Below are 57671 nucleotides of genomic sequence, written 5' to 3'. Positions count from 1 at the left end.
CAGTTTTATGGCAACATAGAAGATTACGTTGTTTTAGCCCTTTTGCCGTCTTATTTGGAACGCGAAGGCTCTTCGTTAATTTACATGGTCGAAGATTTAATAAAACTCTCTAATCAGCCTGAAAGTGGGTTTTATCTACACAATCACGACGACTTAATCAAAAAACTTCTTGAATTGGACGAAGCAGGCCAAAATGTAATCTTAATTGGGGTTACTTACGCCTTATTAGATTTAATCGAAAAACATCAGTTCAATCTTCAAAATACCATTATTATGGAAACTGGAGGAATGAAAGGAAAAAGAAAAGAAATGATTCGTGAAGAATTGCATGAAATACTCTGCAAAGGTTTTGGAGTTTCATCTATTCATTCAGAATACGGAATGACCGAACTTTTAGCGCAAGCCTATTCTTTGGGCGATGGAATTTTCGAATGCCCGTCTTGGATGAATATTTTAGTTCGCGATCCTGAAGATGCTCTCACTTACATGAATGACGGGAAAACTGGCGGAATTAATGTGATAGATTTAGCCAATATCAATTCATGTTCATTTATTGCTACGCAGGATTTAGGCAAAAAATATTCGAACAACTCTTTTGAGGTATTGGGACGTTTTGATAATTCTGATATTCGCGGGTGTAATTTGATGGTTTTATAAAAAAGTTTAATCGATGATTTTTTGGATTAATCAAACGTTTCTAGCGACGAAATATTCCTACGGAATGATTAAAAAAAATCCCAATATTCTTTTCGAACATTGGGATTCTATATTTAATGCAAAAGATTTTGCTGAATCGATTAAACACTTAACCGACTAAACAGTTAAACAACTCTTATTACAAAATAATTTTTCTTTCCGCTTTGCAATAAAACGAATTGATTGTTGATTAAATCATTTGCTGTTAAAACAAAATCTTCTTTTATTTTTTCTCTATTTACAGAAATTGAGTTTGCTGTTAAAGCACGTCTCGCCTCTCCGTTAGATTTAAAGAAACCTGTTTTTTCGTTTAAAACAGTAATAATATCCAATCCGTTTTCCAAATCAGCTTTTGCGATTTCCGCTTGTGGAACTCCATCAAAAACTTCTAAAAAAGTAGCTTCATCCAGTTTTTTCAAATCTTCTGCAGTAGAATTTCCGAATAAAATATTTGAAGCTTGAATTGCTTTTTCTAGTTCTTCTCTATTGTGAACAAAAACAGTAATTTCTTCTGCCAGTTTCTTTTGCAAAACTCTTAAATGTGGAGCCGTTTTATGCTCTTCGATTAATGCGTCAATCGTATCTTTATCTAAAAAAGTAAAGATTTTAATGTATTTCTCTGCATCAACATCTGTTGTATTTACCCAAAATTGGTAGAATTTGTAAACAGAAGTTTTATCAGCATCCAACCAAACGTTCCCACCTTCAGATTTTCCGAATTTAGACCCATCTGCTTTTGTAATCAAAGGAGTTGTTAAGGCGTAAGCTTTAGCATTCTCTCCTCCCATTCTACGAACTAATTCTGTTCCTGTGGTAATATTACCCCATTGGTCAGAACCACCCATTTGCAGAATACAGTTGTTGTTTTTATATAAATGATAGAAATCGTAACCTTGAATTAACTGATATGTAAATTCTGTAAAAGACATTCCCTCACCTTCACCGCTAAATCTCTTTTTTACAGAATCTTTAGCCATCATATAATTTACGGTGATTCTTTTTCCAACTTCACGTGCAAAATCGATAAAAGAGAATTCTTTCATCCAATCGTAGTTATTCACCATTACTGGTGCATTTGCTTCGGTTGAATTAAAATCTAAGAAACGAGACAAAACACTTTTGATTCCAGCTACATTTTTAGCTAGAGCTTCTTCATCAAGTAAGTTTCTTTCATCAGATTTACCAGAAGGATCTCCAATCATTCCTGTTGCTCCACCTACTAAAGCGATTGGTCTGTGACCAAAATTCTTTAGATGAACCAATAAAATAATTTGAACCATACTTCCGATGTGCAGTGAATCTGCTGTTGGATCAAAACCGATATAGGCAGTGGTTGCTTCTTTTAGCAATTGTTCTTCCGTTCCAGGCATACTATCATGGTATAACCCGCGCCATTTTAATTCTTCAACTAGATTCTTCATTTTTTTAAATAATTTGCGCAAATGTAATCAATGTCAATGGCAATCACAAAAAGCAATTTCATTATCAACAATAAAAAACCATTTCAATACAAAATTTAATCCTTTAAGCTAAGAACATGATACTGAGATTAATTCGAAAACTCTCTTTTCTAAATACAAAAGTCCAAAGGATAAAAAAATCTATTTACGGAAACACGTAAAAATCTATTCTATTTTTTCTTTAGATTCGCCCACCAAAAACTACCAAAATGAAAAAAACTTTTTTACTTATTCTTTTTCTTTATTGCACCTTGAGCAATGCACAGGTTTCTTTTGAAAAAGGGTACTTTATTTCCAACAATGGAATACGAACAGAATGCTTCATCCGAAACTTAGATTGGAAAAACAATCCAACCGATTTCAAATATAAATCCCAGATTGGCGACAATGATTCCAAAACAGAAACCATTGCTAATGTTCAGGAATTTGGTATCGACAATACTGTAACTTTCAAAAGAGTCAAAGTAAAAATGGATCGTTCCAGTGATAATTTAGACAAACTATCAGAAACTGGACAACCTGTATGGGAAGAAAATACTCTCTTTCTAAGATTATTAGTTCAGGGAGAAGCAACACTGTACTCGTATACTGACGGAAATCTTATCCGATATTTTTACGAAACAAAGAGCATTCCATTAGAACAACTTACGTATTTAAAATACACTTTGACAAAAGGAGATAAATCAACCGGAGAATTAAGAGAAAATGATTACTACAAACAGCAATTAAACAACAATGTAAGATCAGCCAATACAGCTGACAGTGAGATTACGAATCTAAAATATAAAAAGTCTGATCTTACCAGATACTTTCTAAAATACAATAATACCGACAACAAAACAAAAAGCGGTGTAATGTCTAAATCAACTGAAGGACATTTTCATTTAAAAATAACTCCTGAGCTTAGTTTTATCTCAGGATCTATGAATGATGGAGACAGTCCGTCAATAGATGTAAATTTAGATAGCAATACTAATTTAAAAATAGGCTTGGAAGCAGAATATCTTCTTCCTTTTAACAATAACAAATGGAGCATCTTTATAAACCCAGCTTATCAAAAATACGAAACCACTAAGCAATACAGTAGACCAGGTCTTTTTGCGGGATCACCTTCTGTAACTCGTAATATAGAGATTAAATACTCCAGCATCCAGGTTCCGATCGGATTGCGTTATTATTTTCTTATCAATAACAATTCAAAGATTTTCATAAATGCCGCTTACTCTTTTGATATCAATGGCAAAGCAAGTTTATCTTTTGATAAAAATGCAGAACTTGAAAGTAAATCGGGATCTAATTTCGCTTTTGGAGTAGGTTATAACTTTAAAAACAAATTCAGTGCTGAGATTAGAACAAACACCAAAAAACAGCTATTAACGGATTACAACACCATTTCTGTTGAGTACAAAGCCATTGATTTGGTATTTGCATATTCTATATTCTAATACATAAATAGAAACTTCACAAAAAGATGCTAAAGCAATGGATAATATTTATCCGTTGCTTTCGTATTTTAAATAATTTGCGCAAATGCAATTTCTATAAAGTTTACGCTAAGCCTACACAAGAAAAAGCAAAAACTCAGCGCCTTTCTATCAAAAATAAAAAAACCTTTACAACTTTGTTCCTCTGCAACTTTGCACCTTTACAACAAAAACTTATCTTTACAACATGATATTAGTAACTGGCGGAACAGGTTTAGTAGGCTCACATTTATTGCTTCATTTAATGGAAAATGGAGAAAATGTTCGGGCAATTTACAGAACCGAAAAGAGTATCCAGAAAACAAAGTCGGTTTTTGATTTTTATAAAAAAACAGATCTGTTTGAAAAGATTAATTGGCTTGAAGCCGACATTCTAGACATACCTTCGCTTGAAACTGCTTTTATTGACATTAAACAAGTATATCACTGCGCAGCATTTATTTCATTTGATCCGAAAGATGAAGAAATTCTGAGAAAAACCAATATTGAAGGAACAGCAAACATCGTCAATTTTGCGATTGCCAAAGAAACAGAAAAGTTTTGCTATATCAGTTCGATTGCTGCTTTAGGAGATATCGCACCTCACGAAACACATATTACCGAAGAAACAGACTGGAATCCTGAAAAACCGCATAGCGATTATGCCATTTCTAAATATGGTGCCGAAATGGAAGTTTGGCGCGGGCATCAAGAAGGATTAAATGTTATTATTGTAAATCCAGGAGTAATTTTGGGTCCGCTAAAAATGATGGATATTTTTGATGAAGGCAGCAGCGAGATTTATCGTAAAGTTTCTAAAGGACTTTCGTTCTACACGCTAGGAAGCACAGGCTTTATCACTGTTGATGATGTGGTAAAAACTAGTTACGAACTAATGAGAAGCGATATAAAAAATGAACGCTTTACACTCATTGCAGACAATATTGTTTTCAAAGATCTTTTAAACACCGTTGCTGATGTTTTAAAAGTAAAAAGGCCTCATATTCACGCTACACCTTTTTTAATGAATCTATTGTGGATGGCTGACGGAATATTTGCGACTTTATTTTTCAGAAAAAGAAGCATTACAAAAGCAACTGCAAAAGCTTCGTACTCAAAAAATCTGTATAGTAATGAAAAAATAAAAACCGCTCTAGGAACGGTTTTTACTGATATTCATAAATATATTTTAGAAAGCTCTAAATTATAAACCTCTTCTTTGCTTTCTTTTTGCCAGCTTAATTGAATCGATGTTAACTTTCGGAATTCTTTTCTGAACTGAATCCTTCGAAACTTCTTTCGTTTCTTTAGGTTTATTTTTATTTGCTTTAGCCGCTTTCTTTTCATCAATTTTAGCTAATGAATCTGCCGCTCTCTGATTTACAGAAATCCTTTTATTTACCTCATCAAACATGTCTTTATAACTATCATAATCTGAAGCATAATACATATTGTTCTGCGCAAATTGAAGACTGTCAACTTTGTATTTTTTCAAAATAAACTTCGTCGGATTGTTTTCTATCGAATCTAAAGACAATGGTTTCTGATATCTCATTGCTTCCAAAAGAGATAAATCATACATAATATCGATCATCTTATCTTTCTCAATAAGCTTTGCAGGCTGTTTTACCACCTCTTTTTTACAGCTTATAGAAAGAAACAAAACCAATAGTATTACTATAAAATTCTTCATCGTCTTTTTTTATCTGTCAAACAATAATCTTTTACCCGCTCTGGTATCTTTTACTTTGAAATTATTGTAAACCAATTCACCGTTTACAAAAGTATGCGTAATTCTAGATTTGAAAGTATAGCCTTCAAACGGAGACCATCCGCATTTGTATAAAATATTTTCTGGTTTAACGCTCCAAGGCAGACTTGGATTAACGATTACTAAATCGGCATGATACCCTTCTCTGATAAAACCTCTTTTTTCTATTTTGAAAATCTTGGCTGGATTGTGGCACATTTTCTCCACGATTTTCTCCACACTAATTTTTCCCTGATGATGAGCTTCAAACATTGCCACAACAGCGTGTTGTACCAACGGACCTCCAGAAGGCGCGTTTAAGTAAGACTGCTGTTTTTCTTCTTTTGTATGTGGAGCATGATCTGTTGCAATTACGTCAATTCTTCCGTCATTTAAAGCTTTCCAAAGCTCTGCACGATCTTCGGCTGTTTTAACCGCAGGATTCCATTTAATGAAATTCCCTTTTGTTTTATAATCTTCATCCGTAAACCAAAGATGGTGTACACAAACCTCAGCAGTGATTTTTTTATCTTCTAACGGAATTTTATTAGTAAACAACTCCATTTCTTTCGCCGTTGAAAGATGGAAAATATGCAATCTCGCACCTGTTCTTTTTGCTAAAGCTACTGCTTTTGACGAAGAAATATAACAAGCTTCTGCACTTCTAATTAAATTGTGTGCCGTTACAGGAACATCGTCTCCGTACTGTTCTTTAAAAGTCGCAAGATTATTTTTAATCGTAGTTTCGTCTTCGCAGTGAACTGCAATTAGCATTGGAGTGCTTGAGAATATCTTTTCTAAAACCGCTTCATTATCAACCAACATATTTCCTGTAGACGAACCTAAGAAAATCTTAATTCCCGCAACATTCTTTGGATTCGTTTTTAAAACTTCTTCCAAATTATCATTTGTTGCACCCATCATAAACGAGTAATTCGCAAATGATTTTTTTGATGCAATCTGATATTTATCTTCTAAAATTTCCTGAGTAACCGCATTCGGAACTGTATTCGGCTGTTCGATAAAAGAAGTAATTCCTCCCGCAACAGCTGCACGAGATTCCGATTCGATATCACCTTTGTGAGTTAATCCCGGCTCTCTAAAATGCACTTGATCGTCTATTGCGCCCGGCATTAAATAATTTCCTTCAGCATCGATTACGATACAATCTGAAGTTTTTAATGAAATGCTGTCTGCAATTTCAACAATCAAATCGTTTTCAATTAAAACATCACCTTCAAAAATTGTCCCTTCGTTTACAATTTTGGCATTTTTTATTAAAATCCTGTTCATTTCGGTTGGTTTATAATGAATTTACTAATTTTCTTAATCTAAGTGAAATCACACCAAGAATAGCTTCTTTAATAATAGCATTACTCATTTTAGAAACTCCTTTTGTTCTATCAGTAAAAATAATTGGGACTTCGGTAATTTGAAATTTAGCACAGTAGGTTCTGTACTTCATTTCAATTTGAAACGCGTACCCGACAAACTTTATTTTATTTAAATTGATTTTCTCCAGAACTTCTCTTTTGTAACAAACAAAACCTGCAGTGGCGTCGTGAATTTTCATTCCAGTGATAAATTTCACATAAACAGAAGCAAAATAAGACATCAGAACTCGGCTTAACGGCCAGTTAACCACATTTACCCCTTTTACATAACGAGATCCAATTGCAAGATCTGCTCCACCAAAATGGCAGGCGTCGTATAATTTTTCTAAATCATTTGGGTTATGCGAAAAATCGGCATCCATTTCAAAAATAAATTGGTAGTCACGCTCCAAAGCCCATTTAAAGCCATGAACATAGGCAGTTCCCAATCCTGATTTTTTTGTTCTCTGTTCTAAAAAAAGTTTTCCTGGATATTCTTCCTGTAATGCCATCACTTTTTTTGCAGTATGATCAGGAGAATTATCATCGATAATCAGCAAATGAAAAGATTTATGCTGCGAAAGTACAGCTCTAACTATACTTTCTATGTTTTCAATTTCGTTATAAGTGGGAATTATGACAATACTATCATTCATTTTTTTCTCGGTAATTTCACCGCAAAAGTAAACTTTTTATAGCATTTGATTCATAATAAATATATAATAAAAGTATTGCATCAAAAAATTACTAATTTTGCAAGGCTATGATTGAACAATTACATCCTCGAATTCTTGAAAACAAAGACTGGGCAACACTTTTATTTGTGCTGACCTTTGCTGTTGTTGCCATGACAAAATCGGCGTACGAAACAAGATTTAGTGAATTTAGTAAACTTATTTTTTCTGATAAATACGCCAAAATTTATAGAGACAACAGCCACATGAAAAACAGCTTTACGGTTGGTTTATTTTTTGTGCAGATTGTATCATTTGCCTTTTTTATCCTGCTTACGCTAAATATTTTTGGCCACGCTTCAAAAACCGACTGGGTTTTATTTATTCAGATTGCAACTTTCCTACTTTATTTCATTCTAGGAAAGTACTTAATCGAAAAAATTGTAGCCACTTCCTTTAATATTGACGAATTTGTAGAGCTTTTTAACTTACAAAAAGTAACATACAGAACTTACATTGGCGTTTTAATCCTTCCAATCAATGCTGTTTTGTTCTATTACAACAATATTCCGCAAATTATACCGCTAGCAATCATAGGCATTTCGCTGTGTATTAGCGTATACTCTTACTTTATTTCAATTAAAACGTATCAAAACGTAATTATCGGCAAGTTATTTTATTTTATTTTGTATCTTTGCGCTCTTGAAATAGCCCCTTATTATTTTCTCTATTATTGGGTAACAAAAGGGAGTGCTTAGAAAATATTTATAATATGAAAGTGAAAACAATTTTGGTGTCACAGCCTGAACCTAAAGTGGAGAATTCTCCTTACTTTGAGCTCCAACAAAAACACAAAATAAAAATTGATTTCAGACCATTTATTCATGTAGAAGGGGTTAGCGCAAAAGAGATTCGATTACAAAAAATCGATCTTAATCATTACACTGCGATCATTTTAACAAGTAGAAATGCTGTAGATCATTTTTTTAGAGTGGCTGATGAAATGCGTTACAAAGTTCCTGAAGGATTGAAGTATTTTTGTCAATCTGAGGCTGTTGCGTTTTACCTTCAAAAGTATGTTGTGTACAGAAAACGTAAGATTTACGTTGGAGCAAAAGATTTTGCAGATTTATCCCCGCTAATTAAGAAGTACAAAGACGAGAAGTTTTTACTTCCTGCATCTGACCAATTAAATGCAGATGCTCCTGTTACATTAAACAGTCTAAAAGTAGATTGGGCACAAGCAATTTTCTACAGAACTGTAATGAGTGATTTATCTGATTTAGCAGATGTTTATTATGATGTCTTAGCTTTTTTCAGTCCGACAGGAATTAAGTCATTGTTTAAAAATTTCCCAGATTTTAAACAAAACAATACCAGAATAGCCGTATTCGGAAGCACAACTCAAAAAGAGGCTCTTGACCATGGTTTAAGAATTGATATTCTTGCTCCAACTCCTGAAACACCTTCTATGACAATGGCTTTAGAGAAATACGTTGCAGAAGCAAACAAAGGGAAATAATCCTTTTTAAAATATTCAATTTTTTAAAATTCCAAATTCCAAGTAACTGCTTGAAATTTGGAATTTTTGTTTTTAGGATTTTTTCGCTCGTTTTCCTGTAGTTGAAACTACGGTTTATATTTCAATTTGAATTTGGGATTTGGGATTTGGGATTTCAAAAATTGGGATTTCCTTTTCTAACGCATTTTAATTACATTTGATTTCTATTCAAAACCCAAATCACAAAAATAGTTTCAAATTGTAAGTTATGAAAATCAACTCCCTCTTAATTGAAATCGACGGAATCGACAAGGAAATCCTTCGATACCTAATGGAAGATGCCCGAAAACCAATTTTGCAAATCGCTAATAAAATCGGAATTTCTGGAGCCGCAATTCACCAAAGATTAAAAAAGCTAGAGCAATCTGGCGTAATCTCCGGCTCTAAGTTTACTGTAAACCCAAAAGTTTTAGGGTACAATACAATGGCATTTGTGGGAGTTTATTTGGACAAAGCCTCTAGAAACTCCGAAGCGGTAAAAGAACTTCGCAAAATTCCAGAAGTTTTAGAATGCCATTATACAACAGGAAACTGGTCTGTTTTGATTAAAATTATCTGTCGTGACAACGAACATTTAATGCAACTTTTAAATAACAAAATCCAAGCAATTGAAGGAGTTTCTAGAACTGAAACTTTTATCTCGCTAGATCAGCAGATTGATAGGCAGATACAGCTTTAGAATTAGATAATGTGTCAATTTGAAAATTAGATAATTCTAAAATTAAATGCTTCGACTTCCCTCAGCCGGACAAACTTAAAAAAACAAAACCCGACAGGTTTTTAAAACCTGTCGGGTTTGCTATAAATTATCTAATTGACTAATTATCTCAATTAACTAATTAATTCCTTCTGCTTCCAGAATAAATTGATATATAGTACAACAACGTTGCTATTGAACCAATCGCAGCCACGACATAAGTTCTTGCTGCCCATTTTAAAGCATCTTTTGCTCCAGCTTGTTCTTCTTGAGTAAGCATATGTTTGTTTTCTAACCAAGCCAAAGCACGGTTACTAGCATCATATTCGACCGGAAGCGTAATAACTGAGAACAAAGTTGTTGCTGCAAAAATGATAATTCCGATTAATAATAACCCAGGAAAAACTTTAATCATTAAGATTCCTGCAATTAAAATCCATTGTACATAATTTGAAGCAACACTTACAATCGGCACTAACTTAGAACGCATTGTAAGCCATTCGTAACCAATTGCATGCTGTACGGCGTGACCGCATTCGTGCGCTGCAACAGCGGCTGCCGCGGCATTACGATGGTTATAAACTGCTTCACTTAAATTGACTGTTTTATCTGAAGGATTATAATGATCTGTTAACTGACCTGGCGTTGAAATAACACGAACATCTGTAATTCCGTTATCGGCAAGCATTTTTTCAGCAATTTCTCTTCCGCTCATTCCGTTTCGTAATTGCAATTTCGAATACAATTCAAATTTACTTTTCAGCTGCGAGCTTACCAGCCAGCTGAACAACATGATAGCTCCAGCAATAATTAAATATCCTGATCCCATTTTTTTGTGTTTTTAGATTGATTTTTAAATTTACAAAACAAACCGCAAATTGCGAACCATTTTAACAAAATGCCATTTTGACATCATTTTACCATTTTTGACCTAATTCAGCATATTGTTTTTAAGCAAAAAAGCAATTAATTCTGCCACATTCTTCATTTTATATTTCTGAAGAATATTGCGTCGGTGTGTTTGAACGGTTAAAAAACTCAAAAACAAATCGTCGGCTATTTCCTGAGTCGATTTTCCTTGCGATAGCAATAAAGCAATATCACGTTCTCTCCGGCTCAAACCTGGAATCCTTTCCAAATCTTCAGACAAAGGCTGACTAATTATGGTTTTAACTTCTTCGCTAAAAACAATTTCGCCATCAATAGCTTTGTAAATACATTCTTTAAACTCATCAAAAGAAGCATTTTTAAGAATATATCCGTTTCCTCCATTCTGAATAAACTGCATTACCAAACTTCTTTCAGACTGGCTGCTCATACCTATAATTACAATTTTAGGATGCTTTTGCTTAATTGTTTTACACAAATCAACTCCATTTATGACGGGAAGAAAAATATCCATTAAAATCAAATCAACTTTATTGTCTTCGATATAATCTAAAAGTGCAATTCCAGATTCGAATTTTTCTACAATTTCTATATTATCTAAATCCGACAGCAAACCTGAAATTCCAGAAATCACAATCGGATGATCGTCTACTATTACCGTTTTATACTTCATAATCATGATTTGGGTTATATTTTAGTTCAATATAAGTCGAAGTTCCTTTATCCAAAACGGAATCAATTTCTATTTTTCCATTCAAAAAAGCCACACGGTTCTTAATGTTTCGCAAGCCCATTCCGTCCCTTTTTTCTGCATATTCCAAATTAAAGCCAATTCCGTTATCTTCTACAGTAATAAAAAAGACATCTTTGTTCTGCGAGCAGGAAACCAGAATCTGCGATGCTTTGGCATATTTTAAGGCATTATTTAAAAGCTCTTGAATGATTCTGAAAATCATGATTTTAAAATGTTGTGGCAAGGTTGTTTTTTTAATCAAATACTGAAATTCAATTGTTGTTTCGGCAGTCGAATGTGAAGCACATAAATCTCTAAGTGCATGCTCGAGACCCAATTTCATCAAGCTTTCGGGCATTAAATTTTGAGAAATATTACGAAGTTCTTTAATGGAGTCATTCAGCATGCCATTTATATTAGACGCATTTTCATTCTTCTCACGATCGGGCAGATTCAAATGCATTTTAAGACCAGAAAGCATACTTCCGAGTCCGTCGTGGAGATCTCTTGCAATCCTTTTACGCTCTATCTCTTCTCCTTCAATCAAAGCATTTGAAATCGATAATTTCTGCTGATTTTCTAATGCCTCGAGTTCCTGTTTATGATTTACTTCTTTCTGAAAACTTATTTTTTTCTGATAATTATTCCAGCTCCACAAAAACAAAACCGTCAGAAACAGAACAAATGAAAGCACGGCAAAAAGCATCATATTCAAACGATTATTATTAACCTGAAGAACTGCTTTCTCATTCTCTGACTGCAACAGACCAATTTTCTTTTCACTTTCTGCTTTTTTATATTTTGCTTCAAGCTCTACAATTTCACTTTTCAGTTTAGCATCGTTTAAACTATCGTTTATAACATTGTATTTGTTCGAATAATAATACGCTTTCGGATATTCTTTCGTAGCATTATAAACTTTAGACAGCTCTTTGTAATAATTCTTTTTATCTACAATAAAAGGCGTTTTTTCGATCAAATATTCCAAATTACTCTTGGCTTTGCCGTAATTTTTCAGTTTAAAAAGCACTTCATATTCTGCAAATTTCAATCTGTTTACCGCAATAGCATTATTATGATTTTCTGCAGATTTAATTCCTTTTTCAAAACTTACCAATGCTTCGTCATGTTTATTTTGTTTGGCATAATAAAGTCCTTCCGAATAAAAATAAGAATCATTCAAATTGGATTCCGGAAATTTTTCTAAAGTCTCATAAGCTTTATCTAAAATTTCTTTAGCATCATAAAAATGTTTCAGCTCGACTAAATTCTCTGCATTTATAATATAGGTTTCCATTTTAGACTCTGCTAAAGTTGCAGATTTTTTAGTCGCGCTTTCTATATATTTCTGCGCCTGATCGAGATATTCAGCTGCTTTTTCGCGTTCATCATTATTCATAAAAATAATGGCTACTGCTTTATTTAAAGCGCTGATTAATTCATAATCACCACTTTTTTTAGCAATAGGAATGGCTTCGTTTATCAACAATCTCATATAAGCATTTTCGTTGTTCTTGCGTTGCTGCATAAGACCATAATTCTGGAGTATCACGGCACGAAGTTTATAAGCTTCTTTATTTCGGTATTTTTTGAGTTTAGAATTGGCTTCGAGCAAGGCTTTTTCAAAACCATCTAAATCGCCTTTTTCTATAAAATTGTAGGCATTATAAAAAACAGAAGCATCTTTTAGAAAAGGAAATTTGGCTTTAAGCTTGTTCGCTTCCTGAAGATATTCTTTAGATTTTTTTGCATCCTGCGCCATCAAAAATAGTTTTGACAACCTGAAACTATTTAAGCATTTGACACTATCTGATTTTGTATTTTTTGTGATCTTAACAATACTGTCAATGTAAACAGTATCATCATCTAATGAAAGAATTACTTGTGAATTGGAAATTGCAGTGAAAAATAAAAAAAATAAAAAGGCGTAGATTTTCTTCATAAATGTGGCATTTACTCAAAGTTATTAAAGCTTAATGACTTTCGAAAAGAAACCGCTTGCTTTTACCTGATATCAGGTAATAAAAAATACATTTTATCAGGTATTGCCGTCCCGTAAGTAAGGGTCTAATTTTGTTGTAGATCTTACTATTAATTAAATATATACTATGAAATCAATTTTGAAAACCTTAGCAATTGTAATGACTCTTGCTTTTACAGCAGTTTCTTGCAGCAGTGATGATGATAAAGGCGGAAATAACTCAAGAGACGTTAAATATGAAGTAACAGGAAACTTTTCTGGACAGATGGATGCTGTTTATATGGAATCAGGAAATGCTGCACAAAGTGTAGATATCACCAAATTACCTTGGACTAAAGAATTTACTGCTTCTGCAAGTACTAGCGCCGTTGGAATCCAAGTTTCAGGCCATGGAGGTGTTGTCGATCAAACTTTAACTATAAAAATTTACGTTGGAGGAAAAGTAGAACAAGAAACGACCGCTAAAGCAAAAGCTGATGGCACAATCGTTGCAGTTCCTGGCACTTTCGTGTTCCCGCAATAGTTTATAGAAATTTAAAATTTTAGATTTTTGTTTTTGGTAAAAGAAAGCTTCGCAATTGCGAAGCTTCTTTTTTTTATGATTCTAATTGATGATTGACTTCTTCAAATTTTTCAATTAGACTATTTATTTTTTCCTGCTGTTTTTTGGTTTGTTTTGGATGAATGTAAAACCAATTAAACAACATCCAGAATAATGTGATTCCATATATTAAAATTGCCATTGAAGGAGTCATTTTACTCGCATACTCATACATATAAAGGCAAATTCCAACGGTTAACAGAACAAAATACAAAGTCATCAGTTTCGTCTGCATGAAGTTTTGTTTCTTTTTAATTAAAATCAGATTTTGCAAATATTCTTGATTAGTCTGATTTGCTTCAATATTTTTATAATCCCCTAATAGTTTGTTGTAAACCAGTAAATAAATCAACATTGCCAAAATCGTCAAGACAATTCCGATTTTAGTCGAAATAAATTGTGGCTGATAATAAAACCAAATAAAGGCAATGAAAGCACTGGTTGCTAAAAGCAGAATATTGGTAAGCCATAAACAACGCAAACTTGTTTTCTTAAACTTATTTATTCGCGCCAGCAAATCGGTCATGTCTGGCTGACTTACGGATTGCTTTTTCCATAAATCTTTAAAATCTATATTGTTATCGTTGTCCATTTTCTTTAAATTTTTGAGTCAGTTTTTCTTTAATTCTATGAATTTTTACTCTAACATTGGCTTCAGAAAGTCCGACGATTTTAGCGATTTCGGCTTGTTTGATATCTTCTAATTCTAACGAGATAATAATACGATCAGTTTCTGGAAGCTCAGCAATACATTTATATAAGAATTGAATCTGAGGTTCTAATGAGGTTTGTTTTTCTTCTGAAAGATGAATCGGCAGTTCTGATTTTGGAAAACGTTTTTGCTTCTCGATCTGCCTCAGACAATTATTGGAAGCAATTCTAAAAATCCAAGTTCCAATAGAAGATTCATTTCTAAAAGTTTCCAACTTCTGCCAGACAATTATAAAAGTTTCTTGAGCCAAATCTTGAGCGGCGTCGTAATCATTTACAAATCCCATGCAAAGCCTAAAAATTCTGTCCCAATACGTTTTGTAGATTTTTTCGAATTCCATTTTAAACTTTAATAAAATTGTTTAACTGCTCCATGTACCAAGCGGTATCATCGTACATAATAAAATGCAAGCCATTTGTCGCATACTGAAAATTTGCAGTTTTTAAATTTTTATACTGATCTTCAATTGCTGGTTTTAAATTTATAAAATAAGATTCTAATAGAATTAAAGCCGGACATTTAATCTGTGCGATTTTTTCTCTTAAATCGACATTGAAAAAGTCACAATACATTTGCCCAAAAGTTGTTCTGTCTGATTTTACACTCCAATCTACCACCATATCCAGCTTAGAGGCATCTGCCAAAAGTCTTGGCATGGTCTTTTTTTGCATATCATAAAACTGATCATTGCTCATACCCGTCATTTGATTTACTGTTGAAGAGCAGTCGTTATTTATTTTTGATTTAAAAGCAGGATCATTTAAAGCAGCTAAACAAGGAAGCGCATCTACCACTACAATTTTACCAACCAAATCTGGATAATCAGCCGCAATGGCAAGCGCAAGTCCGCCTCCCATACTATGGCCAATTAAGATTGGTTTTTCAATATTATTTTCTTTGATATAATTGGCAATTCCGTTTTTCCAATTTTCAAATGAAGCATTTGGCTGTGCTTTTCTTCCTGCAAAACCAGCCATTGTAAGTGTATAGCAGGTAAAATTATTTTCGAATGCGGCTTTGGTTTCATTCCAAACATCTCCAGAAGATGCAAAGCCCGGAATAAATATAATAGATTGATCTCCATTTCCAGTTTTTAAAACCTCAAACGGAAATTGTTTTGTTTGTCCGAAAACATTTAGACATAATGCTGAGAATAAGAATGCGATAATTAAGATGATATACTTTTTCATTTTTAATAGTTTTAAGTTGTTAATTAAATCGGATCCATGCTTTTGATACGACAACTATTAAAATGTTACAACGGGAATGAAAATTTCAATAAAAAAATTTCAAATTCCAATGTTGGTGCGGGTTTTTAACCGCAAAGTGCGCAAAGGTTTTTTGCTCGCAAAGGCGCTAAGACGCAAAGTTTTCCGCAATCTTGTCATTTCGACGAAGGAGACTCGAGCGATAGCGAACAGGCGAAGCAAATCTTCGCGAGAAGCTCCGCATTCAAAATCACCAATCTTTGTAGAGTTACTTATGGAGATTTCTCCTTCGTCGAAATGACAAACTGTACGCATTGTTAGTCTGAGCGAAGTCGAAGACCGCGTGAGAAGCTCCGCAATCTAAATCGCCAATCTTTGTAGAGTTACTTGCTTGGTCTTCGACTTCGCTCAGACTGACAAAACAAGGCTCACAAAAAAAAATCCCAAACCCCAATCGTAAAATTGGAATTTGGAATTTTTATATTAAAATTTTAAAATAATTAACCTACAAGGTTGATGATTTTTCCAGGAACAATAATCACTTTATTTGGTGTTCTTCCGTCTAAGTGTTTTTGAGTTCTTTCGTCTTTCATTACGATTTCTTCGATTTGTGCTGCGGTTAAATCCAAAGGCAATTCGATTGTAAAACGCATTTTTCCGTTGAAAGAAACTGGATATTCTTTGTTAGTCTCCACTAAATGTTTTGCATCAAAAACTGGGAAAGCAACTTCTGAAATTGAAGTTGTATTTCCTAACTGTGCCCATAATTCTTCTGCGATATGTGGCGCATAAGGTGAAACCAAAATCACTAACGGCTCTAAGATCGCTCTTGAATGACAGTTTTGAGAAGACAATTCGTTTACACAAATCATAAACTGAGAAACTGAAGTATTGAAAGAGAAATTCTCGATATCTTCTGCTACTTTTTTAATGGTTTTATGCAATGATTTTAAGTTGTCTTTTGTTGGTTCGTCGTTGTTTACGATTAAACCATTATCATCAAAATACAATCTCCATAATTTTTTCAAGAAACCAAAAACTCCAGAAATACCAGCAGTATTCCAAGGTTTTGCCTGTTCTAATGGACCTAAGAACATTTCGTATAAACGTAATGTATCAGCTCCATACTCAGCACAAATATCATCTGGCGTTACCACATTATAGTATGATTTCGACATTTTTTCAACTTCACGACCAACAATGTATTTTCCGTTTTCATCAAAAATAAATTCTGCCGTATTGAAATCTTCTCTCCAAGCTTTGAACTTTTCGATATTTAATTCATCCGAAGAATTTACAAAATGAACATCAACACGAATTGGCTGTACATTTTGACCTTCGATTTTATTTTTAGATACAAAAGTATTTGTTCCTTCTAATCTGTAAACATAAGCCGTCGTACCCAAAATCATTCCCTGATTAATCAGTTTTTTGAATGGTTCCTCGGTTGGAGCAAAGCCTTTGTCTTTTAAGAATTTGTTCCAAAAACGAGAATACAATAAGTGACCTGTTGCGTGTTCGCTTCCTCCAATGTATAAATCTACATTCTCCCAGTAAGCCAAAGCTTCCTTGCTTGCAAATTCATTTTCATTGTGCGCATCCATATAACGCATCCAATACCATGAACTTCCCGCCCATCCTGGCATTGTATTTAATTCTAAAGGAAAAATCGAAACATTATCAACTAAATCAGTTGCAACAACTTTATTTTGTTTTGTATCCCAAGCCCAAACAGCTGCATTTCCTAATGGAGGCAAACCGTCTTCTGTTGGCAAATATTTTTCTACTTCTGGCAAAATAATTGGCAAATGTTGTGCGTCAATCATTTTAGGCAATCCGTTCACATAATAAACTGGGAATGGTTCTCCCCAATAACGCTGACGAGAGAAAACAGCATCACGCAAACGGTAATTGGTTTTACCTTTTCCTTGTCCTATTTCTTCTAATTTATAAATTGCTTTTGCTGTCGCATCTTTATAATTTAATCCATTTAAGAAATCAGAAGCTGTAATTTCAACATTGTCTTTTGATCCGAAAGCTGCTTCAGAAATATCAACATTAGCGAAGATATTTTTGATTTCCTGCATTCCATTCTGACCTTTAAAGAAATTAGCAAAAGCATAATCTCTTTCGTCTCCGCAAGGAACTGCCATTACAGCGCCTGTTCCATAACCAGCCAAAACATAATCGCCAATCCAAACCGGAATAGCTTCTTTTGTAAAAGGATGTTCTGCATAAGCTCCTGTAAATACTCCAGAAATGGTTTTTACATCGGCCATACGCTCACGCTCTGAACGTTTTGCTGTTTTTTCGATATACGCTTCAACTGCTTCTTTTTGTTCTGGAGTTGTAATTTTAGCAACCAAATCATGTTCTGGTGCCAAAGTCATAAAAGTAACTCCAAAAATTGTATCAGGACGTGTAGTAAAAACTTCGATTACCTCATCATGATTTTTCACATTAAAAGTCACCAAAGCCCCAACCGATTTCCCAATCCAGTTTCTTTGAGATTCTTTTATAGACTCACTCCAATCGATATCATTTAAACCTTGAAGCAAGCGTTCGGCATAAGCAGAAATTCGCATACTCCATTGTGTCATTTTTTTTCTTATAACAGGAAAGCCTCCACGTTCTGAAACTCCGTTTACAATTTCGTCATTTGCCAAAACAGTTCCTAAGCCTGGACACCAGTTTACTTCGGTTTCTGCCAAATACGTCATTCTGTATTGCAACAAGATTTTCTCTTTTTGCTCTTCAGAATAAGAGTTCCATTCATCAGCAGTAAAAATCGCAACATTATCGTCGCAAACTGCTTCAACCAATGCATTTCCGCTTTCTTCAAAAACAGTTACAAGCTCTGAAATATCAAATGCTTTTCCTTGTTTTCGGCAATACCAAGAATTAAACAATTGGATAAAAATCCATTGTGTATGTTTGTAATAATCAGGATTTGATGTACGCACTTCACGCGCCCAGTCAAATGAGAATCCGATTTTGTCTAATTGTTTTCTGTAACCCGCAATTTGTTTTCCTTCTTTGTCTACTCCACCGTCAATATTTACACGCGTTGTATCTTCAGGACGCTGTCCTGTCTGAATTGCATATTGTTCTGCCGGCAATCCGAAACTATCGTACCCCATTGGATGCAAAACATTGAAACCTTGATGTCTCTTGAAACGAGAATACACATCTGAAGCTATATAACCCAGCGGGTGCCCAACGTGTAGTCCTGCTCCAGACGGATAAGGAAACATATCGAGAACATAATGTTTCGGTTTTTCAGAGTTGTTCTTTGCTGCAAAAGTTTGATTTTCTGCCCAATATTTTTGCCATTTGGCTTCAATTTCGTTTGGATTGTACTTCATTTCTAAGTGACTAAGATTCTAAGTTACTAAGGTTCTAAGCTTTTCACTAAATTAATTAAGCCGCAAATTTACATTTATTGCGGATTGTAGCAAAGCTATTTCACTGACAAACAAATAAAATAACAAAATACTTATTTTTAATTACGTAAAAATACTTATGTTTGCATTTTAATACTTAGAAAATATATTGCGGAGACACAATACTTTTATCAGAAAAGAATTATTTTTGAATAGCATTTAAAAAATCAAAATGGCTGACAGTAAAAAATATAGCGTCGAAGTTCGTGTTTGGATTGAAGAAGCTGAAGGCGCTTTTCTTGGAATAGGGAAAATCTGGTTATTAGAAAACATCCGAAAAACAGGCTCGATTACCAATGCCGCAAAAGAAATGAAAATGGCGTATCGTCAGGCTTGGCAACTGGTTGAAGAAATGAATCAGCGCACCGAAAGTCCGTTAGTTGAAAAACTTCTTGGAGGAAAAGGCGGCGGCGGAGCACGATTGACCGAAGCAGGAGAAAGAGCTATTGCTGTTTTTTATGAAGTTGAAAAACGTATTAAAGAGTTTGCTCAAAAAGAAACTCAAAATCTAAAATTTTAAGAATAAATATTTAAACACATAGAAACATAGCTTTTAGCAATTTAAAAAAAGGCGTTTCACTTAATTTCAATACACATAGCAAATCTATGTTTTAGAAACTGGTTTCTTTTTACAATCTTTAATTAGAAAAATAAAATCTATGTCTCTATGTGTTTAAAAAAACCAAAACCATATTTTTTTAATCATCAGTATTCATTTTAAAACATACTGAATTTAACAGCCAAAAAACCATGAACCAAAAACTATATTTATTCTTTGTTTTTATAAGCCTGAAAAGTTTTTCTCAAATACAAAATTCGAAAACCCGAGATAGCATAAAAAAAGAAGAACTGAATGAGATTGTCATTACAGCTTCTCGTCGTTCTGAAAAATTAATGCATTCACCTATAAGTATTGAACAGTTAAAATCGGCGGAAGCCAAAGTTATGGGATCGCCGAGTATTTATGAAGCACTAGAAAATGTAAAAGGCGTTCAGATTATTACGCCAAGTTTGGGTTTTAAAGTTATAAATACGAGAGGTTTTGCCAACTCTACCAATGTAAGATTTGCGCAATTGGTAGACGGAATTGATAATCAGGCGCCACATTTGGGCGCTCCAATTGCAAACGCCTTGGGTGCAAATGATCTCGATATTGATAAAATCGAAATTATTCCAGGAACAGCCGCCGCTTTGTACGGAATGAATGCCATTAACGGTTTAGCTAATATTCAGACCAAAAATCCTTTTGAATATCAGGGAATCTCTATACAGCAATTAACCGGAGTAAATCATGTCGGGAATATAGATCGATTTTCACCGAAAGTATATTCGCAGTTTAATTTGAGATTAGCTAAAGCTTTCAATGAAAAATGGGCGTTTAAAATCAATGCATCAACTACAGGCGGAACAGACTGGGTTGCAGATGACAGAACCGATTTGGCTCCAAATGCAAATGCTTCAACAGGTTTGTTTGGCGCAGATAATCCCGCTTATGACGAAGTAAACGGTTACGGAAACGAATCGGCAAATCGAAAAACTTTAAATTTAAATGGCAAAAATTATGTTGTTGCCAGAACAGGTTATCGCGAAACAGATATTTCTGACTACGAAATCAAAAATTACAAAGCCGATTTTGGATTGTATTTCCGACCTAAGAAAAATCACGAACTTTCTGTGACTTACAAAACAGCCTTAATCAATACGATTTATCAACGTTCAAATAGATTTCGATTAGATAATTATACTTTAAATCAATTTTCTGCCGATTATCATACTCCTATTTTTCAGGTAAAAGCTTATGCTACAACCGAAAATACTGGCGACTCATACAACATGCGTTCGTTGGCAGAAAATATGGATCGCGCTTATAAATCGGATGATAAATGGTTTGCCGATTACAGCACTGCTTATAAAAATGCTGTCGCTGGCGGAGCAAGCGTTGCCGACGCACACAGAATTGCCCGAACACAATCTGATGCAGGTCGTTTTTTACCAGGAACAGAAGCTTACGAGCAAAAGAAAAAAGAATTAATTGATATCAACAATTGGGATATTGGTGCCGCTTTGCGTGTAAAATCAACTTTGGTTCATGGCGAAGGATTGATTAATTGGGACAAAGCTTTTGTTTCTTTTTTCGAAAAAATTGATGCGAAACTTTTAAGCGGTGTCGATTACAGAAATTATATTATTGTTCCCGATGGAAATTATTTCATCAATCCAGTTCATGCTGACGAAAATCTGACGTATCAAAAAACTGGCGCTTTCACACAAGTGACAAAAGATTTTTTCTCAGATAAATTAAGATTGGGTGCAACTGTCAGAATGGATAAAGCAGATTATTTTGATGCGAAATTTACGCCTCAGTTCACAGCAGTTTATTCTCCAAAAGAAACCATCAATTTTAGAGCTTCTTACCAAAACGGTTATCGTTTTCCGAGTATTTTTGAAGGATTTTCGAATGTAAATTCAGGTGGTGTAAAACGTGTTGGCGGATTGCGTATTATGTCTGACGGAATTTTCGAAAATTCGTATACCAAAGCTTCAATTGATAAATTTCAAGCGCAGGTCAATACCGATGTCAATACAAATGGTTTAACTCAAGCGCAAGCCATCGAAAAAAATAAAAATACGATTCAGAAAAATCCGTATACCTATTTAGAACCTGAATTTGTAAAATCCTTTGAAGTTGGTTTTAGAGGAATCGCTTTAAACAGAAATCTTTTTATAGATGCCGATTTCTATTACAACTCTTATAAAAACTTCATAGCGCAAGTTGAAGCGAGTATTCCCAACACGACAGATTCAAATATGATTCCGACTGCTTTATATTCTAAAAACACTCAAAATCGCTACAGGCTTTGGACCAATTCTAAAAGTAAAATTTACAATTATGGAGGAAGTTTAGGTTTGAAATATCGTTTTGACAATACTTTCAGCGCTTTAACAAATCTTACTTATACAAAATTGGACAGGACTGATGATAAAGATGGCTTGGAAGACGGTTTTAACACTCCAGAATTTAACGTAAACGGAACATTGATTGCTCAAAATATCTGGAAAAGTCTTGGCGCAAGCGTTACGGCACGCTATCAAAACAACTTTGATTATGTTTCTTTTTTGGTCAGCGGAAACGTTCCTGCATATTGGACAATGGATGCACAAGTAAATTATGCTTTCAAAAAAGGTATTTCGGCAAAATTAGGAGGAACAAATATTCTGAACAAACCTTATACTTCAATTCTCGGCGGACCATCAATTGGCGGATTATATTATTTGTCATTAGTTTGGGAAACCAATAAAATTTAAAAAAGCAATTAACCAAAAAATCTATTTTCAACCAGCAGTATTCATTTTAAAACATACTGAAAAAACTATTTTTATGAAACCAAAATTATTAGTCTTTCTGCTATTTCCGTTCATCGGATTTTCACAGCAAAACAATTCGAAAACCACGGATTCTCTCAAAATTTCAAACGTCTTTAATCTTGGAGAAGTTACCATTACCAATCATCAAAACAAAGACACTTTAAATCGAATAACTTCAAAAGCAATGGAATCTCAAAATAAAATGGAGGTTTCAAAAGCTTTAAATATGCTGCCTGGAGTTAGTTTAACTGCTTCTGGACCAAGAAACGAATCTATGGTTTCTGTTCGTGGCTTTGATTTGAGGCAAGTTCCTGTTTATATGGACGGAATTCCAGTTTATGTTCCGTATGATGGTTATGTTGATTTGGCTAGATTTACCACTTTCGATTTAGCAGCTGTTGATGTTTCAAAAGGATTTTCATCTGTACTTTATGGGCCAAATTCGCTTGGAGGCGCAATAAATCTGATTTCGAGAAAGCCTTCTAAAAAATTGGAATACGATGGTTCTTTAGGAATGATTAACGAGAACGGCTACAGAGGAAATGTAAATATTGGTTCGAACTTAGGAAAATTCTATATTCAAGGAGGTTTCTCTTATTTGGATAGAAACTCCTACAGAATGTCTTCTAATTTTATTCCAACCGCCAATGAAAATGGTGGACAAAGAGACAATTCATATCGAACAGATCAAAAAATTAGTTTTAAAGTTGGATGGACTCCAACTGACAAAAGCGAATATGCAATTGGGTACATCAATCAGCAGGGCGAAAAAGGAAATCCTGTTTATACGGGTTACGACACACAAAATTCGCTTTTGCTAAAACCTCGTTACTGGCAATGGCCCAATTGGGATAAAGAAAGTTTTTATTTTATTTCTAATTCTGCTTTTGATGATAAAAATAGTTTCAAAACTAGATTGTATTTTGACCGATTTAAAAATACGTTAGATAGTTACGACGATGCCACTTATTCGACTCAAACAAAACCTTATGCTTTTGAAAGTATTTACAACGATTATACCTTCGGAGGAAACTTAGAATACAACACCAAAATAATTCCTAAAAATGATTTAAAAATTGCTTTTCATTTTAAAGAAGATGTTCACCGTGAGAACAATCTTGGCGAACCCGTTCGTCATTTTATAGACAACACGATTTTAATTGGAATTGAAGATATTTATAAAGTCAGTTCAAAATTTACCGTAATTCCAGGTATTAGTTACAACATTCGAAAAAACAATGAAGCCGAAGATTATAATAGCACTACAAAAGTAATTTCAGATTTTCCAGATGCGGGAGCAAGTGATGCTTTTAATGCACAAGTTGGATTTTTCTATCAATTAAACAATCAGCAAAAACTAGGAGCAACCGTTTCACAAAAAACCAGATTTGCCACTATCAAGGATCGATATTCTTATAGAATGGGAACAGCGATTCCGAATCCAGATTTAAAACCTGAAAAAGCAATCAATTACGAATTGAATTATACGGCCAATCTTTTCGAAAAAATCACTTTTCAAACAGCACTTTTCTATAGTTCGCTTTCAGACGCAATATTGAGTGTCAATAATGTTGAACCAGGAAAATCTCAAATGCAGAATTTTGGTGAAGCCGATTATAAAGGAGTTGAAGCTCAGTTGAATTATACTGTCTTAGAAAACCTTTCTTTGAATTTGAATTACACTTATATCGAAAGAAAAAATATAACGAACCCAAATATTCATTTTACAGATGTTCCTAACACGAAAGTAATGGGAACTTTAGAATATAGCCCGATTAAAATACTTCGATTCATTGCCAATGCCGAATTCAATTCGCCACGTTTCAGCACAAGTTATGGCGCTAGAGTTCCAGATTATACTCTTTTGAATTTATATGGTTCCGGAAAAATCTCTAAAAACTTTAGTCTAGATGCCGGAGTTAACAATATATTTGATAGAAATTATAGTCTTGTAGAAGGTTACCCAGAAGAAGGACGTAATTTTTTTGTGACCCTTCGTTTTTTCAATTTTAACTAATTCAAAAATTATATTTTATATGAAAACACAAAATTATATTCTCGTTTTACTGATTGCATTTTCATGCGCCATGTGCAATTCTTCTAAAAAAGATAAACAAGAAACCGCTACTACAGAACAAACCGCAAAAACAGACAATGACAAACATCCTGTCTTAACTCCAGAAGACAGTTTGAAAATGGTTAATCATTCGATAGAAGTAAAAGGCGATGTCGAATTTCCTTTAAACTTAACTGTCGATTCCTTAAAAAAGATGAAAGTCGTTACGCTTGATGATTTTAAAGTAGTGTGCCAAAGCGGTGAAGTAAAAAAAGACAATAAAGTGTGTAAAGGTGTTCTTTTGAAAGATATTTTAGAAAAAGCCAAAATCAAACAAAATGGGCATAAGGACCGAAACTTCTATATTGTAGCTAGAGCTTCAGACGATTATAAAGCCACTTTTTCATGGGCAGAGCTTTTCAATAATCCAACGGGAGAAAATGCCTATATCCTTTTTGAAGAAAATGGAAAACCAGTTAAAAACGGAGAGATGATCGCGATTTGCAAAAATGATATTAAGACTGGGCCACGTCATGTTTATTGGCTAAAAAGTATTGAAGTTTATAAGGTTAAGTAAAGGTTCTGAGGTACTAAGATGCTAAGGTTCTAAGTTTTTTTGCCACAGATTAAAAGGATTTACACAGATTATAAAAAATCTTTTTAATCTTTTTAATCTGTGGCTATACTTTTTATTTGCGAACCTTGCGAAAAGCTTTGCGTACTTTGCGGTTAAATAAAAACTTTTATTCAAGATTTAAATCGTACTTTTAAGTATAAAAGTTTGTTATTAACTTTAAATAAAGAAATTCTTTATTATTTTTACCACATAATTTAAGCAAACTATGAGTTCTAACTTTGATAAATTTCAAAAGCGCAGGTTAATTTCCTCTTATTTTTCGGTAGTTTTAAGTGTATTCTTGGTATTATTCCTTTTGGGTGTACTAGGATTATTCATTATTAATTCGAAACAGTTGGCAGATGATTTTAAAGAAAAAATCGCCATGACCGTTTTCTTCAAAAATGAAGCGAATGATAGTATTATCAAAGCATTTAACACCGAACTTAAAAGAGCGCCTTTTGCTAAATCTTTTGTTTATGTATCGAAAGAAAAAGCAGCAAAAGAACATACTGATATTATCGGAGAAGATTTCTTAACCTTTTTAGGAGAAAATCCGTTATTGAATTCATATGATATTCACTTAAAAGCAGATTATGTAGAAAGAGACAGCATCGTTAAGATTGAAAGCAACTTTCGTAAAAATGCTATGATTTCAGATATTGTTTACGACAAACAATTGGTAAATCTTGTAAATGACAACATCAGAAAAGTAAGTATGTGGATTTTGATCATCAGCGGTTTCTTGACAGTAATTGCAGTTTTATTAATCAATAGTTCATTGCGTTTATCTATACATTCAAATCGTTTTATAATCAAAACTATGCAAATGGTTGGAGCTACAAAAGCGTTTATCCGTAAACCATTTGTAATGCGAAGTGTAAAACTTGGAATGCTTGGCGCTGGTTTAGCCATTATTGCTTTAATCGCGCTTTTATTATATGTAGACACTAATTTCCCTGGTTTAGGAATTCTAGAAGATAAAGCTTTAACTGGTTTGGTTTTAGTGGCTGTTTTCGGATTAGGAGTCCTAATTACTTGGGTAAGCACACATTTTGCAACACAGCGTTTCTTGAATTTAAGAACTGACGATCTTTATTAATTTCTGATTTTAGATTGCAGACTTTAAATTTTAGATTACAATGCCTTCGCTTTTGCTCAGGCTACAAATAAACAAACTCAGCTTTGCTGGTTTAACAAAAGACAAATATGAAAAACAATAATAAAGAAGAACAACAAGTTCAAAAACAGGAATTCCTTTTTGACAGCATCAATTATAAGATTTTATTGATTGGTATTGCTGTAATTGCACTCGGATTTATCTTAATGTCTGGTGGAGGAAGTAAAGATCCAAATGTTTTTAACGAAGAAATTTTTAACTTTAGACGTATTCGTTTAGCACCGACAACTGTTTTAATCGGTTTTGGAATCACGATTTATTCTATTTTCAAAAAATCTAAATAGACTTTCTCAGACAGCTTAGACTTCTTAGATCTTTAGATTATTAAATTAATCTTTTTAAATCTAAGAAGTCTAAGCTGTCTAAAATCTAATAATCTAAATTAAATGAATACACTACAAGCTATTGTTCTTGCCATTATTGAAGGAATTACAGAGTTTTTGCCTGTTTCTTCTACAGGACACATGATTATTGCCTCTTCTTTTTTTGGAATCGCTCATGACGATTTCACTAAACTTTTCACCATTGTAATTCAGCTTGGCGCGATACTTTCGGTTGTAATTTTATATTTCAAACGTTTCTTTCAAACTTTTGATTTTTACTTTAAACTTCTTGTTGCTTTTATTCCAGCGGTAGTTTTAGGCTTATTATTAAGCGATTTCATTGATGGTTTATTAGAAAATCCAGTTACCGTTGCTATTTCGCTTTTAATTGGAGGTATTATTTTATTAAAAGTAGACGAATGGTTTAACAATCCAAATACTTCTGAAACTTCTCAAGAAATCAGCTATTTGCAAGCGTTCAAAATTGGATTATTTCAATGTATCGCTATGATTCCTGGAGTTTCTCGAAGCGGAGCCAGTATCGTTGGAGGAATGTCTCAAAAATTATCAAGAACTACAGCCGCAGAGTTTTCATTTTTCTTAGCCGTTCCAACAATGTTGGGAGCAACTGCAAAAAAATGCTATGATTATTACAAAGCTGGTTTTGAATTATCTCACGACCAAGTAAACATGTTGGTTATTGGGAATATTGTTGCTTTTGCTGTAGCATTATTGGCAATTAAAACTTTTATCGGATTTTTGACTAAAAACGGATTCAAAGTTTTTGGTTATTACCGAATCATTGCCGGAATCATTTTATTATTGATTCACTTTTTTATTCATCCGCTTACCATCATATAATGACTCCCGAAGAATATTTAGAAGGACAGGTTTTATTGATAGACAAACCTTTAAAATGGAGTTCATTTCAAGCTGTCAATAAATTAAAGTATCTTTTAATTAACAAAGTCGGACTTCCGAAAAAATTTAAAATTGGCCACGCAGGAACTTTAGATCCTTTGGCAACGGGGCTTTTATTGATCTGCACAGGAAAATTCACCAAAAGAATTTCAGAACTTCAAGGTCAGGCAAAAGAATATACGGGAACTTTTTATATTGGAGCCACTACTCCATCGTATGATTTAGAAACCGAAATCGATCAGACTTTTTCAACAGAACATATTGACGAAGCTTTGATTCATGAAACGGTAAAACAATTTTTGGGCGAAATCGACCAAAAACCACCAATTTTTTCTGCAATTAAAAAAGATGGTGTTCGTTTATATGAGCATGCTCGTGCAGGAGAATCTATTGAAATTGCAAGCAGAAAAACTACTATTCACGAATTTGAAATTACAAGAATTGCATTACCAGAAGTTGATTTTAGAGTAGTTTGTTCTAAAGGAACGTACATTCGTTCTTTAGCTTACGATTTTGGGAAAGCTATGAATTCTGGATCACATTTAACTGTTTTGCGCCGAACTAAAATTGGTGATTACGATGTGAAAAATGCGATTGATATTACTTTGTTTGAAGAAGAACTCCTAAAAAAATAAAAACCTTGTATGAAGAGAATTTTACTGACTATTGCGTTTATTACCTTTTTTAATTCATTTATACATAGTCAGGCAACTAAATTCACATACGCACAATTTGATTTTGCTGTTTCTATAACAGGAAACCCTAATAACACAAACGATTATTACGACTCAGAATCAACATCCTCAAATGCTTTTCTAGTCCCAAATGGTTTAGGCTCAAAACTTGGGTATGGAGTTCATTATAAAAAATGGCTAACATTCGGTATTCACAGTGGTATTGACTGGAAATGGGATGATAAACTTGTTGCTGTTCCTGTGTTTTTAAATCTTGGTTTAAGTCCAAAAGTGGGACCAGAAACGCGAATTATGCTACAGGTTGGTTACGGAAAAGGGTTTGCCATAGGACGTGGCAATTTGAATGGAGAATACAAAAAAATAAAACTCGGAATTGGCTCAGACGATTTTATTCTTTTTGCAGAAATCTGTGATTATGATTTTCCACTTCACAATCAAAAAAGTATTGGCATGATTTCTTTTGGAATAACTCTTCAGGATTTCTTTTACTACTCATCATCAGAAGCAGACTAAATATTTGATATAAAAAAAGCACATTACATATTTTGAAAGTAATGTGCCATGCTCCTAAAAATAAGTAAAGTTATTTCATACTTATCTCAGTTTAATAGTGAGGCACATTCTTCCCTCCAAATAAAAATTTAGAAAAGAAATCATAAAATCTTTCGAATAACTTTTTCATAATAGTGTACTTTTTAATTGTTGAACATTAAATAAAACACCAATAAAAAGAGTAAATCTGAAAGCTATAATAGATGTGGGATTAGTTTTACTAAGTTACAAAATTTAAAGCAGTATGAAAATACTTTAAGATAATTTTATCAACCAATTCAGTTGTTTATCAACACATTAAGCAAAATCTACAAACGATTATATTTAATATTCTCCATAATTTCGACTAATTCTTCTTGTGTCGAAATTCCTTTGTCTGCCAAATACCATAATTGCAGATCCGTTTTTATTTTTTCGTCAATAGCACCAACTTCTCTTTTATGCTTTGCCATTAATTCAGTTGCTCCTTTTGGTCTTGGTCCCCAATCGGCTCGTACAATTCCAGCTTCTTTACAAATAATAATCACTTTTGGAATTGCCCTTCCGCCATTGGTAAGATAGTGACTCATCAAATCATCGTTTTCATCACGAAATGCAATTCTCAGATCGATCTTTTTATGAGAAACCAAAGCCATTTTATTTAAGATAGGAAGAATTTGAGCTGCATCTCCACACCAACCTTCAGAAAGCACTAACCAGATATAGTGATTGTCTAAGTTTTGAAGTTTTTCAGAAATAGCATCAGAAACTGTTATCGTTTTTTCCAGCCTGTTCATTCTGGCTTCGTTCAATTTGGTGTAATTGGTCAAACTTTCAGATTGTTCGTTTCCTGTTGATTTTCCTTCAATCAATAAATCGGTAACTATTTTTCTGTATTCAGCATAAGAATGACTATTGAATAATGCTTTGGCTACGATGCTTTTCATATTTGTTTCATTTTTAGGATACAATAAAAATACAAATTTTAGGAAGACGGAGAAAATGACATTTGTCACATTTCAAATTAAATAACTGTGAAACCTTTGTATACTTAAAATTGCACCGTGAATTAATTTTTTGCAAACATTATTTTTAAAAATCAGAATATGTCTATATTTGCACAAATTAACGCAACACACACATGAAATATAAAAGAATTCTTCTTAAACTTAGCGGCGAGGCCTTAATGGGTGATTTACAATACGGTATTGACCCGAAAAGATTAGGCGAATATGCAGATGAAATCAAGCAGATTCACGACAAAGGAGTAGAAATTGCTATTGTTATTGGAGGAGGAAATATTTTTAGAGGCGTTGCCGGAGCAAGCTCAGGAATGGACAGAGTGCAAGGAGATTATATGGGAATGCTTGCAACTGTAATTAACGGAATGGCTTTGCAGGGCGCTCTTGAAGATAAAGGAATGAAAACGCGTCTGCAGACCGCTTTGAAAATGGAATCTATTGCTGAACCATACATTAAAAGAAGAGCTGACCGCCACCTTGAAAAAGGCAGAATTGTAATTTTTGGAGCTGGAACTGGAAATCCATATTTTACAACTGATACTGCTGCAGTTTTAAGAGGTATTGAAATTAATGCTGATGTTATCTTAAAAGGAACTCGCGTTGATGGTGTTTATGACTCTGATCCAGAAAAAAATGCTTCTGCTGTAAAATTTGATTTTATCTCATTTGACGACGTACTTAAAAAAGGATTAAATGTAATGGACACTACTGCATTTACCTTAAGCCAAGAAAATAAATTGCCAATCGTTGTTTTTGATATGAATAAAATCGGAAACCTTTTGAAAATCTGCGAAGGCGAAAATATCGGAACTGTAGTAAATATATAGTCATCAGTAACAGTTTTACAGTCGCGCAAGACTTTAACTGAAAACTGAGAATGAAAACTGAAAACTAAAGAAAAAATGACTGAAGAAATAGACTTTATTTTAGAAAGTACTGAGGAATCAATGAATGGTACTATTGCACACTTAGAGAAAGAATTTCTTAATATTCGTGCAGGAAAAGCTTCTCCAGCTATGCTTGGAGGTGTTTTTGTAGATTATTACGGATCTGCAACTCCGCTTTCTCAAGTATCTAAAATTAGTGTTCCAGATGCTAGAACAATTACATTACAGCCATTTGAAAAAAATATGCTGCAAGCAATTGAAAAAGCAATCTTAATCGCTAACATTGGTTTCAACCCAATGAATAATGGAGATATGGTAATCATTAGCGTACCACCATTAACAGAGGAGCGTCGTCGTGATTTAGCTAAACAAGCAAAATCTGAAGCTGAAGATGCTAAAATTGGTATTCGTAATTCTCGTAAAGATGCTAATACTGATATCAAAAAATTAGAAAAAGAAGGAACTTCAGAAGACATCTGTAAATCAGCAGAAGAAGAAGTTCAGAACTTAACAAACGCTTACATTAAAAAAATTGATGAGTTATTGGCTGCAAAAGAAGCCGAAATCATGAAAGTATAAGTAAGATTTGGTTATAAAATAAAAATCCGTTTGGTTTATTGTACCAGACGGATTTTTTTATTGCTATTTTTGCATACGAAAATTCAATTCTTTTCGTTTTTGAAACTATATCATTCTGTATGAAGCTATTTTGTTTTTTGACTTTGTTTTTTACGCTTACCCTTCAGGCGCAAATTCAAATAAACGGAATCGTAACCGATTCAAACAACAAACCACTTCCGTTTGCCACCATTACCACTTCAGAAAACAATAACACAATTACAGATGTTGACGGTAAGTTTATTTTCAAAATTAGTAACTCAGCCACATCACTTACTGTTTCTTATATAGGTTTTAAGTCAAAAACCATTGCTTTAATCAACAGCAAAACTTTTTATTCAATCTCACTTTTGCAACAAACCGATGATTTAAAAGAAGTTGTTGTTTCTAATGAAAACCCGGCTCTAACGATAATAAAAAAAGTTATTGCCAATAAAGCTACAAACGATCCTCAGAAAAAGCTCAATAATTTTGAATACAAAACCTACAACAAACTTATTGTAACGGCAAATCCAGATTCTATTGACGGCCGTATTGATACTTCGGCGGCGTACAAAGATTTAAATAAAAAAATCATCAATATCGATTCTTCCGATTATAAGTTTAAAGAAATTGTAAGCAAGCAGCATTTGTTTCAGACGGAGAAAGTTTCTCAATATCAATTCGGAAATAACAAATTGAAAGAAACCGTTCTAGGAACAAAAATTGCTGGTTTCAAACAGCCTATTTATGAAGTTCTTGCTTTCAACCTTCAATCTATTTCAATTTACGATTCGAAATATGAATTATTTGAGACCAAATATGAAAATCCGATTTCGAAAAATGCTACTTCAAGTTACAACTACAAACTGCTAGACACTGTAAGTATTCGCGGCCGCGATACATACATGATTTATTTCAAAAACAAATCAAAACACAGAGCTTCAGGACTAGAAGGGGTTTTATATATTGATAAAGAAAATTACGCTGTCGCGAAAGCGGTAATGCGTGTTAAAGGCGTTTTAGACATTAGCGGCATTCATGAATTTGAATATATTCCGAAAGAGAAAATCTGGTTTCAGAGCAATACCACTTTTAAAATCGTAAAAGGAAAAAATGATGACGATATTCGAATTTTAGGCGGTACGATTCAATTTGACGGAGATGTTGAAGAAAATTTAGAACGCAGAAAAAAAGTGGCTTCCGATTTTACCTATCTGCTTTCAGAAAGTAATAGTTTTGATATTCGCGTGAATACCGACGCTCCAATAAAAAACCCTTCACTTTACATCGAAATAAAAGACGATGCGGCCAAAAAGCCAGAAAGCTTCTGGGAAGCATACCGAAAAGAGAATCTCGACTTAAAAAGCCAGAAAACCTACCTATTACTCGACAGCCTTTCTGTTCGAAATAGAATTGAAAAACGTTTAGGGATTGGACGAAAAATCATTAACGGTTTTTACCCAATTGGCCCAGTCGATTTAGATTTAAAAAAGATTATAAGCTACAACAATTATGAAGGTTTTCGTCTTGGTATAGGTGGGATTACAAATGACCGTTTGTCTAAATATTTCCGTGTTGAAGGCTATGGTGCTTACGGAACGAAAGATGGTGTTTTTAAATACAGCGTCGGTGGTGGCGTTTTGTTAGACAAACACACCAACACTTGGCTTAATGGTTATTATGCTGACGATGTTCGAGAGATAGCAAGTACCGTTTTTAGCGTTGATAAACGCGTTTTTAAAATTTACGATCCGCGTCCAATCAACATTAGTACTTTTTACGAATATGTGGGATGGCGCGCAAATGTTCAAACCAAATTTATTCCGAAAACAGAGGCTGTTTTAGAACTTTCGCGAAATTATATTGAACCAAAATTTGACTATCTGTATAACCTAAACGGAAAACTGTATTCTAATTATATTATGACCACAGCAATGCTTTCTATTGTCTGGGCACCTTTTAGTAATTATATGCAAACTCCGACGGGAAGAAACGAAAGCGATAAAAAATTTCCGAGGTTTACTTTTCAATATACTCAATCTTTGCCAAATGTTTTTGAAAATGATTTTACTTTTAGCAAAATAGATTTTAAAGCCGAATACGAAAAACAATACTTAAACCGTCAGAAAACAGGTTTGCTTTTACAAGCTGGTTTGGCAATGGGAGATGTTCCTATAACGCATTTGTACAACACTGCTCCGAATAACTTAACTAAAGAAACTGTTGTTCAGCGTATCACTTTTGCAGGACGAAATGCTTTTGAAACCATGTATTTTAATGAATTCTTTTCAAGCCAATATCTAATGTTTCAAATTAAACATGGTTTTGACCGACTTACAATTTTGAGAAAAGTAAGACCATCTCTAGTTTTAGTTACGAGAATGGCTTGGGGAAGTATGGAAAAACCAGAACAGCATGTTGGCCCAGCTTACAAAACTTTGGATAAAGGTTATTTTGAATCAGGAATCGAATTGAACAAAATTTTTAAAGGCTTTGGTTTAGGCGGATTTTATAGATATGGTCCAAATCAGTTAATGAGATTTGAAGACAATATCGCGGTTAAGATTTCTTATGTTCTTGATCTTGGGCTTTAATTTTTAAATTCTTTTTTTCGCCACGAATTCACAAATTTATGTACGTAAACTTTGCGAAAATTTTACCGATGAATTTCACGAATTTCCGCTAGTAATCTGCTCAAGTTTGTGCAATTTATCGACAGGTACCACGTAAAGAAATTCATTAAAATTCGTGAATTCGTGGCTAAAAAAAATCCCAAACCCCAATAAGTAAAATTGGAATTTGGGATTTTAAAATTTTGAAATTTCAAAAGTTTACGGCTTCAAAATCAAAACTGATGGAGAATTATTTAACCAAATACTTTGAGATTCTATTAGTTTTTTCCAGCTTTCAAGACTGATAATCATCAAATCTTGGCTTTCTAAAAACTCTTTTTTCAAGGTTCTGTCATTCATAATCATGATATGATTTGGGGCAATCTGTTCAATGGAACGAATGGTTTCTTGAATTTCTCTAGTATTTTTCACTTCTCCACCAGCATCTAAAACTGTAATTTGAGAGCCATTATTATTGATTAATTTTTTGGCATATTCAATCAAAAAGGCATCTTCTTTACTAAAAACAGGCATCAGAACCTGATTGACTTCTTCCAGGTCTTTGTCAATAAAAATTCCGACTGGCATTTTAGACTTTGCAATAATATGACGTGTTCTTTCATCAAAAGGAGAATTTTCAAACAATCCTTCTTTTCCTGTAAACTTATCAATCAAACGATCTGGATTTACAATTCGAGTAGTAAAGCCAAGGATCTTCCCAAGTAAAGTTCCGTCAAAAATAGACTGTCCTAAACCAACCAGCAATAAATCATATTCGCCTTGATTTGCCGTATCAATAATATCTGAATCAATATCATTAGAAACTTTAAACAAACTCACCACATTCTGATTCAGACGATTTGATTCTTCGATAATCGGAACCAACATTTTGCGTTCGTGTTCTTTAACATCAAAAGAATGCACTTCGGTACTTAAAGACACATGCATCGCGGCTACAACAGAATTATCTCCTTGTTTTTTCACCAAACTGTTAGCAATCTGAAGTAATTTTTTACCTCTTTCTGGAGTAGCAAATGAAAGCAGAATTTTATATTTACTCTTAGTTCCAATTTCTTCTGGAACGGCAGTAACTTTATCTTTAAAAATAAATTCGATAAGATCTAATGCTGGACCAGTCATAAAAGTAGTAAGCAACGCCATAATTACCATCATGGTAAAAATTTCTGCAGACAACACGCCAAGATCGTAACCGATATTTAAAACTACCAGTTCCATTAAACCTCTTGTATTCATCAAGGCACCAATTGCTAAACTGTCTTTCCAATTTTGTCCCATGAATTTTGCCGCCAAAGCACTTCCGAAGAATTTACCAACTACAGCAACCAAAATAATTAAACCTGTAATTTTCCATAATTCAGGATCGTTCAATAATCCAATTTGCGTACGCAAACCTGTAAACACAAAAAACAAAGGCAATAAAACAATAATCGAAACATCTTCTACTTTCTCAATAAATATGTTTCTGAATTTATTGTTTTCTGGCATAATTGCTCCAGCCAAGAAAGCACCAAACAAAGCATGGATTCCGATTAATTCTGAAGCATAAGCAGAAATTAAAAGTGTAATAAAGAAAATGGCAACAACTGGTTTATTTAAACTTTCGCGCGTTGCATTTAAATCTCCTACTCTTTTTAAGAACGGACGAACAATTTTTAGCATGATGATCACATACAAAATTGCCATTCCGATTACATATAATGAACTTGAAAGCGAACCTGCTTTTACAATTGCAATAACAACTGCCAAAATACACCAAGCTGTAATATCGTCTGCCGCCGCACAAGTGATCGCAATGGTTCCTAATTTGGTTTTCTGCATGCCACGTTCTTGGACTATTCTAGCCAAAACAGGAAAAGCTGTAATACTCATCGCGATACCCATAAACAATCCGAAAGATGAAAATTCAACTCCCTGAGGCGCAAAAGTTTCATATATAAAATAGGCCAATGACAATCCTAAAGCAAACGGAATAACAATACTAGCGTGACTGATAACAACAGCATCGTGTGCTTTATTTTTCAAGACTTTCAGATCCAATTCCATTCCGATAACAAACATGAAAAGAATTAAACCGATTTGGCTTAAAAACTGTAGATTTCCTAAAGACTCTTTTGGAAATAAAGCTGCCGAAAACTCCGGAAAATACATTCCGACCAAAGAAGGGCCTAAAACAATTCCGGCAATCATTTCGCCAATTACAGAAGGTTGTCCAATTTTTCTAAAAAACCAGCCAAATAAACGTGCTACAAGAATTATCGTAATGATCTGTGCCAATAAAATGGCCAAAGGATGCTGCAAATTATCGACCATGGAATGAAGAAAATCTTTCCAATGGTTACTTTCGACACTTTTCTTTACAATATGACGCCCAGCTTCTAATGAGACGCCTTTTGAAATTACCCAATATATTAGGGCGGTAAAACCACCAATAATTGTTACGTAGAATAGAGAGTTCTTAATCTTATTCATAACTCGTTCTTTAAATTTATTGCAGCAAATATCAGAACTGAGTTTTAAGTGAAAAAGCAAATTTCCTGCTAATTTTCAATGTATGTAACAAGTCGGAAAAACTTTGTAATAAGTTATAATTTTACTTTTTTCAAAAAATCAGAACGATAGGTTTCGCTTAAAATTAAGGCTGTATTTTTATTGTTTTCTTCCAAATGATGAAGCACAATTTCATTATGATTAAAGAATTTGATGGCTTTTACAGCTACAATTTCTTTTTTATTGATTCGGCAGAAATCGGCATCTGGCAATTCATTTAAAAGCGTATCGAATTTCACATTTTTCAAATTCAGAAAACTTCCATCAGCAAGCAGAACCGTTTTGTCTCGGCTATCGCTCAAAGCGGTTTTTATATATTGAATTTTATTAAAATACAGCAGCGTTTTTCCTTTGTCGGTATTAAGCTGAATAAACTTTTTTGAATTATCTGATTTATCGAAACGTTCCAGCGCTTTCGAAACTGCTTTTTGAAGCCGTTCTAATTTCACAGGTTTTGTGATATAATCTACAGCATCAATATTAAAAGCATCGGCTGCATATTCTTTATACGCGGTACAAAAAATGACCAATTTATGATCTAGCAGTTCAGCCAAATGAAGACCGTCCATTCCTGGCATTTCGATATCAGAAATCAAAAGATCAAAATCCAGTTCTGGAATATCAGATAATAGTTTTTGCGGATTATTAAATGTTTTTACAATTTCCAATTCTGGAATTTGCTCGCAAAGCATTTTCAAATAAGTCAATCCTGGAATCTCATCGTCCAGAAGCAAGCATTTCAGTTTTGTATTCAAGTAAATCTATTTTTAGATGAGCAATGTAGACATCATTTTCTACAAACTTATCGAGTTTGAAATTATTCTTATAAATAATGCGAAGGCGGTGTTCTAGAGTCGCATGGCCAAAACCGCTTCGTTCTTTTTTCAGTACTTTTTTATCGGAGATTTTATTGGAAACCGTCATAAAAAAAGCATTGTTTTTAAATTCAAAAACTACCGAAATAAAAGCATCTGCACTTTGAAGATCGGCGTGTTTAAATGCATTTTCAATTAAATCAATCGAAATTAAAGGCGCCAGTAAAGGCTGATCGTACAATTTATCTTCCTCATTAATGTTGGTTTTAACCTTAAGTTCAAAAAGCGGACTGATTTTAATTTTATTGATTTCGATTAAATTCAAAGCAAAATCAATTTCCTCTTTGGCCGTTACAAACTTCTTTTTGCTTTCGTACAAAATATAATCCAAAACATTGGCCAGTTTATCCAGAGCAAAATAAGTCTGATACGCATGCGATTGAATCGAATTCAGGATATTCTTAAACAAATGCGGATTCAGTTTCGATTCTAAATTTTCCAATTGTAAATCGTTCACCTTTACTTCCAATGCATAAAAACTTTTTTCGGCATCTTCTTTTGCTTTTTTGGCCTGCATCAATTGATAAACCATAAAACAAATAATGACAATCAAAAGCAATAGAATTGCTAGAAAAATAAAAGTTGTTGTATTGTTTTGCTGCATTTGCTTCTTTTATATTTATGACAAATTCAAGAATAAAATTACTGAATCTGCTCCAATCTGTTAAGGCATTGTGGGACCTTTTTCATTAGAAAAACTATCCGATTCAAATCTTCTCGAAATAGAAATTATATGCAAATATGAGAAAACCTAATGGTTTAGAAGTAAAAACGGACAGATTATCACAATAATGATACTTTCAAATTTGTGTTAACGTTAAGTAAAATAGAATGGAATATTTATGATTTCGAGCACTTTTCACTACATTTGCATCCATTTTTAAAGATTTTATGAAAAACACTGTCCAAGTTGGATTTTGGGAAAAACTTGCCCGAATCATACTTAAAAACCGAATTACGATTCTGGTTATACTTTCTGCTTTAACTATTTTTTTTGGTTATCAGTGGAAGAATCTTTCTATGACTTATACCGAAGCAAACCTGCTTCCGAAAGATCATGTTGCAAATAAAGATTATCAAAAATTCTTAGACAAATTTGGCGAAGAAGGAAACTTAATTGTTATTGGTTTTAAAGATCCTAAATTCTTTACACCAAAAAATTATGCAGCTTGGACCGAATTGATGAACGGTTTGAAAAAAGCCAAAGAAGTTGATTTGGTAATTTCTTTGAATGATTTAAAGAAACTTGAAAAAGATACGGTAAACCAAAAGTTTGTTCTAGCGCCGTTTATTGATGAAAGCAAAGTACTTGACGCCAATTATTTAAAAAGCGTCCAATATGATTTGTTTCACAATCTTCCTTTTTACGAAGGATTGCTGTTTAACAAAGAAAGCGGAAGCGTTCGATCTGCAATTTACATGAACAAAGCATTGGTAAATACGGCAGAAAGAAAGACTTTTATCTTAAATGATTTAGTGCCTAAAATCGATAAATTTGAAAAAACAACCGGAATCGATCTTAAAGTTTCTGGAATGCCATACATCAGAACGATTAATGCGGACAACATGAAAGGCGAAATTGGATTATTTATTGGAGCGTCTTTATTGACCGTTTCTTTGATTTTCTTTTTCTTCTTCCGTTCGTTCAGAGCTACGTTTATTTCAATCTGTATTTTAATTGTCGGAGTAACTTGGTCGTTTGGAACGCTTGGATTATTTGGTTATAAAATCACGATTTTAACAGCAATTATTCCGCCGCTGATTATCGTAATCGGAATTACAAACTGTATTTTCCTGATCAACAAATATCAGCAGGAAATAAAAATACACAACAATCAAGCAAAAGCTTTACAGCGTGTGATTTCAAAAATTGGGCATTCAACTTTTATGACCAACTTAACGGCTGCAATTGGTTTTGCAACTTTGATGATTACAGGAAACGAACTGCTTTTTGAGTTTGGATTGGTAACTTCTATCAACGTGATTTCTGTTTATACTTTGACACTTTTTATCGTGCCAATTATTTACAGTTTTATGCCATTGCCAAAAGAAAAACATTTATATCACTTAGACAAAACTTACATTTCGACACTTTTAAATACAGTTACAACTATCGTTAAAGGCAAAAAGACAATTGTTTATTGCATTTACGCTGTTCTGTTTCTTGTGAGTTTGAATGGAGTTAGACAAATGAAAGTTTCAGGAAGTTTGATTGGCGAAATGCCGAAAAGCGCTTCTTTCTTTAAGGATATTTTATTTTACGAAAAAGAGTTCAACGGTGTAATGCCACTTGAAATTATGATTGACACCAAAAAGAAAAAAGGTGTTATGAAGCCATCGACAATTCGTAAAATGGACGAATTGCAAAATACCATTTCTGAAATTCCAGAATTGGCAAAACCAGTTTCTGTTGTAAACTTGGTTAAATATGCAAAACAGGCTTTCTACAACGGAAACCCGGAATATTACCAATTGCCAACTTCTCAGGAACAGACTTTTATTTTGGGTTATGCTAAAAATGCAACCAAAAACAGTAAAGAAAACTTAATGAAAGCATATGTTGATTCGACTGGTCAATACGCAAGAATCACTACTTTCATGAAAGATATTGGAACAGATGAAATGGCAAAAGTAGAAGGAAAACTTCGCAAAAAAATTGACGAAATTTTCCCGAAAGACCGTTACGAAGTTACGATTACAGGAAAAGCATTGGTTTTCCAGAAAGGAACAACTTATTTGGCACATAACTTAATCGAATCATTATTGTTCGCGATTTTGACAATTGCAATCTTAATGCTGTATTTATTCCGTTCGTTCAAAATGGTAGCAGCTTCTTTGATTACGAATATTTTACCGCTTTGCATCACTTCGGGATTAATGGGTTATTTTGGAATTCCGTTAAAACCTTCGACGATTTTGGTATTCAGTATCGCTTTCGGAATCTCGGTTGATAATGCCATTCAGTTCATGGCGAAATACAAAGATGAATTGACTCAAAACAAAGGAAAAGTAAAAAAATCTGTTTTCAGCGCTTTAAGAGAAACTGGAGTAAGTACATTCTACACTTCTATAGTTTTGATCTTAGGTTTTGCAACTTTTACTTTATCAAGTTTCAGCGGAACAATTGCTTTAGGAGGATTAATTTCTTGTACTTTGGTTTTCGCAATGTTTGCTAATTTGGTTGTTTTGCCTTCGCTAGTTTTGACTTTCGAGAAAAAGAAAACAAGGAAAGAGGAATTAGAGAATTTGGAGAAGTAAGAAATGGGCTTCGTTCTTAAAATTTTATATTTAACATATTTTATTTCATTAAATTATACTATTTATAAGTTTTTGAATGTAAGTTTTATTGGTAACAGAAAGCAAATATTATACTTTGCAGGAAGCTTTATTCCTTTAATTCTAATCCATAAATATCTTTACATTAAAGAAATGATGAATCTGTTTTGCTTTTTTTTATTAATCTTTTTTAGTTTATCTCCAATCATAATGCATTTTATGAACAAAGATATAATGAAATCGATTACTAAAATGGTTGAAAAAAATCCAGATTTAAAGGATTCTAAAATGCATTATGCCTTTAACAAATCTGTTGTATTTCAACAAAAGGTAGTCATGCCAATCATGCTGACCCTATTTCAAATTATGATGATTATGAGTCCGGCATTACAAAAAGCAATTGCAAAGTAATATCCTATCTGTCTTTCTAAAAAGTCTTCTTTACTGTTATCATAAAAACATAAAGATATACTGATAGATAAACAGCTTCAAAAATTAATTATTATCGTTTATATTTGCAATTCGATATAAAAAACACTGGTTTTATTTTGATGTAAAATCAGCAATCTATAAATCTAAAATTAAAATGAGACACACAAAGGTTAAAGACTTATTAAACAGTACGACGACGCTACAGGAAGTGAATGCAAAAGGATGGGTGAGAACTTTTAGAAATAATCAGTTCATCGCGCTAAATGACGGTTCTACAATTAATAATATTCAATGTGTTGTTGACTTTGAAAATACTCCAGAAGAGACTTTAAAAAGAATCACTACTGGAGCAGCAGTTTCTGTAATTGGAACTTTGGTTGAAAGTAAAGGTGCGGGTCAGAAATACGAAATTCAAGTAAACAAACTTGAAATCCTTGGAGATTCTGATGCAGAGAAATTTCCAATGCAGCCTAAAAAACACTCTTTAGAATTTTTACGTGAAAACGCTCACTTGCGTGTACGTACAAATGCTTTTGGTGCGATTATGCGTGTGCGTTCGGTTTTATCTTATGCGGTTCACAGCTATTTTCAGCAAAAAGGTTTCGTATATGTAAACACGCCAATTATTACTGGAGCTGACGCTGAAGGTGCTGGAGAAATGTTCCAAGTTACTTCTTTACCATTGGATAATCTTCCAAAAAATGAAGAAGGAAACATTGATTTCAAAAAAGATTTCTTTGGAAAACACACGAACTTAACGGTTTCTGGACAATTAGAAGGTGAAACTTTCGCTATGGCTTTGGGTCAGATTTATACATTTGGACCAACGTTTAGAGCTGAAAACTCAAACACTTCTCGTCACTTGGCAGAATTCTGGATGATCGAGCCTGAAGTTGCTTTCAACGACCTTGACGACAATATGGATTTGGCTGAAGATTTCATTCAGTACGTAATTAAATATGCTTTAGACAACTGTAAAGACGATTTAGCATTCTTAGAAGGAAGACTTCTTGAAGAAGAAAAATCAAAACCACAGGCTGAGAGAAGCGAAATGGCTTTGTTAGAGAAATTAAACTTCGTATTGGAAAACAACTTCAAACGTGTTTCTTATACAGAAGCAATTGATATTTTAAGAGATTCAACTCCAAATAAAAAGAAGAAATTCCAATATTTAATCAACGAATGGGGAGCTGATTTACAGTCAGAACACGAACGTTTCTTGGTTGAAAAACACTTTAAATGTCCAGTAATTTTATACGATTACCCAGCAAACATCAAAGCGTTTTACATGCGTTTGAACGACAACACAGAGCCAGGAAGAGAAACTGTTCGTGCAATGGATATCCTTTTCCCTGGAATTGGAGAAATCGTTGGTGGTTCTGAAAGAGAAGAGCGTTACGATGTTTTGGTTGAGAAAATGGAAAAACTTGGAATTGACAAAGAAGAATTATACTGGTATTTAGATACGAGAAGATTTGGATCAGCAACTCACGCAGGTTTCGGTTTAGGATTTGAGCGTTTGGTATTGTTTGTAACAGGAATGACAAACATTAGAGACGTAATTCCTTTCCCAAGAACTCCTGGAAGCGCTGAGTTTTAATCTAAGCTTCTAAGATGCTAAGACACTAAGGTTCTAAGTTTTTTAAAATATAAATAAAATAATTTTACGCGAATTCAATTCGTCAACATAAGATACTTAGCCTCTCAGGAGCTTAGTATCTTAGCAACTTTTTTTATGCTAAAGCAATTTTTAAATTTAAAATTATCACAGAAATTATCTCCACAGCAAATTCAGCTGATGAAGTTAATTCAATTGCCTACGCAAGCTTTTGAACAGCGTTTATTAGAAGAAATGAACGAAAATCCGGCTCTTGAAGCTGGAAAAGAAGATGATTACGAAGCTGATGAATACGCTAATGAAGACTACGACGATTATGATGATGCAGAATCTGACAGAATCGAAGCAGACGACATTAATATTGACGAATATCTAAGCGACGATGATACGCCTGATTACAAAACTCAGGTAAACAATTACAGCGACGACGAGGAACGTGAAACGCCATTTGCGGCTCCGATAAGTTTTCATCAGGACTTAATCAATCAGCTGAATACTTTTATTTTGAACGATGAAGAGCGCGAAATCGCTGAATTCCTTGTTGGAAGTATTGATGATATGGGTTATATCCGAAGAAGTATTCCGGACATTGTAGACGACATGGCTTTCACTCAGGGAATTTATACTGACGAAGCAATGGTTGAAAAAATGTTGACGGTAATTCATGAATTGGAACCTTCGGGAGTCGGCGCACGTGATTTACAAGAATGTTTACTGCTTCAACTAAAACATAAAACACCAACTGAATATGTTGATTTAGCCATTGACATTATCGAAAATCAGTTTGATGCTTTTACAAAGAAACATTACGATAAGCTCTTGCAGAAATACAGCGTTTCTAACGAACAGCTAAAAAAAGCAATTCATGAAATTGAAAGATTAAACCCAAAACCGGGTGGCTCTTTTGCAGGAAACAATAAAGTTACAGAAAACATTGTTCCCGATTTTGCCATTAGAATTGTTGATGGCGAACTGGAACTAACTTTAAACGGAAGAAATGCTCCTTCCCTACACGTTTCTAAGGATTATCAGGAAATGATGCAGACGTACAAAGAATCTCGTGATAAATCGAGTGCGCAGAAAGATGCCGTTCAGTTCATCAAACAAAAACTAGATTCTGCTAAATGGTTTATTGATGCGATTAGACAACGTCAGGAAACACTTTTTGTAACGATGAATGCAATTATGCATTATCAGGAAGAATATTTCTTAGATGGCGACGAAACCAAACTAAAACCAATGATCTTAAAAGATATTGCTGATATGGTTGGTTTGGATATTTCGACGATTTCACGTGTGGCAAACAGCAAATATGTAGAAACACCATACGGAACTAAATTGATTAAAGAATTCTTCTCTGAAGCCATGAAAAATGATCAGGGAGAAGACGTTTCGACTTTAGAAATAAAAAAGATTCTTCAAAATACGATTGAAGAAGAAGATAAGAGAAAGCCGCTTCCAGACGATCAATTGGCTGAAATCTTAAAAGAGAAAGGATATCCTATCGCAAGAAGAACTATTGCAAAATATCGTGAACAATTAGATATTCCGGTTGCGAGAATGAGAAAGAAGATTTAAGATTTCTTTTAATTCTTATAAGAAAAAATATAAGTTCATTTAAATAGTAAACCCGACAGGTTTTAAAACCTGTCGGGTTTTGTTTTATAAAAATTTCAATAATTTCAGATACTAATCTTTTTTATGATTCAGCGAAATCGTAATCTGATTAACATAAATAATTTTCAACTTTGATTATCCTCGTACTTACTTCAAAAACAACAAACTGATTTTTATTATATTGCAATTAAAAAACAGAAAATGAAAATTTCAAAAAAAGTCAATTCATATCTATTACATTTACTCTACTTGTTCATGTACTTTGCAGTTTGTTTATGCATTACTATTATTTTTGACCTATATTCATCAAATACAAAAAGAATTGAAATTACGCCCGGTTATTTATTAGGATGCACACCTCTTCCAATTATCTATTGGATTATTTATACAGCATCAGGAACATTATCCAAAAAATTCAATTTGATTTATGATAAAAATGAAGAAGAAAAATTACTAAAAAACAATGCAACAACAACTGTTGAATAAAATACTCAGACAACTCTTTCTTCAATTCTTATAAAAAAACAAACCCGACAGACTCCAAAAACCTGTCGGGTTTACAACATATAAGTTTAATTATTTATACTGATCAGGCAGTATTTTTATCGTAAATAAATACACTTTCTTTTTATCACTATAACTATAATTCAGTGTATAATCGTTTTCTCTAAAAACCTGCAGTCCAGGATTTGCCTTTGCTGTGCTTAAAAGACTTTTTCTAATTTCTTCCTGAATTACACTAATCTCCGCAGTTTCTTTAGCCACTTTCATCAAGGTTAAATTATACTGAACAGTTCTTTCCTGTGGCAAAGTGACACTATCTAAACGAATTCCTTCCTGAATATTTAACGGACAGCTTTTATTATATTTTTCAACTAATTCTGTTATTTCGGTACTAACCTCATCCGCTTTTTCCGAAAGGAAAAACTGAAAATATGCCGCAACAGCCAAAGCAATTCCAATAATAACTAATAATAAAATGTTCTGTTTTTTTGTCTTTTGTTTTTCTTGCATCGCTTTTAATAATTGAAATAAAAATAAGATTATTTTTCCTCGTTTTTCTTCATTGCATTAAAATACGCTGCACGGCTAAGTGGTTCGTATTCTTCTGTTTCCCCAAGCATCACCAATTTATCGTTATCGGTTTTTCTAAAACTATAATTTGCTAAATTTCCAGTTCTGGTGCAAACTGCATGAACTTTAGTAACATATTCTGCTGTTGCCATCAAGCCTGGCATTGGCCCGAACGGATTTCCTTTAAAATCCATATCTAATCCTGCCACAATCACACGAATTCCCTGATTAGCCAAGTCGTTGCAAACTGTGATAATTTCATCATCAAAAAACTGAGCTTCATCAATACCGATCACATCACAGCCTTGCGCCAAAATCAGAATATTGGCAGCAGCAGGCACTGGAGTTGAGCGTATTTCGTTGGCATCGTGAGACACGACCATTTCGTCATGATAACGAGTATCAATAGCGGGTTTAAAGATTTCGACTCTTTGTTTGGCAAATTGGGCGCGTTTTAATCTTCGGATTAACTCTTCGGTTTTACCCGAAAACATTGATCCACAAATAACTTCAATCCAACCAAATTGTTCTTTGTGATTTACTGTATTTTCGAGAAACATTTTGTATTTTTCTACCTTTAAAAATGAATAGTTTTTATTACTTTGTACTGGCAATAAATTAATGTAAAAATGTACTGTTTTACATTTTTTCAAAAGTAGAAAATTTTTACCAAACCTTAGATTCGCGAAAGCGTATTAACAGAAATTAAAAATTATCTCTTGAATTTCCTTGAGAATAGAGACATTCAAACATTAAATACACAAAAATACCATATTCACTATAATTTCAACAGTTATGAAAAAAAAATTGGAAGCTGATTTAATCAGCATTGCGCATCGAATTTTAAAACTTAAAAACAAATCCGATATCAATCAATTGTATCTTGAAACTCAGAAATTATATGAGAAATTAGCGGTATTAAAATTTGTCGAAGAGAATTTCGACGCTGCAAAACCAACAATTGGACAAAATGATATTGTTTCTGAATTGGAAACGATTTTTGAAAAAGAAGATGCAATTCCAGCTATAATTGAACTTGAAGCTCCTGCTGAAGAAAAAGTTATTGCGCTTGAAGAATCTTACGAGCCTGAAATTTCAGAAGAAAAACCAGCAGAAGTTGTTGAAACTGCTGAACCAATTACTGAAGTTGAAGAATCAGTAATCGAAGAAACTGTTGAGCCAATCGTTGCTGAAGTTGAAGAACCAATTATTGAAGAAACTGTAGAACCAGTTGCTGAGAAAATAATTGAATCTGAAAAGGAAATAAAAAACCCTGTTGAAGAACTTTCTTTTACAACTATAAATGAATCAAAACCAATTCCAGATTTCAAACCTGCTTTCGAATTAGAAACAGAACCAATAAAAGAAGAAATCAAGGAGGAAATTAAGGAAGAAATTAAAGAAGAGCCAAAAGCTGCGAGTTCTACACAACCAACAATTTTATTTGAAGATTTTGGAATAAATTACGCCGATGCGCAATTTGTAAAAGTAGAAAGTTTTGAAGCTGTTCCGCCAGTAAAAGCTCCTTCTATTAGTGATTTTAAGGAAGAAAAAAAGGAAGAGAAAAAAGTGGAAACTGCTGTTCTTGATACTCCGGTTCAGCAAAAAGCAGTTAGCTTAAACGAAAAACTGGCAAGAGGTTTTCATATCGATTTAAACGACAGAATTGCCTTCACCAAAAATCTTTTTGGAAACAGCACAGAAGATTATAGCCGTGTTTTAAACCAATTAATGACTTTTGATTCTTATAGTGAAGCAAAAGATTTTATCGAAGACATGGTAAAACCAGACTATAATAATTGGGAAGGAAAAGACGATTACGCGGAACGCTTTATGGGAATTATCGAGAAAAAATTCTCATAAGTACATTTTCACATCTCACATTTTACATTTCACGAATAAAAAACTATGTCAAAATTATATATCGTTCCAACGCCAATTGGCAATCTTGAAGACATGACTTTTAGAGCCATTCGGGTTTTGAAAGAAGTCGATTTGATTTTGGCGGAAGACACGCGCACAAGCGGAAAACTCCTAAAGCATTTTGAGATTGGCACGCACATGCACAGCCATCACATGCATAACGAGCACAAAACCACCGAAAATTTAATTGCACGTTTGAAAGCTGGCGAAACTATCGCTTTGATTTCAGATGCTGGAACTCCCGCAATTTCAGATCCAGGGTTTTTATTAACTCGGGCTTGTGTAGAAAATAAAATCGAAGTAGAATGTCTTCCTGGCGCAACAGCTTTTGTTCCAGCGCTTGTAAACAGCGGACTTCCAAATGATAAATTTGTTTTTGAAGGTTTTCTACCTGATAAAAAAGGACGTCAGACCAGATTTTTAGTTTTAGCCGAAGAAACTCGAACAATGATTTTATACGTTTCTCCGCATAAACTCGTAAAGACTTTAGCAGAATTCGTGCAATATTTTGGAGAAGACAGACAAGTTTGCGTTTCGAGAGAATTATCAAAATTACATGAAGAAAATGTACGCGGAACGGCAAAAGAAGTTTTAGCACATTTCGAAAAAACAGCACCGCGAGGCGAAATCGTAGTTGTCGTTGCTGGAAAAACAATAACAAAAGAACCTAAGAAAAGTAAGTTTTCGAAGGACGAAGAATAAATATTCGCCACGAATTACACAAATTAGCACGAATTAAATTAGTGGAAATTCGTGAAATTCGTGGCAAAAAAATCAAATCATAATCATGAGCATTCAAGCCTTTTTAGAAAAAGTAAAACAAACTCCAACACAAATCACATTTCCAGAAACTATTGCAGTAATTGAAGAAAATTACAACTTTACACCAACTGCTTTTCAAAACGGAACACAACATAATGCTGCAGGCGAAAATTCAGGTTCTTGCAAATTATTTTCTTTCGCAAAACTGCAAAACTTAAGCAAGGAAGAAACTTTAGCTTGTTTTGGAGCTTTTTATTTTAAAGAAGTTTTAGGAGATCCAAACGGAACAAATCACCAAAACATTAGAAATTTCATCAACTTAGGTTGGGACGGAATTAAGTTCGAAGGAAATGCTTTAGAAGCGAAATAAAACAAAATATATTTCTGCCACAGATTAAATAGATTAACACAGATTAATATGAAAGTTGCCACGACCCGAGCGATAGCGAATAGGCGAAGCAATTACTCGAATTAGCACGAATTAAATTAGTGGAAATCGAGTAATTCGTGGCAAAAAAATAATCTTTTAAATCCTTTTAATCTGTGGCAAAAAAAATACCAATCAGATTAAACGATTTCACAAATCTGAAGTCTAAAATCTAAAATCTAAAATCAACCCATGCGTTGGACCTTAAAACCAAAACCTTCTGAAGAAAAAGTCAAACATTTGGCGCAAGCCTTAAATGTAGAAGATTTTGTCGCAACGCTTTTAATTCAGCGTGGTATTGAAACTTTTGAAGATGCCAAAAATTTCTTTCGTCCGTCTTTAGAGCATTTACACGATCCGTATTTGATGAAAGATATGGACAAAGCTGTTGCCAGAATCGGACAAGCCATTCAAAACGAAGAAAACATTCTAGTTTTTGGCGATTATGATGTTGACGGAACAACAGCAGTTTCTTTGGTTTCTTCTTATTTAAAATCACATTATCCTCATATTGCTACATATATTCCCGACCGTTACGACGAAGGTTACGGAATTTCATATAAAGGAATCGATTATGCAGACGATAACGGAATTTCTTTAATTATTGCTCTCGACTGCGGTATCAAATCTATTGATCATATCGCTTACGCGAAAGCGAGAAACATCGACTTTATTGTTTGTGATCACCACCGTCCTGGAGAATTTCTTCCAGATGCGGTTGCTGTTTTAGATCCTAAAAGAGAAGACTGTTCTTATCCTTACGATGAACTGTGTGGCTGCGGAGTTGGTTTTAAATTGATACAAGCTTTAGGTCAGAATCGAAATGAAACGATTGAAGATTTAGTTCCGTATCTAGATTTGGTAGCTACTGCAATTGCTGCAGATATTGTTCCGATAACAGGTGAAAATCGTGTATTGGCTTACTTCGGTTTGAAAGTCATCAACAGCGAACCTAGACCCGGAATTAAAGCTCTAGTTCATCAAGTAAAAAAGAAAATTTTAGATATTACCGATGTCGTATTTATTATTTCTCCTCGAATTAATGCCGCTGGAAGAATCAAACACGGAAATCATGCCGTCGAATTATTGACTGAATTTAATTTTGAGCAAGCACAGCAATTCGCTTCAGAAATTGAACAATACAACGCCGACCGAAAAGATTTAGACAAAAAAATTACCAAAGAAGCTTTTCAGCAAATTTTACAAAATAACGAAGAAGATCGTTTTTCTACAGTCGTTTTTCAGGAAGACTGGCACAAAGGCGTAATCGGAATCGTCGCTTCGAGATTAATAGAAACCTATTATCGTCCGACTTTGGTTTTCACAAAAAGTGGCGATAAATATGCCGCTTCAGCCCGATCTGTAAAAGGTTTTGATGTTTACAATGCACTCGATGCGTGTTCAGAACATTTGGAACAATTTGGAGGACACATGTATGCAGCAGGAATGACTTTAAAAGCTGAAAATTATCAGCTTTTTAAAGATGCGTTCGAAAAACAAGTCGAAACAACCATTCTTCCAGAAATGCGAACTCCAGAAATCGAAGTTGATGCCGAAATTAATTTCTCAGACATTACACCAAAACTAATTCGAATCTTAAAACAATTTGAACCTTTTGGCCCACAAAATATGACGCCTGTTTTTATGACCAGAGATTTAAAAGACACAGGCTATGCCAAAACTCTTGGTGCAGAAGAAGAACATTTAAGACTTTTCGTCAAACAATATAACTCCGACGGAATCGCCGCAATTGGATTTGGACTCGGAAAAAAATTAAACATAGCAAAAAATCAAAACCCGTTTCAGCTGGCGTATACAATTGCCGAAAATGAATGGAACGGTACAATTTCAACTCAGCTTATGCTGAAAGACATTAGAACAGATGGAAGAGATTAAATCAAAAAAGCCAGATCCGTATCAGGCGCTTCGTTATAGAGAATTCAACGTATTTTTATTATTGCGTTTTGCGATGGTTTTTGCCTGGTCAATGCAGTTTATTGTAATCGAATGGGAAGTTTATAGTTTAACTAAAAATCCGCTTTCGTTAGGAATTATTGGTTTAATGGAAGTTATCCCAGCTGTTGGAATGGCTTTATTTGCTGGACATATTGTCGATCAAAGAGAAAAGAAAGGATTATTAGTAATATGTATTTTAGGATTTTCAGTAATTAGTTTTGGCCTATTTTTGTTGACTTGGCCAAAAGTTGTTGGCGGTTGGTCTTCAAATGTAATCTTGTATTCAATTTACGCTTTAGTATTTTTTGGAGGATTGGTTCGTGCTTTTATGGGACCAACTATCTTTTCACTTTTATCCTTAATTATTCCTAAAAAAGTATATCCAAATGCCGCAACTTGGAGTAGTTCCGTTTGGCAGATTGGAGCCGTTATGGGACCGGCATTAGCAGGATTTTCAATCAACTGGATTGGCGTTCACTGGTCAATGTGTTTGGTTTTCGGATTCTCAATCCTTTCCTTAATTGCCTTATCGCAAATCAGTGCAAAACCAATCATCAATCCGAAGATTGGAGAATCAATAAAAGACAGCCTTACAGAAGGCTTAACATTTGTATTTAAAAACAAAATTGTTTTAGGCGCATTGTCTCTTGATATGATTGCTGTACTTTTTGGAGGCGCGGTAGCTTTATTACCCGTTTTTGCTCAAGACATTTTGAAAGTAGGTTCTGAAGGTTTCGGAATTTTAAGAGCTGCTCCTGCTGTGGGTGCTTTTATCACGATGATTGTTTCAGCTTATGTACCTTTATATAAAAATGCAGGTAAAAAACTTCTAATCGCCATATTTGTTTTCGGATTGTCGATTATCTTATTTGGGCTTTCCACTTATTTCTGGCTTTCCGTTTTCGCTTTATTCTTAAGCGGATTAGCTGATGGAATTTCAGTAGTTATCCGCCAGACGATTTTACAGCTTAAAACTCCTGATCATATGCGTGGACGTGTGGGAGCCGTAAATTCAATCTTTGTTGGATCATCTAACGAATTAGGTGCTTTTGAAAGTGGTGCTACTGCCAAATTGATGGGAGCAGTGACTTCTGTTGTTTTTGGAGGAAGTGTTACGCTCTTAACTGTAGTTTTCACTGCATTGAAATCACCTACCTTCAGAAATTTAGATTTAAAAAAAGATATGGACGATCATCATAAATTAGAATAGATGAAGTCATTTTTTCTTTCTTTATTTCTAATATTTTCCTTTTTCGCAAAAGGGCAAAATCTCTATATCAAAACTTACGGAAATGAAAAGAACAAGCCCATAATTTTCATTCACGGGGGACCAAGTGGCAACGCAACCTTATTTGAAGGAACAACGGCTCAAAAACTAGCCGATCAAGGCTTTTATGTTATCGCTTACGACCGAAGAGGCGAAGGAAGATCTACAGATCCTAATGCAAAATTTACTTACGAAGAAGCTTTTCAAGATCTGAATTCAATTTATACAAAATATCATTTAAAGAAAGCTGTTATTTTAGGCCATAGTTTTGGAGGTTTGGTGGCGACACTTTATACCCATAAATATCCGCAAAATGTAAGTGCATTGGTTTTGGCGGGCGCTTTATTTTCTCAACAGGAAACTTACGATCACATTTTAAATACGCTGAAGAAAAAGTACAGCAACGATTCTGAGCAATTAAAAAAAATAAGCATTGTTGAAAATCTTAATAAAAACTCAGCCGAATACAGAAAAGGATGTTATGAACTTGCTGGCGAAAACGGCTTTTTTAAAATGCCAAATCCAACAGCAGCATCTAAAAAATTATATGCCGATTATGAAGCTGGTGAATTTTATAAAACTAATATTAGAAATAAAAATGCTCCACTTCTCTTCTATCAAAACGAAAAGCAAAACAACATTGATAGTAGGCCTTTTTTAAAGAAAATCAAAACCGCTGGCGTTCCTATTTATGGAATTTACGGAAAAGATGATGGTATCTTTTCATTAGCTCAAATCAATTCGCTGAAGACAATAACTGGAGAAAAACATTTCGCTTTTCTTGACAATTGCTCGCATTATTTATTTGTAGACCAACAAGCAACATTTCTTTCTAAGCTAAAAAATTGGCTCAAATAATTTTGTTACGAGATAGAATTTCGTAAAAAAACAAAAACACAAGCACTTTATAAATAGCTAAAAATCAAACAGTCATATTGGTTTTTAGCTTTTTTTTATGCTTTTCTTAGTCAAGTATTAATACAAAGAGTGCGTATCTTTGTGGCCTAAAAAAATTGCCATGAAAGACATCGAGCAAATATACCGAAACGATTTTGGAATTTCATTTTATTGGAAAGAAGGCAACGAAATTATATCAGATAAAATCCAGTTGCTTTTTAAACAAATGGGATTTTATTTTTCAGTTGAGGAATTAAATGAATTTCACGATTTAATTGAAGACTGCGTAACAGACCATAACAACTACGATACACGTGGCGTAAAACGCGCCTTCGATAAATTTTTATTGAAAACACCATACGTTGCTATAGATTTAGAAATATCACCAATGGAATTAAACTCTATAAAAGACTTGGTAGATGGTTCTTTATTTCGACTTAATCTTAATGAATATATCTACGGTTCGGGTATGAACTAAAGCGTGCTCAAAAATATTTTTTTCAAAGTTTTATGATTTTTTTATTTAGAATTAATATAAATAATATTTATATTTGTTGAAATAAAAGGATTTACGATGAGAGAAATTGAGCAGATATATCATAACAACTTTGGAATAGCTTTTTACTGGAAAGATCACAATACTACGATTTCCGACAAAGTGCAATTGGTTTTTAAAGAAACTGGCTTTTATTTTACGGTTCAGGAATTAAATCATTTTTGCGATTTAATTGAAGACAGCATGATAGAAAACGCTTGTTGCGAAGCTTGCGAAATGAAATACTCCTGCCATAAGTTTTTATTGAAAACACCTTGCAATTCTATAGATCTGGCTGTAAACATGACCGAATTAAAATCGATTAAAGATTTGGTTGAAGGTTCTTTATTTAAAATTGAACTGGATGAATATGTTTATGGAGTTGGCATGAATTAAGAAACATTCTAAATATTTTAACAGCATTTTTTCATTATTGAAATATATTTTGATTCAATTCAAAAAAAAGTATATTTACAGCAATGAAAAAAGCTGCATTTCTACTTACCATAACCGTTCTGGCACTTCTTTTTGCCAGCTGCAATAATAAATCAGAGGAATACATTGATCCGCGTGGAACTGATTATGCGGGTTCAGAAAGTTGTATACAATGTCATAAAGTACAATCTGATATGGCGTTCAAAAGTTCGCATTTTAAAGCGACCGCTCCAGCAATTTTAGGAAATGTTTCGGGTGACTTCGACTCTAAAAATCATACTTTCATTTATGACAAAGAGACCAAATTGGTCATGGAAAAACGTGGAGACAGTTTGTATCAAGTCGTTTACAAAAATGGCAAAGAAACAGCCAAATACAAATTTGAAATTGTTTTTGGAACCAAACACGCTCAAACTTCAGTTTACTGGAAAGACAATAATACATACGAATTGCCAGTTTCTTTTTATCACTCTATAAACAATTGGGCAACAAGTCCAGGTTTTCCTGCCGACAAGCCTTATTTTGACCGAATGGTGGTAAAAGATTGCTATTCGTGCCACGCCTCAAATGCCAGCAGCCGAAGCGTGAATCAAAATTCTGAACAAAGAAATATGATGTCTATGGACGTTGAAGATATCATCAGAAAAGAAACAATTGTTTACGGAATTGACTGTGAACGCTGTCACGGTCCTGCAAAAAAACATGTTGAGTTTCATTTAAAAAATCCAAACGTAAAAGTTGCTAATAGTATTACGAGTTTCAAAACCTTAAACAGACAGCAAAAGCTAGATGCTTGCGCTTTATGTCACGCAGGAAATGATGGAATGAAATTAAAATCGCGTTTTGAATTTAAACATGGAGATAATTTATCAGAATTCTTTCGTGAGACTAAAAGTATTAATGATACCACAAATTTTGATGTTCATGGCAATCAATATCGATTAATGGCGCAAAGCAAATGTTTTATGAAAAGCGATAAAATGGATTGTATTACCTGTCATAATCCGCATGAAAATGCTTCCAAAAACATGGCTTCATATTCTAAAATCTGTATGAGTTGTCATCAAGGTTTAAAGCACAAAGAAACCACTTTAAAAACAATGCCAGAGAAGTTATTGGCGAGCAATTGTGTAGAATGCCACATGCCGAAAAAAGCATCTGGAGCAATTAAGTTTCAGCTTTCAAACAGTAAACAGCTTTCAGAATACATTTTGCGAACGCATAAAATCGGAATTTACCCAACGAGCGCAAAATAAAAATTTTGTTTTAATTTTTTTGACAAGGGACTTTGAATTAAGTTCAACAATAAGATTTGCCCTTTTCAACTTTTGACTTTCGACTAAACTACTTTTCGAATTTTTTAAGTTCGAATTTTTCGCCGTCAAAAACACCGTAAGTAAAATAGCCGATCCAATCGCCAAGATTGACATATTCGGAGTTTTCTCCAACCGGAATAATCATTGGTAAATGGCGGTGCCCGAAGATGAAATAATTATAATGTTTGGTTTCTAGTTTTCGTTTAGCATATAAAACCAGCCATTCGTTTTCTTCACCTAAAAACTTCACATCTTCGTCACCAGAAATCAGTTTGTTTTTTACAGATAAATATTGAGCCAAACTTACGCCAACATCTGGATGAAGCCAGCGGAAAAGCCATTTTGAAAACGGATTTGTAAATACCTTTTTCATTCTTTTATATCCTTTATCGCCAGGACCTTTTCCGTCTCCGTGACCAATCAGGAACGTTTTTCCGTTAAATGTAAACTCTTTGTTATCGTGATAAACCGGAATATTCAATTCGGTTTCAAAATAATCATTCATCCACAAATCATGATTTCCAACAAAAAAGTAGATTGGAATTCCGCTGTCGCGAATTTCAGCCAGTTTGCCTAAAATTCGAACAAAACCTTTCGGAACCACCGTTTTATATTCAAACCAAAAATCAAATAAATCTCCCAATAAAAAAATTGCTTCTGCATCTTCCTTAACCTCATCAAGCCAAGCCACGAATTTCTTTTCACGCGGTAAACTCAATTCTGGAGTTGGCGCACCAAAATGCTGATCTGAAGCAAAATATATTTTTTTCATTTAATGTGAGATGTGAATTGTGAGATGTAAGATGCGAAATGAAAAAGCAATTTACTTTTCACATTTCACTTTTAACTTTTTTACAAATTATCAGATGCGTACCATTCCGCAAAAGATGATTCTGTTTCCTGAAGTTTTAATGAGAAAAGAGAAATCCCTTCTGGAAGCCTTGCAACGATTCTATCTGCAAAATCAACCACCATATTTTCGCTTGTTGGCTGATAATCTACTAAGATAATGTGATGTCCGCGGTTTTTCAATTCATTTGCCAATTCGATATGCGGAGTTGTCTGATTGAAAACAGTTGCATGATCAAACTGATCGACGATTTCTTCTTTTACAATTTTCTTTAGATCAGAAAAGTCAATCACCATTCCGAACTTTACATTCGATCGGTCTGTAATTGGCGAACCAATAACCGTTACCGATAATTTATAACTGTGTCCGTGAACGTTCTTGCATTTTCCGTCGTAACCGTACAAAGCGTGACCGGTTTCGAAACTAAATTGTTTTGTAATTCTGATATTACTCATCGATTTTTAATTTTAAGCTTGCAAATTTACGAATTAATTGCCGTTTTTAGCTCTTTTTTTAGCACGAGTATACATCCACAAAGCAATTCCGCCCAAAACTAGAAACGGAATGAAAGATCCAATGACAACGCCAATTTGATAACCGCTGTCTGGAGCATCTTTAATTTTCTCTGCAATGTCAACTTTTTGGAATAAAGAAATGAGTTTCATTTTAAATTATATTTATTGATATTTTCTTTAGCCACTCCCGATAGCTATCGGGATAAAACAATTAATTGGATTATTTTAAAATCATTTTAATCCGTATAATCTGTGGCTAAATAATTATTTATTTATTAATTGTTTTCAAAACTATGTTAGACTTTACCCAAAATCAATGACTTATATCATGTCTATTTTTTAAACTGCAGCAAAGCATTTTTAGTAAATTCAGATAAAACCAATTTACCCGTAATGGCAGCACGTTCAAATAAAAGTGATTCCCATTGTTCAGTTCCTTCCCAAATAATTTTTTTCATTTGCAATAATGCTTCTGGGTTATACGAACTTAATCTTTTTGCAAAATCATCAATTTTAAGATCCAGACTAAAAGATTCGCAAACCACAGAGAAAAGTCCTTTTTGACTTGCCCATTCTGCCGATTTCCATTCATTTGCTGCCAATGTCATTTCTGTCATCGCAGTTTTACCTACTTTTCTGGAAACAGCTGGTTCGATAACAAAAGGTCCTATTCCAATTGCTAATTCTGATAATTTCACATCACTTTCAGGCGTAGCAAAAACATAATCACAAGCCGCAATAATGCCAACGCCACCACCAACTGCTTTTCCCTGGACACGTCCAATAATTAATTTATTACAATTACGCATCGCGTTAAGCAAATGAGCAAATCCCGAAAAGAACTCTGTACCCTGTTCTTCATTTTCAACTTGCAAAAGTTCATCAAAAGAAGCGCCAGAACAAAATGCTCTCACCCCTTCACTTTTCAGAATAATAACCGAAACATTTTCATCTCTGCTTAGCAAATTAATTTCTGCCGTGAGACGATCTAACAACTGACGCGGGAAAGAATTACTAGCTGGATGCCCAAACTCAATAGTTGCAATTGTATCCTGAAAAGAAGTTTCTAAACTGCCTTTTATACTTTCTGAACTCATAAAAATTACATTTAAAGGTAAAGTTACGCTTTTGAAAATAATTGATACGAAACTTCTGGAAATTTGTTTTTTGAGAATTAATTGTCTTTATTTGTTAACGCATTTGGGGGATTAGCTCATTTGGCTAGAGCGTCCCGATGAAAAATCGGGAAGATGATAGTTCGAATTCTATTTCTCAACAA

54 protein-coding genes (1 of these 54 running past the window's edge) are annotated in these 57671 nt (G+C 33.8%); 33 read left to right on the top strand and 21 right to left on the bottom strand.

All coding sequences use genetic code 11. The features are described 5' to 3' along the window. A protein-coding gene (locus AAYQ05_RS19925) for a LuxE/PaaK family acyltransferase (protein ID WP_343545097.1) crosses the window boundary here: on the top strand, positions 1-657 show its 3' portion. It extends 324 nt beyond the left edge of the window; 657 of the gene's 981 nt are visible here — the last part of the coding sequence; its start codon lies beyond the left edge, outside the window; its stop codon occupies positions 655-657. Between the two features lie 164 nt (positions 658-821). On the opposite strand, the gene tyrS is transcribed toward AAYQ05_RS19925, so the two are convergent. After that, a complete protein-coding gene (gene tyrS / locus AAYQ05_RS19920) occupies positions 822-2117 on the bottom strand; it encodes a tyrosine--tRNA ligase (RefSeq protein ID WP_091135455.1) in 1296 nt (431 codons plus the stop codon). A 248-nt stretch (positions 2118-2365) separates the two neighbouring features. Here tyrS and AAYQ05_RS19915 point away from each other — a divergent pair, with 248 nt between their 5' ends. Together AAYQ05_RS19915 and AAYQ05_RS19910 are read left to right on the top strand one after the other, a co-directional pair. Further along, the gene (locus AAYQ05_RS19915) at positions 2366-3601 is read left to right on the top strand and encodes an outer membrane beta-barrel protein (RefSeq protein ID WP_343545040.1); all 1236 of its coding nucleotides are present in this window, start codon (positions 2366-2368) and stop codon (positions 3599-3601) included. Between the two features lie 226 nt (positions 3602-3827). Continuing rightward, entirely contained in the window at positions 3828-4829 is a 1002-nt protein-coding gene (locus AAYQ05_RS19910) for an NAD-dependent epimerase/dehydratase family protein (protein WP_343545039.1), read from the top strand. On the opposite strand, the gene AAYQ05_RS19905 is transcribed toward AAYQ05_RS19910, so the two are convergent. From AAYQ05_RS19905 to AAYQ05_RS19895, 3 genes are read right to left on the bottom strand one after another with little or no spacing between them, the layout of a single operon-like run. Continuing rightward, entirely contained in the window at positions 4824-5312 is a 489-nt protein-coding gene (locus AAYQ05_RS19905; protein ID WP_343545038.1) for a DUF4296 domain-containing protein, read from the bottom strand. The two genes, AAYQ05_RS19910 and AAYQ05_RS19905, sit on opposite strands and share 6 nt — an antisense overlap. Before the next feature lie 9 nt (positions 5313-5321). Next, entirely contained in the window at positions 5322-6662 is a 1341-nt protein-coding gene (locus AAYQ05_RS19900) for a dihydroorotase (RefSeq protein ID WP_343545037.1), read from the bottom strand. A 10-nt stretch (positions 6663-6672) separates the two neighbouring features. Next, positions 6673-7398, bottom strand: coding sequence for a polyprenol monophosphomannose synthase (locus tag AAYQ05_RS19895; protein ID WP_343545036.1), 726 nt, complete (start codon positions 7396-7398; stop codon positions 6673-6675). A gap of 107 nt (positions 7399-7505) precedes the next feature. Here AAYQ05_RS19895 and AAYQ05_RS19890 point away from each other — a divergent pair, with 107 nt between their 5' ends. The 3 genes from AAYQ05_RS19890 (at position 7506) to AAYQ05_RS19880 (ending at position 9656) form a co-directional block, all read left to right on the top strand. Beyond that, positions 7506-8174 carry a DUF4271 domain-containing protein gene (locus AAYQ05_RS19890; protein ID WP_177211885.1) on the top strand — a complete coding sequence of 223 codons (669 nt, stop codon included), beginning with the start codon at positions 7506-7508 and terminating at the stop codon, positions 8172-8174. A gap of 14 nt (positions 8175-8188) precedes the next feature. Then, the gene (locus AAYQ05_RS19885) at positions 8189-8938 is read left to right on the top strand and encodes a uroporphyrinogen-III synthase (protein ID WP_008465120.1); all 750 of its coding nucleotides are present in this window, start codon (positions 8189-8191) and stop codon (positions 8936-8938) included. Positions 8939-9185: 247 nt separating this feature from the next. Then, positions 9186-9656 (top strand): Lrp/AsnC family transcriptional regulator, encoded by a 471-nt coding sequence (locus AAYQ05_RS19880; RefSeq protein ID WP_095928286.1) that lies wholly within the window; start codon positions 9186-9188, stop codon positions 9654-9656. Between the two features lie 160 nt (positions 9657-9816). On the opposite strand, the gene AAYQ05_RS19875 is transcribed toward AAYQ05_RS19880, so the two are convergent. From AAYQ05_RS19875 to AAYQ05_RS19865, 3 genes are all read right to left on the bottom strand, one after another. Further along, a complete protein-coding gene (locus AAYQ05_RS19875; protein ID WP_095928287.1) occupies positions 9817-10503 on the bottom strand; it encodes a zinc metallopeptidase in 687 nt (228 codons plus the stop codon). A 102-nt stretch (positions 10504-10605) separates the two neighbouring features. Next, a complete protein-coding gene (locus tag AAYQ05_RS19870) occupies positions 10606-11235 on the bottom strand; it encodes a response regulator (protein ID WP_239452955.1) in 630 nt (209 codons plus the stop codon). Further along, positions 11225-13237, bottom strand: a complete 2013-nt coding sequence (locus AAYQ05_RS19865; protein WP_343545035.1) for a tetratricopeptide repeat-containing sensor histidine kinase — start codon at positions 13235-13237, stop codon at positions 11225-11227. Before AAYQ05_RS19865 ends, AAYQ05_RS19870 begins: the two co-directional genes overlap by 11 nt. Before the next feature lie 166 nt (positions 13238-13403). On the opposite strand from AAYQ05_RS19865, the gene AAYQ05_RS19860 reads away from it, so the two are divergent. After that, on the top strand, positions 13404-13799 hold the full coding sequence (locus AAYQ05_RS19860; RefSeq protein ID WP_343545034.1) for an MmpS family transport accessory protein: 396 nt from the start codon (positions 13404-13406) through the stop codon (positions 13797-13799). A 73-nt stretch (positions 13800-13872) separates the two neighbouring features. On the opposite strand, the gene AAYQ05_RS19855 is transcribed toward AAYQ05_RS19860, so the two are convergent. From AAYQ05_RS19855 to leuS, 4 genes are all read right to left on the bottom strand, one after another. After that, on the bottom strand, positions 13873-14469 hold the full coding sequence (locus AAYQ05_RS19855; protein WP_343545033.1) for a hypothetical protein: 597 nt from the start codon (positions 14467-14469) through the stop codon (positions 13873-13875). After that, positions 14456-14929 carry an RNA polymerase sigma factor gene (locus tag AAYQ05_RS19850; RefSeq protein WP_343545032.1) on the bottom strand — a complete coding sequence of 158 codons (474 nt, stop codon included), beginning with the start codon at positions 14927-14929 and terminating at the stop codon, positions 14456-14458. The genes AAYQ05_RS19855 and AAYQ05_RS19850 overlap by 14 nt, the downstream gene beginning before the upstream one ends. A gap of 1 nt (position 14930) precedes the next feature. Then, a complete protein-coding gene (locus AAYQ05_RS19845) occupies positions 14931-15779 on the bottom strand; it encodes an alpha/beta fold hydrolase (protein WP_343545031.1) in 849 nt (282 codons plus the stop codon). Positions 15780-16297: 518 nt separating this feature from the next. Further along, entirely contained in the window at positions 16298-19162 is a 2865-nt protein-coding gene (gene leuS / locus AAYQ05_RS19840; RefSeq protein ID WP_343545030.1) for a leucine--tRNA ligase, read from the bottom strand. Positions 19163-19412: 250 nt separating this feature from the next. On the opposite strand from leuS, the gene AAYQ05_RS19835 reads away from it, so the two are divergent. From AAYQ05_RS19835 to AAYQ05_RS19795, 9 genes are all read left to right on the top strand, one after another. Further along, the gene (locus AAYQ05_RS19835; protein WP_343545029.1) at positions 19413-19760 is read left to right on the top strand and encodes a winged helix-turn-helix domain-containing protein; all 348 of its coding nucleotides are present in this window, start codon (positions 19413-19415) and stop codon (positions 19758-19760) included. 230 nt (positions 19761-19990) lie between these two features. Further along, positions 19991-22546, top strand: coding sequence for a TonB-dependent receptor (locus AAYQ05_RS19830; RefSeq protein ID WP_343545028.1), 2556 nt, complete (start codon positions 19991-19993; stop codon positions 22544-22546). 73 nt (positions 22547-22619) lie between these two features. Then, entirely contained in the window at positions 22620-24623 is a 2004-nt protein-coding gene (locus AAYQ05_RS19825) for a TonB-dependent receptor plug domain-containing protein (protein WP_343545027.1), read from the top strand. A 19-nt stretch (positions 24624-24642) separates the two neighbouring features. Continuing rightward, complete coding sequence (locus AAYQ05_RS19820; protein ID WP_343545026.1) at positions 24643-25239, top strand: molybdopterin-dependent oxidoreductase; 597 nt, start codon at positions 24643-24645, stop codon at positions 25237-25239. 265 nt (positions 25240-25504) lie between these two features. After that, positions 25505-26380, top strand: a complete 876-nt coding sequence (locus tag AAYQ05_RS19815; protein ID WP_177211875.1) for a cell division protein FtsX — start codon at positions 25505-25507, stop codon at positions 26378-26380. Positions 26381-26487: 107 nt separating this feature from the next. Continuing rightward, positions 26488-26742 (top strand): DUF3098 domain-containing protein, encoded by a 255-nt coding sequence (locus tag AAYQ05_RS19810; protein ID WP_343545025.1) that lies wholly within the window; start codon positions 26488-26490, stop codon positions 26740-26742. Between the two features lie 102 nt (positions 26743-26844). Beyond that, positions 26845-27642, top strand: a complete 798-nt coding sequence (locus tag AAYQ05_RS19805; protein ID WP_343545024.1) for an undecaprenyl-diphosphate phosphatase — start codon at positions 26845-26847, stop codon at positions 27640-27642. Beyond that, positions 27642-28337: a tRNA pseudouridine(55) synthase TruB gene (gene truB, locus AAYQ05_RS19800; RefSeq protein WP_343545023.1), complete on the top strand. Its 696-nt coding sequence runs from the start codon at positions 27642-27644 to the stop codon at positions 28335-28337. The genes AAYQ05_RS19805 and truB overlap by 1 nt, the downstream gene beginning before the upstream one ends. Before the next feature lie 9 nt (positions 28338-28346). Next, the gene (locus AAYQ05_RS19795) at positions 28347-28910 is read left to right on the top strand and encodes a hypothetical protein (RefSeq protein ID WP_343545022.1); all 564 of its coding nucleotides are present in this window, start codon (positions 28347-28349) and stop codon (positions 28908-28910) included. A 347-nt stretch (positions 28911-29257) separates the two neighbouring features. On the opposite strand, the gene AAYQ05_RS19790 is transcribed toward AAYQ05_RS19795, so the two are convergent. Next, positions 29258-29875: a thioredoxin family protein gene (locus tag AAYQ05_RS19790; RefSeq protein ID WP_343545021.1), complete on the bottom strand. Its 618-nt coding sequence runs from the start codon at positions 29873-29875 to the stop codon at positions 29258-29260. A 194-nt stretch (positions 29876-30069) separates the two neighbouring features. On the opposite strand from AAYQ05_RS19790, the gene pyrH reads away from it, so the two are divergent. The 3 genes from pyrH to AAYQ05_RS19775 all read left to right on the top strand — a co-directional run bounded on the left by pyrH (position 30070) and on the right by AAYQ05_RS19775 (position 34031). Beyond that, positions 30070-30777, top strand: coding sequence for a UMP kinase (gene pyrH / locus AAYQ05_RS19785; protein WP_111425130.1), 708 nt, complete (start codon positions 30070-30072; stop codon positions 30775-30777). A 75-nt stretch (positions 30778-30852) separates the two neighbouring features. Then, positions 30853-31416, top strand: a complete 564-nt coding sequence (frr, locus tag AAYQ05_RS19780) for a ribosome recycling factor (protein ID WP_111425131.1) — start codon at positions 30853-30855, stop codon at positions 31414-31416. 119 nt (positions 31417-31535) lie between these two features. Further along, complete coding sequence (locus tag AAYQ05_RS19775; protein WP_343545020.1) at positions 31536-34031, top strand: DUF5686 family protein; 2496 nt, start codon at positions 31536-31538, stop codon at positions 34029-34031. A gap of 237 nt (positions 34032-34268) precedes the next feature. On the opposite strand, the gene AAYQ05_RS19770 is transcribed toward AAYQ05_RS19775, so the two are convergent. From AAYQ05_RS19770 to AAYQ05_RS19760, 3 genes are all read right to left on the bottom strand, one after another. Then, entirely contained in the window at positions 34269-36539 is a 2271-nt protein-coding gene (locus AAYQ05_RS19770; RefSeq protein WP_343545019.1) for a cation:proton antiporter, read from the bottom strand. Between the two features lie 113 nt (positions 36540-36652). Further along, positions 36653-37372, bottom strand: coding sequence for a LytR/AlgR family response regulator transcription factor (locus AAYQ05_RS19765; RefSeq protein WP_177211867.1), 720 nt, complete (start codon positions 37370-37372; stop codon positions 36653-36655). Continuing rightward, a complete protein-coding gene (locus AAYQ05_RS19760; RefSeq protein WP_177211866.1) occupies positions 37335-38096 on the bottom strand; it encodes a sensor histidine kinase in 762 nt (253 codons plus the stop codon). Before AAYQ05_RS19760 ends, AAYQ05_RS19765 begins: the two co-directional genes overlap by 38 nt. A gap of 287 nt (positions 38097-38383) precedes the next feature. Here AAYQ05_RS19760 and AAYQ05_RS19755 point away from each other — a divergent pair, with 287 nt between their 5' ends. From AAYQ05_RS19755 to AAYQ05_RS19735, 5 genes are all read left to right on the top strand, one after another. After that, complete coding sequence (locus AAYQ05_RS19755) at positions 38384-40750, top strand: efflux RND transporter permease subunit (RefSeq protein ID WP_343545018.1); 2367 nt, start codon at positions 38384-38386, stop codon at positions 40748-40750. A 237-nt stretch (positions 40751-40987) separates the two neighbouring features. Next, positions 40988-41179, top strand: a complete 192-nt coding sequence (locus AAYQ05_RS19750) for a hypothetical protein (RefSeq protein ID WP_343545017.1) — start codon at positions 40988-40990, stop codon at positions 41177-41179. Between the two features lie 175 nt (positions 41180-41354). After that, the gene (gene asnS / locus AAYQ05_RS19745) at positions 41355-42800 is read left to right on the top strand and encodes an asparagine--tRNA ligase (RefSeq protein ID WP_177211863.1); all 1446 of its coding nucleotides are present in this window, start codon (positions 41355-41357) and stop codon (positions 42798-42800) included. Positions 42801-42935: 135 nt separating this feature from the next. Next, positions 42936-44396 carry an RNA polymerase factor sigma-54 gene (gene rpoN / locus AAYQ05_RS19740; protein ID WP_177211862.1) on the top strand — a complete coding sequence of 487 codons (1461 nt, stop codon included), beginning with the start codon at positions 42936-42938 and terminating at the stop codon, positions 44394-44396. Positions 44397-44636: 240 nt separating this feature from the next. Further along, positions 44637-44921, top strand: a complete 285-nt coding sequence (locus AAYQ05_RS19735) for a hypothetical protein (protein WP_343545016.1) — start codon at positions 44637-44639, stop codon at positions 44919-44921. A gap of 90 nt (positions 44922-45011) precedes the next feature. Here the strand turns inward: AAYQ05_RS19735 and AAYQ05_RS19730 are convergent, their stop codons facing one another. After that, entirely contained in the window at positions 45012-45449 is a 438-nt protein-coding gene (locus tag AAYQ05_RS19730) for a DUF8479 domain-containing protein (protein WP_343545015.1), read from the bottom strand. Positions 45450-45478: 29 nt separating this feature from the next. After that, on the bottom strand, positions 45479-46069 hold the full coding sequence (locus AAYQ05_RS19725) for a thymidine kinase (RefSeq protein ID WP_177212547.1): 591 nt from the start codon (positions 46067-46069) through the stop codon (positions 45479-45481). Between the two features lie 235 nt (positions 46070-46304). On the opposite strand from AAYQ05_RS19725, the gene AAYQ05_RS19720 reads away from it, so the two are divergent. The 9 genes from AAYQ05_RS19720 to AAYQ05_RS19680 all read left to right on the top strand — a co-directional run bounded on the left by AAYQ05_RS19720 (position 46305) and on the right by AAYQ05_RS19680 (position 54967). Further along, a complete protein-coding gene (locus AAYQ05_RS19720; protein ID WP_343545014.1) occupies positions 46305-47372 on the top strand; it encodes a DUF8457 domain-containing protein in 1068 nt (355 codons plus the stop codon). 45 nt (positions 47373-47417) lie between these two features. Continuing rightward, a complete protein-coding gene (gene rsmI, locus AAYQ05_RS19715) occupies positions 47418-48134 on the top strand; it encodes a 16S rRNA (cytidine(1402)-2'-O)-methyltransferase (RefSeq protein ID WP_343545013.1) in 717 nt (238 codons plus the stop codon). Positions 48135-48219: 85 nt separating this feature from the next. Then, positions 48220-48564, top strand: coding sequence for a HopJ type III effector protein (locus tag AAYQ05_RS19710; RefSeq protein WP_343545012.1), 345 nt, complete (start codon positions 48220-48222; stop codon positions 48562-48564). A gap of 249 nt (positions 48565-48813) precedes the next feature. Next, complete coding sequence (gene recJ, locus AAYQ05_RS19705; protein WP_343545011.1) at positions 48814-50517, top strand: single-stranded-DNA-specific exonuclease RecJ; 1704 nt, start codon at positions 48814-48816, stop codon at positions 50515-50517. Continuing rightward, positions 50504-51787, top strand: coding sequence for an MFS transporter (locus AAYQ05_RS19700; RefSeq protein ID WP_343545010.1), 1284 nt, complete (start codon positions 50504-50506; stop codon positions 51785-51787). The genes recJ and AAYQ05_RS19700 overlap by 14 nt, the downstream gene beginning before the upstream one ends. Next, complete coding sequence (locus tag AAYQ05_RS19695; RefSeq protein WP_343545009.1) at positions 51788-52702, top strand: alpha/beta fold hydrolase; 915 nt, start codon at positions 51788-51790, stop codon at positions 52700-52702. Between the two features lie 160 nt (positions 52703-52862). Continuing rightward, complete coding sequence (locus AAYQ05_RS19690; protein ID WP_343545008.1) at positions 52863-53219, top strand: hypothetical protein; 357 nt, start codon at positions 52863-52865, stop codon at positions 53217-53219. Between the two features lie 96 nt (positions 53220-53315). After that, on the top strand, positions 53316-53672 hold the full coding sequence (locus AAYQ05_RS19685; RefSeq protein WP_111425144.1) for a hypothetical protein: 357 nt from the start codon (positions 53316-53318) through the stop codon (positions 53670-53672). 83 nt (positions 53673-53755) lie between these two features. Continuing rightward, positions 53756-54967 carry a cytochrome c3 family protein gene (locus tag AAYQ05_RS19680; protein ID WP_343545007.1) on the top strand — a complete coding sequence of 404 codons (1212 nt, stop codon included), beginning with the start codon at positions 53756-53758 and terminating at the stop codon, positions 54965-54967. Positions 54968-55055: 88 nt separating this feature from the next. Here the strand turns inward: AAYQ05_RS19680 and AAYQ05_RS19675 are convergent, their stop codons facing one another. The 4 genes from AAYQ05_RS19675 to AAYQ05_RS19660 form a co-directional block, all read right to left on the bottom strand. Then, the gene (locus tag AAYQ05_RS19675) at positions 55056-55799 is read right to left on the bottom strand and encodes a UDP-2,3-diacylglucosamine diphosphatase (RefSeq protein ID WP_095928326.1); all 744 of its coding nucleotides are present in this window, start codon (positions 55797-55799) and stop codon (positions 55056-55058) included. Between the two features lie 80 nt (positions 55800-55879). Further along, positions 55880-56332, bottom strand: coding sequence for a 6-pyruvoyl trahydropterin synthase family protein (locus AAYQ05_RS19670; RefSeq protein WP_343545005.1), 453 nt, complete (start codon positions 56330-56332; stop codon positions 55880-55882). A 33-nt stretch (positions 56333-56365) separates the two neighbouring features. Continuing rightward, the gene (locus AAYQ05_RS19665; protein ID WP_286970596.1) at positions 56366-56542 is read right to left on the bottom strand and encodes a hypothetical protein; all 177 of its coding nucleotides are present in this window, start codon (positions 56540-56542) and stop codon (positions 56366-56368) included. 182 nt (positions 56543-56724) lie between these two features. Further along, entirely contained in the window at positions 56725-57489 is a 765-nt protein-coding gene (locus tag AAYQ05_RS19660; RefSeq protein ID WP_343545004.1) for an enoyl-CoA hydratase/isomerase family protein, read from the bottom strand. Positions 57490-57671: the final 182 nt, after the last annotated feature.

The sequence above is a fragment of the Flavobacterium movens genome, assembly GCF_039581425.1.
GTDB lineage: Bacteria > Bacteroidota > Bacteroidia > Flavobacteriales > Flavobacteriaceae > Flavobacterium > Flavobacterium luteolum.
This window is presented reverse-complemented; position numbering and strand designations above follow the sequence as displayed.

Coding starts and splice junctions, on each gene's coding strand:
- AAYQ05_RS19805 (WP_343545024.1), top strand. CDS start 26,845: ATGAATACACTACAAGCTATTGTTCTTGCCATTATTGAAGGAATTACA.
- AAYQ05_RS19735 (WP_343545016.1), top strand. CDS start 44,637: ATGAAAATTTCAAAAAAAGTCAATTCATATCTATTACATTTACTCTAC.
- AAYQ05_RS19660 (WP_343545004.1), bottom strand. CDS start 57,489: ATGAGTTCAGAAAGTATAAAAGGCAGTTTAGAAACTTCTTTTCAGGAT.
- AAYQ05_RS19845 (WP_343545031.1), bottom strand. CDS start 15,779: ATGAAAAAGTATATCATCTTAATTATCGCATTCTTATTCTCAGCATTA.
- rsmI (WP_343545013.1), top strand. CDS start 47,418: ATGTCAAAATTATATATCGTTCCAACGCCAATTGGCAATCTTGAAGAC.
- AAYQ05_RS19915 (WP_343545040.1), top strand. CDS start 2,366: ATGAAAAAAACTTTTTTACTTATTCTTTTTCTTTATTGCACCTTGAGC.
- AAYQ05_RS19755 (WP_343545018.1), top strand. CDS start 38,384: ATGAAAAACACTGTCCAAGTTGGATTTTGGGAAAAACTTGCCCGAATC.
- AAYQ05_RS19760 (WP_177211866.1), bottom strand. CDS start 38,096: ATGCAGCAAAACAATACAACAACTTTTATTTTTCTAGCAATTCTATTG.
- rpoN (WP_177211862.1), top strand. CDS start 42,936: ATGCTAAAGCAATTTTTAAATTTAAAATTATCACAGAAATTATCTCCA.
- AAYQ05_RS19870 (WP_239452955.1), bottom strand. CDS start 11,235: ATGAAGTATAAAACGGTAATAGTAGACGATCATCCGATTGTGATTTCT.
- AAYQ05_RS19880 (WP_095928286.1), top strand. CDS start 9,186: ATGAAAATCAACTCCCTCTTAATTGAAATCGACGGAATCGACAAGGAA.
- AAYQ05_RS19720 (WP_343545014.1), top strand. CDS start 46,305: ATGAAAAAAAAATTGGAAGCTGATTTAATCAGCATTGCGCATCGAATT.
- AAYQ05_RS19855 (WP_343545033.1), bottom strand. CDS start 14,469: ATGGACAACGATAACAATATAGATTTTAAAGATTTATGGAAAAAGCAA.
- AAYQ05_RS19770 (WP_343545019.1), bottom strand. CDS start 36,539: ATGAATAAGATTAAGAACTCTCTATTCTACGTAACAATTATTGGTGGT.
- AAYQ05_RS19670 (WP_343545005.1), bottom strand. CDS start 56,332: ATGAGTAATATCAGAATTACAAAACAATTTAGTTTCGAAACCGGTCAC.
- AAYQ05_RS19830 (WP_343545028.1), top strand. CDS start 19,991: ATGAACCAAAAACTATATTTATTCTTTGTTTTTATAAGCCTGAAAAGT.
- AAYQ05_RS19865 (WP_343545035.1), bottom strand. CDS start 13,237: ATGAAGAAAATCTACGCCTTTTTATTTTTTTTATTTTTCACTGCAATT.
- AAYQ05_RS19795 (WP_343545022.1), top strand. CDS start 28,347: ATGAAGAGAATTTTACTGACTATTGCGTTTATTACCTTTTTTAATTCA.
- AAYQ05_RS19835 (WP_343545029.1), top strand. CDS start 19,413: ATGGCTGACAGTAAAAAATATAGCGTCGAAGTTCGTGTTTGGATTGAA.
- AAYQ05_RS19695 (WP_343545009.1), top strand. CDS start 51,788: ATGAAGTCATTTTTTCTTTCTTTATTTCTAATATTTTCCTTTTTCGCA.
- AAYQ05_RS19900 (WP_343545037.1), bottom strand. CDS start 6,662: ATGAACAGGATTTTAATAAAAAATGCCAAAATTGTAAACGAAGGGACA.
- AAYQ05_RS19685 (WP_111425144.1), top strand. CDS start 53,316: ATGAGAGAAATTGAGCAGATATATCATAACAACTTTGGAATAGCTTTT.
- AAYQ05_RS19820 (WP_343545026.1), top strand. CDS start 24,643: ATGAAAACACAAAATTATATTCTCGTTTTACTGATTGCATTTTCATGC.
- AAYQ05_RS19750 (WP_343545017.1), top strand. CDS start 40,988: ATGAACAAAGATATAATGAAATCGATTACTAAAATGGTTGAAAAAAAT.
- AAYQ05_RS19875 (WP_095928287.1), bottom strand. CDS start 10,503: ATGGGATCAGGATATTTAATTATTGCTGGAGCTATCATGTTGTTCAGC.
- frr (WP_111425131.1), top strand. CDS start 30,853: ATGACTGAAGAAATAGACTTTATTTTAGAAAGTACTGAGGAATCAATG.
- AAYQ05_RS19910 (WP_343545039.1), top strand. CDS start 3,828: ATGATATTAGTAACTGGCGGAACAGGTTTAGTAGGCTCACATTTATTG.
- AAYQ05_RS19850 (WP_343545032.1), bottom strand. CDS start 14,929: ATGGAATTCGAAAAAATCTACAAAACGTATTGGGACAGAATTTTTAGG.
- asnS (WP_177211863.1), top strand. CDS start 41,355: ATGAGACACACAAAGGTTAAAGACTTATTAAACAGTACGACGACGCTA.
- AAYQ05_RS19890 (WP_177211885.1), top strand. CDS start 7,506: ATGATTGAACAATTACATCCTCGAATTCTTGAAAACAAAGACTGGGCA.
- AAYQ05_RS19730 (WP_343545015.1), bottom strand. CDS start 45,449: ATGCAAGAAAAACAAAAGACAAAAAAACAGAACATTTTATTATTAGTT.
- AAYQ05_RS19905 (WP_343545038.1), bottom strand. CDS start 5,312: ATGAAGAATTTTATAGTAATACTATTGGTTTTGTTTCTTTCTATAAGC.
- AAYQ05_RS19690 (WP_343545008.1), top strand. CDS start 52,863: ATGAAAGACATCGAGCAAATATACCGAAACGATTTTGGAATTTCATTT.
- leuS (WP_343545030.1), bottom strand. CDS start 19,162: ATGAAGTACAATCCAAACGAAATTGAAGCCAAATGGCAAAAATATTGG.
- AAYQ05_RS19885 (WP_008465120.1), top strand. CDS start 8,189: ATGAAAGTGAAAACAATTTTGGTGTCACAGCCTGAACCTAAAGTGGAG.
- AAYQ05_RS19810 (WP_343545025.1), top strand. CDS start 26,488: ATGAAAAACAATAATAAAGAAGAACAACAAGTTCAAAAACAGGAATTC.
- tyrS (WP_091135455.1), bottom strand. CDS start 2,117: ATGAAGAATCTAGTTGAAGAATTAAAATGGCGCGGGTTATACCATGAT.
- AAYQ05_RS19665 (WP_286970596.1), bottom strand. CDS start 56,542: ATGAAACTCATTTCTTTATTCCAAAAAGTTGACATTGCAGAGAAAATT.
- AAYQ05_RS19860 (WP_343545034.1), top strand. CDS start 13,404: ATGAAATCAATTTTGAAAACCTTAGCAATTGTAATGACTCTTGCTTTT.
- AAYQ05_RS19700 (WP_343545010.1), top strand. CDS start 50,504: ATGGAAGAGATTAAATCAAAAAAGCCAGATCCGTATCAGGCGCTTCGT.
- AAYQ05_RS19775 (WP_343545020.1), top strand. CDS start 31,536: ATGAAGCTATTTTGTTTTTTGACTTTGTTTTTTACGCTTACCCTTCAG.
- truB (WP_343545023.1), top strand. CDS start 27,642: ATGACTCCCGAAGAATATTTAGAAGGACAGGTTTTATTGATAGACAAA.
- pyrH (WP_111425130.1), top strand. CDS start 30,070: ATGAAATATAAAAGAATTCTTCTTAAACTTAGCGGCGAGGCCTTAATG.
- recJ (WP_343545011.1), top strand. CDS start 48,814: ATGCGTTGGACCTTAAAACCAAAACCTTCTGAAGAAAAAGTCAAACAT.
- AAYQ05_RS19675 (WP_095928326.1), bottom strand. CDS start 55,799: ATGAAAAAAATATATTTTGCTTCAGATCAGCATTTTGGTGCGCCAACT.
- AAYQ05_RS19815 (WP_177211875.1), top strand. CDS start 25,505: ATGAGTTCTAACTTTGATAAATTTCAAAAGCGCAGGTTAATTTCCTCT.
- AAYQ05_RS19790 (WP_343545021.1), bottom strand. CDS start 29,875: ATGAAAAGCATCGTAGCCAAAGCATTATTCAATAGTCATTCTTATGCT.
- AAYQ05_RS19725 (WP_177212547.1), bottom strand. CDS start 46,069: ATGTTTCTCGAAAATACAGTAAATCACAAAGAACAATTTGGTTGGATT.
- AAYQ05_RS19710 (WP_343545012.1), top strand. CDS start 48,220: ATGAGCATTCAAGCCTTTTTAGAAAAAGTAAAACAAACTCCAACACAA.
- AAYQ05_RS19825 (WP_343545027.1), top strand. CDS start 22,620: ATGAAACCAAAATTATTAGTCTTTCTGCTATTTCCGTTCATCGGATTT.
- AAYQ05_RS19680 (WP_343545007.1), top strand. CDS start 53,756: ATGAAAAAAGCTGCATTTCTACTTACCATAACCGTTCTGGCACTTCTT.
- AAYQ05_RS19895 (WP_343545036.1), bottom strand. CDS start 7,398: ATGAATGATAGTATTGTCATAATTCCCACTTATAACGAAATTGAAAAC.